Source organism: Mycobacterium sp. DHQP2018-32-09 (genome assembly GCF_058148405.1).
The window spans coordinates 231,385-287,217 of record NZ_JBYVYK010000001.1; the positions used below are offsets into that span (position 1 = coordinate 231,385).

General features: G+C 71.0%; 61 protein-coding genes and 1 pseudogene (1 of these 62 only partly in view). 11 read left to right on the forward strand and 51 right to left on the reverse strand.

Annotation, left to right across the window (positions count from 1 at the left end; genetic code table 11):
• The 15 genes and pseudogenes from hemL to AC30CM_RS01135 all read right to left on the reverse strand — a co-directional run.
• Positions 1-1,163: glutamate-1-semialdehyde 2,1-aminomutase (gene hemL, locus AC30CM_RS01065; RefSeq protein ID WP_490114952.1), on the reverse strand; the 1,163-nt coding region annotated here is incomplete at its 3' end.
• A 35-nt stretch (positions 1,164-1,198) separates the two neighbouring features.
• Positions 1,199-2,608, reverse strand: coding sequence for a cytochrome P450 (locus AC30CM_RS01070; protein ID WP_490114953.1), 1,410 nt, complete (start codon positions 2,606-2,608; stop codon positions 1,199-1,201).
• Positions 2,609-2,683: 75 nt separating this feature from the next.
• A pseudogene (locus tag AC30CM_RS01075) lies at positions 2,684-3,204 on the reverse strand (pyridoxamine 5'-phosphate oxidase family protein).
• A gap of 18 nt (positions 3,205-3,222) precedes the next feature.
• Positions 3,223-3,450, reverse strand: a complete 228-nt coding sequence (locus AC30CM_RS01080) for a hypothetical protein (protein WP_490114954.1) — start codon at positions 3,448-3,450, stop codon at positions 3,223-3,225.
• Positions 3,451-3,607: 157 nt separating this feature from the next.
• Positions 3,608-4,213 (reverse strand): TetR/AcrR family transcriptional regulator, encoded by a 606-nt coding sequence (locus AC30CM_RS01085; protein WP_490114955.1) that lies wholly within the window; start codon positions 4,211-4,213, stop codon positions 3,608-3,610.
• Positions 4,213-5,082 (reverse strand): oxygenase MpaB family protein, encoded by an 870-nt coding sequence (locus tag AC30CM_RS01090; protein ID WP_490114956.1) that lies wholly within the window; start codon positions 5,080-5,082, stop codon positions 4,213-4,215. The genes AC30CM_RS01085 and AC30CM_RS01090 overlap by 1 nt, the downstream gene beginning before the upstream one ends.
• A gap of 51 nt (positions 5,083-5,133) precedes the next feature.
• The gene (locus AC30CM_RS01095) at positions 5,134-5,364 is read right to left on the reverse strand and encodes an MHYT domain-containing protein (RefSeq protein WP_490114957.1); all 231 of its coding nucleotides are present in this window, start codon (positions 5,362-5,364) and stop codon (positions 5,134-5,136) included.
• A complete protein-coding gene (locus tag AC30CM_RS01100; protein ID WP_490114958.1) occupies positions 5,361-5,855 on the reverse strand; it encodes a DUF3093 domain-containing protein in 495 nt (164 codons plus the stop codon). The genes AC30CM_RS01095 and AC30CM_RS01100 overlap by 4 nt, the downstream gene beginning before the upstream one ends.
• The gene (locus tag AC30CM_RS01105) at positions 5,852-6,256 is read right to left on the reverse strand and encodes a hypothetical protein (RefSeq protein WP_490114959.1); all 405 of its coding nucleotides are present in this window, start codon (positions 6,254-6,256) and stop codon (positions 5,852-5,854) included. The genes AC30CM_RS01100 and AC30CM_RS01105 overlap by 4 nt, the downstream gene beginning before the upstream one ends.
• A 12-nt stretch (positions 6,257-6,268) precedes the next feature.
• On the reverse strand, positions 6,269-6,694 hold the full coding sequence (locus AC30CM_RS01110) for a hypothetical protein (protein WP_490114960.1): 426 nt from the start codon (positions 6,692-6,694) through the stop codon (positions 6,269-6,271).
• A complete protein-coding gene (gene hemB, locus AC30CM_RS01115) occupies positions 6,691-7,671 on the reverse strand; it encodes a porphobilinogen synthase (protein ID WP_490114961.1) in 981 nt (326 codons plus the stop codon). The genes AC30CM_RS01110 and hemB overlap by 4 nt, the downstream gene beginning before the upstream one ends.
• 6 nt (positions 7,672-7,677) lie before the next feature.
• Entirely contained in the window at positions 7,678-9,315 is a 1,638-nt protein-coding gene (locus AC30CM_RS01120; RefSeq protein WP_490114962.1) for a bifunctional uroporphyrinogen-III C-methyltransferase/uroporphyrinogen-III synthase, read from the reverse strand.
• A gap of 2 nt (positions 9,316-9,317) precedes the next feature.
• Entirely contained in the window at positions 9,318-10,256 is a 939-nt protein-coding gene (gene hemC / locus AC30CM_RS01125) for a hydroxymethylbilane synthase (protein WP_490115046.1), read from the reverse strand.
• Positions 10,257-10,284: 28 nt separating this feature from the next.
• Complete coding sequence (locus AC30CM_RS01130; RefSeq protein ID WP_490114963.1) at positions 10,285-11,766, reverse strand: glutamyl-tRNA reductase; 1,482 nt, start codon at positions 11,764-11,766, stop codon at positions 10,285-10,287.
• A 201-nt stretch (positions 11,767-11,967) separates the two neighbouring features.
• On the reverse strand, positions 11,968-12,258 hold the full coding sequence (locus tag AC30CM_RS01135; RefSeq protein WP_490114964.1) for a glutaredoxin family protein: 291 nt from the start codon (positions 12,256-12,258) through the stop codon (positions 11,968-11,970).
• 34 nt (positions 12,259-12,292) lie between these two features.
• Between AC30CM_RS01135 and AC30CM_RS01140 the strand changes: the two genes are divergently transcribed.
• Together AC30CM_RS01140 and AC30CM_RS01145 are read left to right on the forward strand one after the other, a co-directional pair.
• The gene (locus AC30CM_RS01140) at positions 12,293-13,201 is read left to right on the forward strand and encodes an HAD family hydrolase (RefSeq protein ID WP_490114965.1); all 909 of its coding nucleotides are present in this window, start codon (positions 12,293-12,295) and stop codon (positions 13,199-13,201) included.
• A 62-nt stretch (positions 13,202-13,263) separates the two neighbouring features.
• Positions 13,264-13,797 carry an FAS1-like dehydratase domain-containing protein gene (locus AC30CM_RS01145; protein ID WP_490114966.1) on the forward strand — a complete coding sequence of 178 codons (534 nt, stop codon included), beginning with the start codon at positions 13,264-13,266 and terminating at the stop codon, positions 13,795-13,797.
• Between the two features lie 48 nt (positions 13,798-13,845).
• Here the strand turns inward: AC30CM_RS01145 and AC30CM_RS01150 are convergent, their stop codons facing one another.
• From AC30CM_RS01150 to AC30CM_RS01190, 9 genes are all read right to left on the reverse strand, one after another.
• A complete protein-coding gene (locus tag AC30CM_RS01150) occupies positions 13,846-14,910 on the reverse strand; it encodes a lysophospholipid acyltransferase family protein (protein ID WP_490114967.1) in 1,065 nt (354 codons plus the stop codon).
• A 31-nt stretch (positions 14,911-14,941) separates the two neighbouring features.
• Entirely contained in the window at positions 14,942-16,090 is a 1,149-nt protein-coding gene (locus tag AC30CM_RS01155) for an SDR family oxidoreductase (protein WP_490114968.1), read from the reverse strand.
• Positions 16,091-16,119: 29 nt separating this feature from the next.
• Positions 16,120-16,221, reverse strand: coding sequence for a 30S ribosomal protein bS22 (locus tag AC30CM_RS01160; protein ID WP_003402602.1), 102 nt, complete (start codon positions 16,219-16,221; stop codon positions 16,120-16,122).
• A 143-nt stretch (positions 16,222-16,364) separates the two neighbouring features.
• A complete protein-coding gene (locus AC30CM_RS01165) occupies positions 16,365-16,628 on the reverse strand; it encodes a helix-turn-helix domain-containing protein (RefSeq protein ID WP_490115047.1) in 264 nt (87 codons plus the stop codon).
• A 137-nt stretch (positions 16,629-16,765) separates the two neighbouring features.
• A complete protein-coding gene (proC, locus tag AC30CM_RS01170; protein ID WP_490114969.1) occupies positions 16,766-17,638 on the reverse strand; it encodes a pyrroline-5-carboxylate reductase in 873 nt (290 codons plus the stop codon).
• Positions 17,639-17,721: 83 nt separating this feature from the next.
• Entirely contained in the window at positions 17,722-18,591 is an 870-nt protein-coding gene (locus AC30CM_RS01175; protein WP_490114970.1) for a thioesterase family protein, read from the reverse strand.
• A gap of 7 nt (positions 18,592-18,598) precedes the next feature.
• Positions 18,599-19,456: a sugar phosphate isomerase/epimerase family protein gene (locus AC30CM_RS01180; protein ID WP_490114971.1), complete on the reverse strand. Its 858-nt coding sequence runs from the start codon at positions 19,454-19,456 to the stop codon at positions 18,599-18,601.
• A 17-nt stretch (positions 19,457-19,473) separates the two neighbouring features.
• Entirely contained in the window at positions 19,474-20,604 is a 1,131-nt protein-coding gene (locus AC30CM_RS01185; RefSeq protein ID WP_490114972.1) for an Rv0497 family membrane protein, read from the reverse strand.
• Positions 20,601-21,587, reverse strand: coding sequence for a Ppx/GppA family phosphatase (locus AC30CM_RS01190; protein ID WP_490114973.1), 987 nt, complete (start codon positions 21,585-21,587; stop codon positions 20,601-20,603). Before AC30CM_RS01190 ends, AC30CM_RS01185 begins: the two co-directional genes overlap by 4 nt.
• 25 nt (positions 21,588-21,612) lie before the next feature.
• On the opposite strand from AC30CM_RS01190, the gene AC30CM_RS01195 reads away from it, so the two are divergent.
• On the forward strand, positions 21,613-22,410 hold the full coding sequence (locus AC30CM_RS01195) for a DUF3109 family protein (RefSeq protein WP_490114974.1): 798 nt from the start codon (positions 21,613-21,615) through the stop codon (positions 22,408-22,410).
• Here AC30CM_RS01195 and AC30CM_RS01200 read toward each other — a convergent pair.
• Both AC30CM_RS01200 and AC30CM_RS01205 read right to left on the reverse strand, forming a co-directional pair.
• Positions 22,391-23,350, reverse strand: a complete 960-nt coding sequence (locus AC30CM_RS01200; protein ID WP_490114975.1) for a TIGR03621 family F420-dependent LLM class oxidoreductase — start codon at positions 23,348-23,350, stop codon at positions 22,391-22,393. The two genes, AC30CM_RS01195 and AC30CM_RS01200, sit on opposite strands and share 20 nt — an antisense overlap.
• A complete protein-coding gene (locus AC30CM_RS01205; protein ID WP_490114976.1) occupies positions 23,347-24,447 on the reverse strand; it encodes a class I SAM-dependent methyltransferase in 1,101 nt (366 codons plus the stop codon). Before AC30CM_RS01205 ends, AC30CM_RS01200 begins: the two co-directional genes overlap by 4 nt.
• 14 nt (positions 24,448-24,461) lie before the next feature.
• Between AC30CM_RS01205 and AC30CM_RS01210 the strand changes: the two genes are divergently transcribed.
• Positions 24,462-25,013 carry a dTDP-4-dehydrorhamnose 3,5-epimerase family protein gene (locus AC30CM_RS01210; RefSeq protein WP_490114977.1) on the forward strand — a complete coding sequence of 184 codons (552 nt, stop codon included), beginning with the start codon at positions 24,462-24,464 and terminating at the stop codon, positions 25,011-25,013.
• On the opposite strand, the gene AC30CM_RS01215 is transcribed toward AC30CM_RS01210, so the two are convergent.
• The 17 genes from AC30CM_RS01215 to AC30CM_RS01295 form a co-directional block, all read right to left on the reverse strand.
• Complete coding sequence (locus tag AC30CM_RS01215) at positions 24,997-26,025, reverse strand: NAD-dependent epimerase/dehydratase family protein (protein ID WP_490114978.1); 1,029 nt, start codon at positions 26,023-26,025, stop codon at positions 24,997-24,999. The genes AC30CM_RS01210 and AC30CM_RS01215 overlap by 17 nt on opposite strands.
• Positions 26,022-26,702, reverse strand: coding sequence for a PIG-L deacetylase family protein (locus AC30CM_RS01220; RefSeq protein WP_490114979.1), 681 nt, complete (start codon positions 26,700-26,702; stop codon positions 26,022-26,024). The genes AC30CM_RS01215 and AC30CM_RS01220 overlap by 4 nt, the downstream gene beginning before the upstream one ends.
• Positions 26,699-27,514: a sugar phosphate nucleotidyltransferase gene (locus tag AC30CM_RS01225; RefSeq protein WP_490114980.1), complete on the reverse strand. Its 816-nt coding sequence runs from the start codon at positions 27,512-27,514 to the stop codon at positions 26,699-26,701. Before AC30CM_RS01225 ends, AC30CM_RS01220 begins: the two co-directional genes overlap by 4 nt.
• 6 nt (positions 27,515-27,520) lie before the next feature.
• Positions 27,521-28,792, reverse strand: a complete 1,272-nt coding sequence (locus AC30CM_RS01230; protein ID WP_490115048.1) for a methyltransferase domain-containing protein — start codon at positions 28,790-28,792, stop codon at positions 27,521-27,523.
• An 80-nt stretch (positions 28,793-28,872) separates the two neighbouring features.
• Positions 28,873-30,999 (reverse strand): hypothetical protein, encoded by a 2,127-nt coding sequence (locus AC30CM_RS01235; RefSeq protein WP_490114981.1) that lies wholly within the window; start codon positions 30,997-30,999, stop codon positions 28,873-28,875.
• Positions 30,996-31,793, reverse strand: coding sequence for a glycoside hydrolase family 16 protein (locus AC30CM_RS01240; RefSeq protein ID WP_490114982.1), 798 nt, complete (start codon positions 31,791-31,793; stop codon positions 30,996-30,998). Before AC30CM_RS01240 ends, AC30CM_RS01235 begins: the two co-directional genes overlap by 4 nt.
• Before the next feature lie 3 nt (positions 31,794-31,796).
• Positions 31,797-33,104, reverse strand: a complete 1,308-nt coding sequence (locus AC30CM_RS01245) for a lipopolysaccharide biosynthesis protein (RefSeq protein ID WP_490114983.1) — start codon at positions 33,102-33,104, stop codon at positions 31,797-31,799.
• Complete coding sequence (locus AC30CM_RS01250; RefSeq protein WP_490114984.1) at positions 33,101-34,420, reverse strand: glycosyltransferase family 2 protein; 1,320 nt, start codon at positions 34,418-34,420, stop codon at positions 33,101-33,103. The genes AC30CM_RS01245 and AC30CM_RS01250 overlap by 4 nt, the downstream gene beginning before the upstream one ends.
• Positions 34,417-35,400: a glycosyltransferase family 2 protein gene (locus tag AC30CM_RS01255; RefSeq protein WP_490114985.1), complete on the reverse strand. Its 984-nt coding sequence runs from the start codon at positions 35,398-35,400 to the stop codon at positions 34,417-34,419. Before AC30CM_RS01255 ends, AC30CM_RS01250 begins: the two co-directional genes overlap by 4 nt.
• A complete protein-coding gene (locus tag AC30CM_RS01260) occupies positions 35,397-36,278 on the reverse strand; it encodes a glycosyltransferase (RefSeq protein ID WP_490114986.1) in 882 nt (293 codons plus the stop codon). Before AC30CM_RS01260 ends, AC30CM_RS01255 begins: the two co-directional genes overlap by 4 nt.
• Positions 36,279-36,290: 12 nt before the next feature.
• Entirely contained in the window at positions 36,291-37,061 is a 771-nt protein-coding gene (locus tag AC30CM_RS01265; protein ID WP_490115049.1) for a glycosyltransferase family 2 protein, read from the reverse strand.
• A 644-nt stretch (positions 37,062-37,705) separates the two neighbouring features.
• Positions 37,706-38,392: a two-component sensory transduction protein RegX gene (gene regX / locus AC30CM_RS01270; RefSeq protein ID WP_490114987.1), complete on the reverse strand. Its 687-nt coding sequence runs from the start codon at positions 38,390-38,392 to the stop codon at positions 37,706-37,708.
• Complete coding sequence (locus AC30CM_RS01275; RefSeq protein ID WP_490114988.1) at positions 38,389-39,588, reverse strand: sensor histidine kinase; 1,200 nt, start codon at positions 39,586-39,588, stop codon at positions 38,389-38,391. The genes regX and AC30CM_RS01275 overlap by 4 nt, the downstream gene beginning before the upstream one ends.
• Positions 39,589-39,735: 147 nt before the next feature.
• Entirely contained in the window at positions 39,736-40,476 is a 741-nt protein-coding gene (locus AC30CM_RS01280) for a phosphoglyceromutase (protein WP_490114989.1), read from the reverse strand.
• 72 nt (positions 40,477-40,548) lie between these two features.
• A complete protein-coding gene (locus AC30CM_RS01285) occupies positions 40,549-41,079 on the reverse strand; it encodes a type III secretion system chaperone family protein (protein WP_490114990.1) in 531 nt (176 codons plus the stop codon).
• On the reverse strand, positions 41,076-42,395 hold the full coding sequence (gene mshA / locus AC30CM_RS01290) for a D-inositol-3-phosphate glycosyltransferase (protein ID WP_490115050.1): 1,320 nt from the start codon (positions 42,393-42,395) through the stop codon (positions 41,076-41,078). The genes AC30CM_RS01285 and mshA overlap by 4 nt, the downstream gene beginning before the upstream one ends.
• 10 nt (positions 42,396-42,405) lie before the next feature.
• Positions 42,406-43,686 (reverse strand): ROK family protein, encoded by a 1,281-nt coding sequence (locus AC30CM_RS01295; protein ID WP_490114991.1) that lies wholly within the window; start codon positions 43,684-43,686, stop codon positions 42,406-42,408.
• A 197-nt stretch (positions 43,687-43,883) separates the two neighbouring features.
• On the opposite strand from AC30CM_RS01295, the gene AC30CM_RS01300 reads away from it, so the two are divergent.
• On the forward strand, positions 43,884-44,633 hold the full coding sequence (locus tag AC30CM_RS01300) for an SDR family NAD(P)-dependent oxidoreductase (RefSeq protein ID WP_490114992.1): 750 nt from the start codon (positions 43,884-43,886) through the stop codon (positions 44,631-44,633).
• Between the two features lie 7 nt (positions 44,634-44,640).
• Here AC30CM_RS01300 and AC30CM_RS01305 read toward each other — a convergent pair whose 3' ends face one another.
• Complete coding sequence (locus AC30CM_RS01305) at positions 44,641-45,951, reverse strand: L,D-transpeptidase (protein WP_490114993.1); 1,311 nt, start codon at positions 45,949-45,951, stop codon at positions 44,641-44,643.
• 15 nt (positions 45,952-45,966) lie between these two features.
• Positions 45,967-47,031 (reverse strand): UDP-N-acetylmuramate dehydrogenase, encoded by a 1,065-nt coding sequence (locus tag AC30CM_RS01310; RefSeq protein ID WP_490114994.1) that lies wholly within the window; start codon positions 47,029-47,031, stop codon positions 45,967-45,969.
• Between the two features lie 36 nt (positions 47,032-47,067).
• Between AC30CM_RS01310 and AC30CM_RS01315 the strand changes: the two genes are divergently transcribed.
• The 4 genes from AC30CM_RS01315 to AC30CM_RS01330 all read left to right on the forward strand — a co-directional run bounded on the left by AC30CM_RS01315 (position 47,068) and on the right by AC30CM_RS01330 (position 50,327).
• Positions 47,068-47,571, forward strand: coding sequence for a DUF2505 domain-containing protein (locus AC30CM_RS01315; protein ID WP_490114995.1), 504 nt, complete (start codon positions 47,068-47,070; stop codon positions 47,569-47,571).
• Between the two features lie 16 nt (positions 47,572-47,587).
• Positions 47,588-48,379, forward strand: coding sequence for a class I SAM-dependent methyltransferase (locus tag AC30CM_RS01320; RefSeq protein ID WP_490114996.1), 792 nt, complete (start codon positions 47,588-47,590; stop codon positions 48,377-48,379).
• Between the two features lie 197 nt (positions 48,380-48,576).
• Complete coding sequence (locus tag AC30CM_RS01325) at positions 48,577-49,392, forward strand: carbon-nitrogen hydrolase family protein (RefSeq protein WP_490114997.1); 816 nt, start codon at positions 48,577-48,579, stop codon at positions 49,390-49,392.
• Positions 49,389-50,327, forward strand: a complete 939-nt coding sequence (locus tag AC30CM_RS01330) for an LmeA family phospholipid-binding protein (protein WP_490114998.1) — start codon at positions 49,389-49,391, stop codon at positions 50,325-50,327. Before AC30CM_RS01325 ends, AC30CM_RS01330 begins: the two co-directional genes overlap by 4 nt.
• 6 nt (positions 50,328-50,333) lie before the next feature.
• Here the strand turns inward: AC30CM_RS01330 and deoC are convergent, their stop codons facing one another.
• The 6 genes from deoC to AC30CM_RS01360 form a co-directional block, all read right to left on the reverse strand.
• Positions 50,334-51,017 (reverse strand): deoxyribose-phosphate aldolase, encoded by a 684-nt coding sequence (deoC, locus tag AC30CM_RS01335; protein WP_490114999.1) that lies wholly within the window; start codon positions 51,015-51,017, stop codon positions 50,334-50,336.
• Positions 51,017-51,436, reverse strand: a complete 420-nt coding sequence (locus tag AC30CM_RS01340; RefSeq protein WP_490115000.1) for a DUF2599 domain-containing protein — start codon at positions 51,434-51,436, stop codon at positions 51,017-51,019. The genes deoC and AC30CM_RS01340 overlap by 1 nt, the downstream gene beginning before the upstream one ends.
• Positions 51,437-51,721 (reverse strand): DUF2516 family protein, encoded by a 285-nt coding sequence (locus AC30CM_RS01345; RefSeq protein ID WP_490115001.1) that lies wholly within the window; start codon positions 51,719-51,721, stop codon positions 51,437-51,439. It abuts the gene before it with no gap.
• 52 nt (positions 51,722-51,773) lie between these two features.
• Complete coding sequence (locus AC30CM_RS01350) at positions 51,774-52,400, reverse strand: heparin-binding hemagglutinin (protein WP_490115002.1); 627 nt, start codon at positions 52,398-52,400, stop codon at positions 51,774-51,776.
• A gap of 69 nt (positions 52,401-52,469) precedes the next feature.
• The gene (locus AC30CM_RS01355) at positions 52,470-52,910 is read right to left on the reverse strand and encodes a helix-turn-helix domain-containing protein (RefSeq protein ID WP_490115003.1); all 441 of its coding nucleotides are present in this window, start codon (positions 52,908-52,910) and stop codon (positions 52,470-52,472) included.
• A 91-nt stretch (positions 52,911-53,001) separates the two neighbouring features.
• Positions 53,002-54,327 (reverse strand): DUF445 domain-containing protein, encoded by a 1,326-nt coding sequence (locus tag AC30CM_RS01360; RefSeq protein WP_490115004.1) that lies wholly within the window; start codon positions 54,325-54,327, stop codon positions 53,002-53,004.
• A gap of 106 nt (positions 54,328-54,433) precedes the next feature.
• On the opposite strand from AC30CM_RS01360, the gene AC30CM_RS01365 reads away from it, so the two are divergent.
• Both AC30CM_RS01365 and AC30CM_RS01370 read left to right on the forward strand, forming a co-directional pair.
• A complete protein-coding gene (locus tag AC30CM_RS01365; RefSeq protein ID WP_490115005.1) occupies positions 54,434-55,138 on the forward strand; it encodes a TetR/AcrR family transcriptional regulator in 705 nt (234 codons plus the stop codon).
• A gap of 58 nt (positions 55,139-55,196) precedes the next feature.
• A protein-coding gene (locus AC30CM_RS01370; protein WP_490115051.1) for a polyphosphate kinase 2 family protein crosses the window boundary here: on the forward strand, positions 55,197-55,833 show its 5' portion. The gene runs 173 nt beyond the window's last position; the window shows 637 of its 810 coding nt (coding positions 1-637); its start codon is at positions 55,197-55,199; its stop codon lies beyond the right edge, outside the window.

Sequence of the window (55,833 nt, forward strand, 5' to 3'; positions counted from 1 at the left end):
AACCGCCACGTCTGGCTGGCCTTCGCCGACGCGAAGTCGGTCACGGCGGCGTCGGTGAAGAAGACGCTGAACATGTTGCCGGCCCGCGAGATGCGGTGGGCCACCGAGGCTTCCGTCAACGCGCCGCTCACCAGACCGGCGAGGCGGTCGGCGTTCGCGTCGACCTTGGCGTAGACGGCGGCGTCGGCGGCCCGCAACGTCGCCAGCCCCGCCGCCATGGCGACCGGATTCCCCGACAGCGTGCCCGCCTGATACACCGGGCCCAGCGGCGCCAGCCGCTCCATGACGTCGGCCCGGCCACCGAACGCGGCCGCGGGCAGACCACCGCTCATCACCTTGCCGAACGTCAGCAGGTCGGCGGCCACGCCGTCGACGCCGAACCAGCCGGCGCGGCTCACCCGGAAGCCCGTCATCACCTCGTCGAGGATCAGCAGCGCGCCGTGCGCGGTGGTGATGCGGCGCAGCGCCTCGTTGAACCCGGGCAGCGGCGCGACGGTGCCCATGTTGCCCGCGGCCGCCTCGCTGATGACGGCCGCGATCTGGTCGCCGAACTCGGCGAACGTGGCCTCCACGGCCACCACGTCGTTGTACGGCAACACGATGGTGTCGGCCGTCGCCGCACCCGTCACCCCGGGCGAGGACGGCAACCCCAGCGTCGCGACGCCCGAGCCCGCGTCGGCCAGCAGCGCGTCGCTGTGCCCGTGATAGCAGCCGGAGAACTTCACGATCTTGGGCCTGCCCGTGAACCCCCGGGCCAGGCGGATGGCGCTCATCGTCGCCTCGGTGCCGGAGTTCACGAACCGGATGCGCTCGACGGGGCCGACCCGGTCCACGATCTCCTGCGCCAGGTGCGTCTCGGCCGGGGTGGGAGCACCGAAGCTCAGCCCGTCGAGCGCGACGCGCCGCACCGCCTCGACCACGTCGGGATGGGCGTGGCCCAGCAGCGCCGGGCCCCACGAACACACCAGGTCGACGTAGCGATTGCCATCGGCGTCGGTGAGGTGGCAGCCGCCTGCCGACGTGATGAACCGCGGCGTCCCGCCCACGGAGGTGAATGCGCGCACCGGCGAGTTCACGCCGCCCGGGATGAGGGCGGCGGCCTCGGCGAACAGGTGCGCGGACGTGGCCGTCGACGGGCTGGTCGTCTGACCGTGAGGGGACATGACCTCCAGTGTCCCAGTAGAGGTCAAACCGTCAACTACAGGGTGTAGTTGCCTGCCTGGCGCGGGTCCACCCGCGCCCAGATGGGCCCCTTGGCGATGGTCGTGAACGGCACGTCCACCGGGAAGTCGGTGCTGCGCGACCGGATGGTCATGGCCCGCGCGATGGTCGCCAGCGCCAACGTGGTCTCCAGCATCGCGAAGTGCTCGCCGATGCACGACCGCGCGCCACCGGCGAACGGGACGAACTGCCACCGCTGCCGGGCCTTCATGTTCTCGGGCGTGAACCGGTCCGGGTCGAAGCGCAGCGGGTCCGGCCACAGCTGCGGGTCGCGGTGCAGGGCGTAGATCCCCACGGCGATCAGCGTGCCCTTCTCGACGCGGTAACCGGCGACGTCGATGTCACGCACCGCGAGCCTGCCGACACCGGCCGCCGGCGGGCACAGGCGCAACGCCTCGCGCAGCACCTGGGCGGTGTAACCCAGCTCGGCGACGTCGGCCGACGTCAACGGCCGCTCGCCGAGCGCAGCCGCCTCGGCCGCCACGCGGTCGGCGACGTCGGGATGGTGGCCCAGCGCCCACAGCGCATACGTCAGCGCCGTGGCCGTGGTGTCGTGCCCGGCCAGCATGAAGATCAGCAGGTCGTTGCAGATGTCCTCGTCCGACAGCGGTGCGCCGGTCTCCGGATCGGTGGCCCGGATGAGCGCCTGCACCAGCGGTGCGTCGCGCGTCGGGTCGGCGCGGCAGGCGGCCAGGATGTCGGCCGCGATCGAGCGCAACACCGTGACCGCGTGGCGCGCCCTCTTGCGGTACGGAGTCGGGAGCCACCGCGGCGCGCGGAACGGGCGCAGCGCACGGTCGGCGGTGTAGGACGACGCGACGTGCATGTGCGTGGCGATCTCGTCGGCGCGATCGTTGAGGTCGATGCCGAACACCGAGCGGCCCAGCGACGCCATGGTGATGCGACGACACTCCAGGTCGAGGTCCACCTCCCCGCCTTCGCGGTGGCGGTCGACGAATTCGGCTGCGGCCCTTGACATGTGGCCACCGAAGGTGCGGACGTTGATCTTGGTGAAGACGGGCGCCAACGCGCGCTTGCGGGGCCGCCACGCCACGTTGGGCAACACGAACAGGCTGTCCCCACCGAGGTGGCGTACCTCCTCGTGCACGATGCAGCGTTCGGAGAACGCGTCGTTGCGCCCCAGCACGTCGCGCACCCCGGCCGGCGACATCACCGACACCAGGGGCGGCACCAGCCACTTGGGCCCGATCGCGATACGCGTCACCGGGCCGCCGGCCGCACGCACGATCTCCTGACCCGAGTCGAGGTTGCGCACGGCCTTGAGCAGCGCGTGATAGGGCAACGGGTTGCGGGGTACCAGCGGAAGGGTCTCGACCGGTTGCCCTACCCGAGGGTCGGACTGCGTCTCGGAACTGAGTTCGGACATCGCCTTAGATCTTGACGGTCGTCAACCGTGGCTGGCAAACCCAGGGCGGGCACCCCACCCGACCACGCCAGCACCTCATTGCGAGAACAGCGTGGGGTCCTGGCTCCAGGTGAGCGCGGCACCCTGACCCGTCGTCAGCACCGAGCCGGGCATCACCCGCAGCCGGTAGGGCACCAGTCGCAAGACCGCGAAGTCCGGTGACGTCGGCCCAGCACTCCACATGGGGATGATCCGCGGGTCGTAGCCGACCGGCTCCGGCGCCGTGGCGAACGCGTCCCAGACGGTGCGCCGGGTCTCGTCGTCGACGTACCACTGCGCATGACATTCGGCGCTGCAGGTGTCGTGCGACGGGGCCCAGTAGCTCACCGACACCTCGGGGTGGGCGGCGAGATGCGCGCGCTTCAGCGGTGTCGGCACCGTGGCGATCCAGCCGATCAGGTCGTGGCCGTCCACGTCCAGAGCGGGTGCAGGATTCGGGTGCGCGGTCGGCCGTCGGCGTCGACGGTGGCCACCGACGCCCACACGATGGCGTGGGCCATGTCGCGAAACGCCGGGGCGACGTCTGTGAGGTCCGTCGAGCCTTTCAGGTCCGTCATCGACACCACCCTAGGCGGCTACTGGCGCTCGATCTCGTGTTCCACCTCGCCGAATTTCGGCTTGCCGTCGTCGTCGAGCCATTCGTTGACCGCGGTGCCGGTGACGGTGTGCCCGGTGCCGGGCATCGCGACGGTGGGGCGCCCGTCGTCGAGGGCCTTGGCCATCTCGTGGGCGCGTTCGCGGTGTTCGTCGGTGACCTCGGGGCGGGGGGTGACGTTCTCGGGGGCGTTCTCGTCGTCGGGCATGGGTGCTGGCTGCCCGGTCGTGTGACCTACGAAACACCAGCCGCCCCGACGTGACGATGACCACGAGTTCTGCCCGGGGGTCGCGCGAGGGGCGTGACGACGACCCTCGCGCAGAGATCGCGGGGGAACGCGGCGCGGTCCGCGCGTGGCGCCTCGACTACACCGGCACCGCCGCGCGCACGGCCGCGGGCAGGCTCGGCAGGAAGTGGCGGGTGGCGAAGTCGCGCAGCGCGTCCGCGGTGTCCAGCGGCTGCGCGAGCGGCAACAGCAGCACGACCATCGCGTAGCGCAGGATGGTGTCGGCCAGGTCGTCGACGGCCGCGGCGCCGATGCGGGCCGCGAATCCGGGCGGGAAGATCACGCACAACGCCTCGGCCATCCGGGCGATCGCGGCGCCGTAGTGCCGGTGCGCCAACTCCAGCGCCAACGCCGGCTCCTCGACGATCATCTGGTTGAGCACGCGATGCTCCCGGAACCGCAGGATCGACGACGTGAAGGCCTCGACGTAGAGGTTCGACTGCGGCGCCGCGGTGCTCAGCTCCGCCGCGATGGCGGCGAACAGCGCGACGTTCTCCCGTTCGATGACCGCACCCACCAGGTCGTCGCGGTTGGCGAACCGGCGGTAGATCGTGGTCCGGCTGACACCCGCCCGCCGCGCCACGTCGTCGAGGGCCACGCGCCGGTAACCGTGCCGCTCCAGTTCGACGAGCGCGGCGTCGAGGATGGCCCCCGCGGTGGGGTCCGGGGTGGGATCGGTGGCCATCAGCGGGCGGCGGCGAAGCCGCGCTGGGCGTACGTGTTGTAGCGCACCGTCATCGGCAGCCGGTCCCACGCCCAGTTCACCGGGCGGGAGCGCCATGCCGCAGCGAACAGCTGGTAGGCCCGCTCGCGACGCGGGCCCCACGGCAGGCCCAGCAGGTCACGCGCTCGCGGCGGCATGCCCCCGGTGGTGAGGAAGGCGGCAACCGGGTTGAAGACCGGCGCGACCAGTCGCCACACCAGCGGCGAGACGCCCTTGGGCCTGGGGAACCCCTTGGTGACGTAGCCGACGCCGTACTTCGCGGTGGGGTGGGCCACCACGATCTCGTCGAGCATGTGATCCCAGTAGCGCTGGAAGTCCTCGTAGGTGGCGGGCATGACCCGGTCGCTCACGCCGTAGCGGCGGTACCAGGTCTTGGACTCCAGGTAGATGCGTTCGCGCTCCTGCGGTGTCAGGCGCTTGACGAACGTGTCCGCGAAGTAGAGCACCTGTTCGACGAACGTCGCGTGGGCCCAGAAGTACGTGTCGGGATCCAGCGCGTGGTAGCGGGAGCCGTCGGGCATGTCGCCCTTGATGTCGGTGTGGAAGTTGCGCACCTCGAGCCCGCGGTTGTCCTCGTCGGAGCCGTACACCGTCATGAAGATCGGCGGCAGTGACCGCTTGACGCGGGCGGCGGTGTCGGAGAAGAACACCGAGTGGTCCAGTACGCCCTGGCCGAGCTGGGCCAGCATGTTCTGCAGCACGGCGGGCCGCGGCCCGATGAGGTACATGCGGTTGTCGCCGAAGTAGCGCCACACCAGCGATTCCGGGCCCAGGGGCAACGCGTCCGTCGGCACGTTCGGGGTGGCCGCGTTGGCTGCGAGATCCGTCATGGGGACAGTGTTACAGATCCCGTACTTTGTACCGCGGCGGTGTGACCAGGCTCACCGGACCGCGCGGACACGTCCGATGCCGACCACCGCCAGCACGCCCGCGACGGTCGCGAGCACCAGGGACAGCGCGATCAGCGGCGGGTCGTAGGCCACCGACGGCATCTCCGGCTCCCCCGCCGTGACCGCAGGCGCCAGCTGGTCCGACCGGGCGGCCACCCAGCAGACGACGCATCCGGCCAGCGCCACCGCCGCCAGCACCAGTTCGATCACCGCGCGCCTCATGACGACACCCCTTCTCCGGACCGGCCCGCGCCGGACGACCCGACCACGGACTCCAGCGCCTCCCGCAGCGCCCGATGTCGCCGCGCCCACGCCTGCGCCGTCCGGTCGCTCGACAACCGCAGCCCGACGCCGGTGCGCCCCCGCGGCACGCCCGCCAACTCACCGAGCGCGCGCGCCGACTGCCATCGCGGCGCCTCCGAGCCCTCGGCCTCGGGGTAGATCTTCACGATCTCGCTCACCCGGATGGTCTCGGTGCCCTGCCGTAGGTACTCGGCCGTGAGTTCCACCGACGTGTGAATGCGCGCCGCCTTCACCTGCACCGCCAAGAACCCACTGACCAACACCAAGAACACCAGGGGCACCAGGAACGAGAACCCCATCCCGGCCGACAGCTGGATGGCCAGCATGGTCCCGGCCGCCGCCGGACCCGCCGCCACCCACCACCAGGTGGCCCCGGGCTCGCTGAACAGCACCACCTCCGGCGCGCTCACGATCGCCCGCCCGACTCCCTGCCCAACCACTCGCGCACCGACTCCCGCCGCACGAGAACCGCGCCCGTCATGAGCCCCACCATCGCCACCGCGATCATCGCGAGCCCGAAGAGACCCACGTTGGGGAACGTCAGCAGGACCACCGCCAGCAGCGCCACCGTCGTCGTCGCCAACGTCGTGGCGGCGCGGGCGAACCGCGCGTCGCCCCCGCGCGCCCGGCCCGCCAGGTACCCCAGTGCCAGGCCTGCGGCGGCCAGCAGCGCGCCGCCGCCGTAGATCACCGGGTGCCCACCCTTGCTCAGCGCGATCATGCCCAGAGCGGCCGTGAGGATCGCGCCTCCGACCCAGCACCAGAACGCGATGTCGACGACGCGCGGCCGCTCGGCGGGAATGTCGGGCATGGTGGACGCAGCCTAGCGGGTGAAGAAGTCCTGGGAGGCCGCGCGGTGCAGCAGGTAGACACCGCCCGCGACCAGTACCGAGCCCACGATGGCGCACACCGCGTACACCGGCGCCGCCGCCTCCGGACGCGACGCGGTGAACAGATTGCTCGTCACGTAGGCGATCGACGCCACGCCGCCGCCGGTGAGCATCGTGCGCGCCCACCGGTAGCCCAGCCGCAGCAGCACCAGGAACGCCAGCGTGATCGCGAACAGCGCCACGGCGAAGAACACCGAGAAGGCCCGGACGAACCCCGGCACCGGCGCCACCACCGCGTCGACGACGTAGGCGCACGTCAGCAGCGGTAGCGCAGCCGCCCAACACCAGAACCCCGTGACGACGTCCTCGGGGACACCCGGCTCCTCGACGTCGGGACCCGAGCCAGTCGGTGCGGTCACGCCAACCAGTCGGCGGCCTGAGCCGCCCAGTAGGTCAGCACGATGTCGGCGCCCGCGCGCCGAATGCCGACGAGGGACTCCATCGCGACGGTGCGCAGGTCGATCCACCCGTTCGCGGCCGCCGCGCTGATCATCGAGTACTCGCCCGAAACCTGGTATGCGGCAACGGGAACCGGCGACACGTCGGCCGCGGCGCGCACCACGTCGAGATAGGACATGGCGGGCTTGACCATGATGAAGTCGGCGCCCTCGTCGATGTCCAACTCGATCTCGTGCAGGGCTTCGCGCGCGTTGCCCGCCTCCTGCTGATAGGTGCGCCGGTCACCCGCCAGGCTCGATGCGACGGCCTCCCGGAAGGGACCGTAGAACCCCGACGCGAACTTCGCCGCGTAGGCCAGGATGGCCACGTCGGTGTGCCCCGCGGCGTCCAGGCCATCGCGGATCGCGGCCACCTGACCGTCCATCATCCCGCTCGGGCTCACCACGTGGGCACCCGAACGTGCTTGCGCCACGGCCAGTTCCACGTACCTGTCGTTGGTGGCGTCGTTGTCGACGCGACCCCGGGCGTCCACCACGCCACAGTGCCCGTGATCGGTGAACTCGTCGAGACAGGTATCGGCCATCAGCACCGTGGCATCCCCGACCTCGGCCGTCAGATCCCGTAGCGCCACGTTCAGGATGCCGTCGGCGTCGGTCCCCGCCGAGCCCAGCGCGTCCTTGTCCGCGTCTGCAGGCACGCCGAACAGCATGAGCCCACCGACGCCGGCCGCCACCGCGTCGACCGCCGCGCGCCGCAACGACTCCCGGGTGTGCTGGTACACCCCGGGCATCGACGCGATGGGACGCGGCTCATCGATGCCGTCGGCGACGAACATCGGCAGCACCAGATGCCGTGGCTCCAGCGAGGTCTGCGCCACCAGGCGGCGCATGGCCGGGGTGCCGCGCAGTCGGCGCGGACGGTGCCGTGGGTACGCCATGGAGGGTTAGCGGCGTCGGCTCTTCTTGCGCGGCGGAGGCAGCGCGCCCTCGGCCCGCAGCCGTGCGGCGTGCTCGGCAAGCGCCTCCACCAGGGGACCGACGGCTGCCGTCTCCGGCTGCACGTCGACGCGCAAGCCGAACTCCGCTGCGGTCTCGGCGGTCTTGGGCCCGATGCAGGCGACGATGGTGCGCGCGTGCGGCTTGCCCGCGATGCCGACGAGGTTGCGCACCGTCGAACTCGAGGTGAAGCACACCGCGTCGAACCCGCCGGTCTTGATCATCTCGCGCGTCTGCGCCGGCGGCGGGGCGGCCCGCACCGTGCGGTAGGCCGTCACGTCCTCGATCTCCCAGCCACGTTCGCGCAGGCCCTCGGCCAGCGTCTCGGTGGCGATGTCGGCCCGCGGCAACAGCACGCGATTCACCGGATCGAAGATGTCGTCGTACGGCGGGAACTCGTCGAGCAGGCCCAGCGACGACTGCTCGCCGACGGGCACCAGCTCGGGGTTGATCCCGAAGGCCCGCACGCGATCTGCCGTCGCCTGGCCGACGCAGGCGATCTTCACACCCGAGAACGCGCGGGCGTCCAGGCCGAACTCGTTGAACTTCTCCCACACCGCACGCACGGCGTTGGTCGAGGTGAACACGACCCACTGGAACCGGCCGTCCACCAGACCCTTGACGGCCCGCTCCATCTGGGCCGGGCTGCGCGGCGGCTCCACGGCGATGGTGGGCACCTCGATGGGCAGCGCCCCGTGACCCACCAACCGATCGCTCATCTCGGCGGCCTGGTCCTTGGTGCGCGGCACCAGCACGGTCCAGCCGTACAGGGCGCGGCTCTCCCACCAGTTCAGCTTGGTCCGGTTGGCGACGGTCTTGCCGATGGTGGCCACCAGCGGGCCGGCGAGCGGGCCCGCGGGCTCGCTACCGGCCAGCGTCGCCTTGTCGAGCAGGCCGACGAGCGTGGTCTCCACCGAACGCTGCTGGCACGTGGTGCCGTTGGCGGTGACCACCACGGGCGTCGAATCGTTGAGGCCGTGCTCCATCAGCGTGCGCGCCGCGTCCGGCAGGTGCGATGCGGTGGCGTGCAGGATCAGCGGTCCCGGCGCGGCGGCCAGCGCCGCCCAGTCGACGTCGCCACGGACGTCGGCCACCGTGTGCGCCGACCCCAGCGGCAGGCCGGCGTACGTCGGCACGGCCGTCGTCGCGGGCAGGCCGGGCACGATCTCGAACTGCGTCTGGGTGCGCGCGACCGCGTTCACCTCGGCCAGCACCGCGTCGATCGACAGCGGGTCACCGGCCACCAGGCGCACCACGTCGTGGCCCGCCTTCGACTCCGCGACCAGCGTCTTGGCCACCTCGGCCGGGTCGCCCAGCGCGGGGCGCACGTCCGGGCCGCCGGGCAGCACCGCATCGGTGCCCTGGGCCGCGTCGTCGTCCTTGGCCGGCTCCTTCGGACCCGACGGTGGGGGCAGCTCGGCGCCGATGAGGGCGAGCACCGCCTCCGGCACGTCGGGGTCGGTGAAGGCCAGCGCCGCGTTGGTCAGCACGCTGCGTGCCCGTGTCGTCAGCAGACCCGGGTCACCGGGTCCCGAGCCGACGAACGTGATGCGGCCGGGCTTCTGCTTGCGCCCTCGGGTCGTCATACTCACTCCCGCTCTTCAGTCCGCTCCACCAACAGATCCCGCGCTCCCAGCTCGAACAACTCCGCGGCCACCGAGAGCCCCAGCTCCCGTGCCCGATCGGGGGTCCCGATACCGGACGCACGGATCACGTCGGATCCGTCCAGCGCCGCCACGCAGGCGCGCAGCGACAGCTCTTCGAAGACGTTGCCTTCCTCGTCGATGGACTCGACCACTTCCGCGATCGCACCCACCGGCGCGGAACATCCCGCCTCCAGTTCGGCGAGCAGGACCCGCTCTGCGGTGACCGATGCGCGCGTGTCGACGTGATCCAACTCCGCGAGCAGTGCGGCAAGTCGTGTGTCACCCGCGCGGCACTCGACCGCGAGGGCACCTTGAGCCGGTGCCGGCAACATCTGCACCGGTTCGAGGGTCTCGGTGACGTCGCCTTGCCGTCCGATGCGAGTCAGACCCGCCCGGGCGACGACGACGCCGTCGAGATCACCGCTCGTAACCCTGTTCAACCTGGTGTCTAGGTTGCCTCGTAGGGGGCGGATTTCCAAACCGAGACCCAGTGCTCTAAGCTGCGCGGCCCGCCGCGGGCTCGAGGTACCGATGACCGAGCCCGCCGGCAACTCCCCCAGCACCAGGCCGTCGCGCGCGACGAGGGCGTCCCTGGCATCCTCGCGGGGCGGGATGGCGGCGATCACGAACCGCTCGTCGGGTGCGGTCGGCAAATCCTTGTAGGAGTGCACGGCCACGTCGGCGAGCCCGTCGGCGACGGCGTCGCGGACCGCGGCGGTGAACACGCCGACCCCGATCTCGGCGATCGGCTTCATGGAGCGGTCACCGTCGGTGGAGATGATGACGAGTTCGCTCGGGTGGCCCTTGGCGATGAGGGCGTCGCGGATGAGGCCGGCCTGGGTGGTGGCCAGCAAACTTCCCCTGGTACCGATCCGGATCACCGAACCGTCGTCGAGATCGGACAAGCCCTTACTCGGCCGTTTCACTGTCGAGCAGGGGTGCCGGCACGGAATCCCCTGCGATCAAAGGCAATTCACCGCCGGCGACGGCGTCGACGGCCTGCGGATCCAGCTCGAACAGCTCGCGCAGCGCCTCGGCGTAACTGTCGCCACCCGGAGCGCCGGCCAACTGCTTCACCCGCACCGTCGGGGCGTGCAGCAGCTTGTCCACCACGCGGCGGACCGTGCGCGCCACCTCGTCGCGGTGCGTGGCGTCCAGACCAGGCAGTCGGTTGTCCAGCCGCAGCAGTTCGGCCTCGACGACGTCGGCGGCCCGCTGCCGCAGTGCCGTCACGGTGGGCGTCACCTCGGCCATGCGCTGACCCGCCAGGTAACTGGCGACCTCGGCGGCCACGATCGACCTGGCGGCCTCGGCGTCGGCAGCGGCCGCGCGCGCCGACGGCTCACGCTGGATGCGGTCCATGTCGATGACGTGCACGCCGGGCAGTCCCGCCACCGCGGGATCGACGTCCCTGGGCATGCCGAGATCACAGATCACCAACTGCTTGGCCTGCTGGCCGTGGGCGAGCCCGCGGTGCACGTCGGCCAGCGAGACCACCGGGCGCACCGCACCCGTCGACGACACGACGACGTCGGCGTCGGTGAGCACCGGAGGCAGGTGGTCGAACGGGAAGGCGTGGGCCTCCACGCCCTGCGAGCGCAAGTTCTCCACCAGCCGTTCCGCGCGCGGCAGCGACCGGTTCACCACGTGCACGCGGCCGATGCCCGCGCGCACCAGGTGCGCGGCCGACAGGGCGCCCATGGATCCGGCGCCGATGACCACGGCCGTGCGCCCGACGAGGCCGTTCCCATCCGACGCGCCACCCGCGGCGTCCTCAGCGAGCCTGCGGCCCGCGGCGTCCTCAGCGAGCCTGCGGCCCGCGGCGTCCTCAGCGAGCCTGCGGCCCGCGGCGTCCTCAGCGAGCCTGCGGCCCGCCATGTCCAGCGCCACCGACACCACCGACGCCCCCGCCGCATCGATCCCCGTCTCCGAGTGCACCCGCTTGCCCACCGACAGCGCGCGCTGCGACAGTTCGTGCAGGGTGCGGCCGACGGTCTGGTTGGCCTCGGCCGAGGCGTAGGAGCGGCGCACCTGGCCGAGCACCTGCTGCTCGCCGATGACCGCGGAGTCCAGGCCGCTGGCCACGGCGAACAGGTGCTCGACGGCAGCCTCGGCGTAACGCACGTAGGCGTACTTGGTGAGGTCCTGCAGCGACATGCCGGAGTGATCGGAGAGCACCTGCCCGACGACGGACAGGCCACCGTGGAACGCCTCGACGACGGCGTAGACCTCGACGCGGTTGCAGGTCGACAGCACCATGGCCTCGGTCACCAGCGCCGACCGCAGCAACTCCTCGACGATCTTGGCCTGATCGGACTCGTCGGTACTGAGCTGCTCCAGCACAGGCACGGGGGCACTGCGGTGGGAAACGCCGAATAGCAGGACGCTCATGGCCTCGTTACCACATTTCTCCCCGTCGCTTCGCTCGCCCCAGGAACGACGTCCAAGGTATCCGCCGACCGGTGTTGCCACCAAATCTATGCTGAGCAACCGCCCAGCGGCCACGAGGCGTACACCACCCTCACGTCCAGGCTCACATCTAGGCGCGCTGCGACGTGCGCTACGTCGGCAGATCGGCGCGTGGGCGCACCGTCAGGACTGCAGGTCGGCCCGCAGGCGCACCTGGTCCACCTCCCAGTAGCTGTGTTCGGCGCCGTCGAGCAGCACCACCGGCAGGCGATCCCCGTACTCGGCACGCCACGACGCGTCGCCGACGGCGGCCGCCTCGTCGACGTCGGTGGCCGTCAGCGTGAAGCCCAACTCCACGGCGAGTGCCGCCAACTCGGTGCGAGCCTTCTCACACAGGGTGCACCCGGCGCGGGTGAGCAGCACCACGCTGCGCCGGGCTCCGGTTGCCGGGGGTTCCACGGGCTGATGCGTCACGACGATCATTATCGGTGTGACCTAATGTTGATGCGTGTCCGAGTCCGGTGACGCGCCCGCTGCGGGCGAGCCAAGAGACGTCGTCGACGGCAGCCCGACGAGCGCCGAGACGAGTGAGGTCCTCGGCGATTCCGACGGTGTGCTGGCCGAGGCCACCGCGCCGCAGCCGCCGCCCCCGGACCTGACCGCCGCGGCGTTCTTCGACGTCGACAACACGCTGGTGCAGGGCTCGTCGCTGGTGCACTTCGCCAGAGGGCTGGCGGCCCGCAAGTACTTCACCTACGGCGACTTGGCCCGCTTCGGCTACGCACAGGCCAAGTTCCAGCTCACGGGCAAGGAGAACAGCGACGACGTGGCCGCCGGCAGGCGCAAGGCGTTGGCGTTCATCGAGGGCCGCAAGACCTCCGAACTGGTGGATCTGGGCGAGGAGATCTACGACGAGATCATCGCCGACAAGATCTGGACGGGGACGCGCGCGCTGGCGCAGATGCACCTCGACGCGGGCCAGCAGGTGTGGCTGGTGACGGCGACACCCTACGAACTGGCCGCCACCATCGCCGCCAAGCTGGGCCTGACCGGCGCCCTGGGCACCGTCGCCGAATCGGTCGACGGGGTGTTCACCGGGCGGCTCGTCGGCGAGATCCTGCACGGCGCGGGCAAGGCCCACGCGGTGCGCTCGCTGGCCATCCGCGAGGGCCTCAACCTGCGCCGCTGCACCGCCTATTCCGACAGCTTCAACGACGTGCCGATGCTGTCGCTGGTGGGTACCGCCGTCGCGATCAACCCCGACGCCGCGTTGCGCAGCCTGGCCCGCGAGCGGGGCTGGGAGATCCGCGACTTCCGCACCGCGCGCAAGGCCGCGCGCATCGGGGTGCCGTCGGCGCTGGCGTTGGGCGCGGTGGGCGGCGCGCTCGCAGCGGTCGTGTCACGACGAGATGGCTAGGGTCGTGTCACGACGAGATGGCTAACTGCGGCCCGTGGTCGCGCTGATACGCTCAGCCGATCATGAGCATCGCCGCGGACATCATCGGAACTCACTACCGGTATCCCGACTACTTCGAGGTCGGCCGCGAGAAGATCCGCGAATTCGCCACCGCCGTCAAGGACGAGCACCCCGCGCATCACGACGAGGACGCGGCCAAGGAGTTCGGCCACGACGCGCTCGTCGCATCGCTGACCTTCGTCGCCGTGGCGGGACGGCGGGTCCAGCTGGAGATCTTCAACCAGTTCGACGTGCCGATCAACCTGCAGCGCGTGCTGCATCGCGACCAGAAGCTCACCTTCCATCGCCCCATCAAGGCCGGCGACAAGCTGTGGTTCGACTCCTACCTCGACTCGGTGATCGAGTCGCACGGCACCGTGGTGGTCGAGGTCCGCGGCGAGGTCACCGACGACGACGGCAATCCGATCCTGACGAGCGTCGTGACGATGCTCGGTGAGGCGTCCCACGACGACGAGGCCGGTGAGGTGAGCGCGAAGATCGCCGCCGCCCGCGACGCCGCGATCGCGAAGATGATCGCGGGCCAGCGGTCGTCCTAGCTGATCCCCGCTGGTCCCTGCTGGTCGTGCTGGCCCTGACCTGCGGGCTCACCCCAGGAAGGTGTTCCCGCGGTTGGTCAGCAGCTGGTACAGCGTCTGCTGGATGGTCTCGCGCACCTGGTCGGTGAGTTCGAAGGTCACCATGGGGTCCTCGGCCATCGACTCGTCGTAGTCGACGGTGGAGATGGGCTCGCCGAACTGGATGTGCCACTTGGACGGCAGCGGGATCAGGCCCAGCGGTCCCGCCAGTGGGAACAGCGGCGTCACCGGGAAGTAGGGCAGCCCGAGCAGCCGCGCCAACAACGTCAGGTCGGCGATCATCGGGTAGATCTCCTCGGACCCGACGATGGAGCACGGCACGATGGGCGCCTGGGCCCGCAGCGCAGCGGACACGAACCCGCCCCTGCCGAACCGCTGCAACTTGTAGCGGTCGCGGAACGGCTTGCCCAGGCCCTTGTAGCCCTCGGGGAACACCGCGGTGAGTTCACCGGCGGCCAGCAGGCGGTGCGCGTCGGACGTGCAGGCCATGGTGTGCCCCGCCTTGCGGGCGGCCTGCCCCATGAACGGCATGTCGAACACCATGTCGGCGGCCAGCAGCCGCAGGTCGCGGTGCAGGGGGTGGTTGTCGTGGACCGCGACCGAGGCCATCAGCCCGTCGAGCGGCAGCACGCCCGCGTGGTTGGCGACGACCAGCGCCGCACCCTCGACCGGCAAGTTCTCGATGCCGCTGACCTCCACCCGGAACCAGCCGGTGAAGAGCTTCCTCAGCAAAGGCAGGAACACCGCGTTGTTGAGGTGTGGGTCGAAGCCGAACTCGTCGACGGTGTAGTCGCCTGCCATGCGCTTGCGGACGAACTCGGCGACGCCGGCGATGCGCTGCGCCAGTTCGTTGGGCGCCTCCGGTTCGCCTGACGCTCCCGCCGCGCCGCTGCGGCGCTGGTCGATCTCGCGGACGACGGCCTCGATCTGCTCGGCGGAGGCGCGGCTGCCGGGGTCGGACAGCAGTGACGGGTGCCGACGCGCGCTCTCCGCTCTCGCGGCGGCCCTACGCGACGCTGAACGACTCGAATTCGAGTGCAGCGGAATGACTTTCGCCTTCGATTCGCCGGACAACGCTACCTTCTCCCACCCGTCCACATCACGGCTACCTGCCCCACCGCTGCGCCACCGCCACGGCGCGATCCTCCAACGAGCGTACCCAGCGCGGGTCCACGATCGGCGTCAACGCGCGCCCCCGGACGTAATCGTCAAAAGCCTCCATCGTGGTCCACTTCGGGATATAACCCAGGTCGGTGCGCATGCGTGCGGTGTCCATGACCCGGCCGAAGCTCAGGTAGTTGAGTTGTTCGCGATCGACCTCAGTGTAGCGAGTGGCCCGTCTCAGCGAATCGACGGCGGATAGCGCGGACTTGGGGACCGGCAGGCGTACGCGACCCGAGCGGCGGATGGCCTGACTCATCATGATGATGCCGGTGGCGCCCACGTTGAAGGTGCCCGCACGTCCGGCGATGGTGGCTCGCTCGAGGGCACCGAGCGCATCCTGTTCGTGCAAGAGCTGCAGCCGGGCGTCGCGGCCCAGCACCGACGGCACCACGGGGCCGGCGAGATAGCGCGAGAGCGCGGTGTCCATGCCGGGCCCGATCATGTTGGCCAGCCGCAGGATCGTGACGGCGATGTCCGGTCGGCGCCGCGCGAGACCGCGGGCGTAGCCCTCGATGTCCATGGAGTCGCGGGCGAAGCCCTCGCCCGGCGGACGGCGTGCACTACCGTCCTCGGTGAACATCACCGGGTCGTGGGCGCTGGAGCCGTAGACCTCCGACGTCGACTTGAGGACGACGCGGCGCACCGACGGCGACTTCTGGCAGGCCGCGAACAACTGCATCGCGCCCATCACGTTGAGTTCCTTGAGCGTCGCCCGTCCCCCGGACCTGGGGGCGTAGGACGCGGCCGCCGCGTGCACCACCGTGTCGACGTCGCCGTTGCGAATCACCTTGGCGATGAACGGGTTACGGATGTCCGCGCGCACGAACTCGGCACGCCCCATACGGCGCAGCAGGTCCTTGCTCGGGGTGATCGCGTCGACCGCGATGACGTGGTTGATGAGGGGGTTCTGCGCCAGGCGGGCGGTCAGGTAGCCACCGAGGAATCGGCAGGCTCCCGTGACCAGCACCACCTTGGGGTAGTGCAGCGGATCCACCGAATCGGTCCCGCTCGAGGCGTCGGACCGACCCCCGGATCCGCCGGACGCACCACCCCGCGCCGATCGCCCGCCCGAACGCGATTCCGCATCCATCGGGCCAGCTTATCGGCTGAGTCGCAAAACTACTTGCCGAGTTTTCTGCGCTGCACCCGCGTGCGACGAAGCAGCTTGCGGTGCTTCTTCTTCGACATGCGCTTGCGCCGCTTCTTGATGACTGAACCCATGAACTCCGCTACCTCAAGGACAAACTTTGGACAACCGAGGCCGACGTCTTCGAGTACGCCTCGTGAACTGACCCGGTCACCTTACCCGGCCGATACTGGAGGAACGAAAACGCCTGCCATCGGCGACGACGCGCGGGGCCGATCTACCCGGCGTCGAAGTACGACGTCTCGAGGAGGTCGTGAACCGCCTTGGCGTGCACTCGGAACGAGCGGCCGACGCGCACGGCGGGCAATTCGCCGTTGTGCACCAGGCGGTACACCGTCATCTTGCTCACCCGCATGAGGCTGGCCACCTCGGCAACGGTCAGGAACTGAGCCCGCGCCGGTTGCCCATCGCCACCGCTGGCCGCATCGCGTGCTTTCCCGCCGGCAGCGTCGCGCCCCGATGGCCCGTTCATAGACGTCATCGCAACCCAATCAATCAGGCACGGCCCTTCCAGCGGCTTCCCCACCGCTGGTGCAGGTGCGTGCTTACACGAGGAGAATAGCGTGGCAGGAGGGGTTATTGCGACGGGTGTGGGGCAATCAGTGCGAAATTCATGAACTACTCAGATGTAATTCCTAGCTGCTCAGAGCGTGTTTTCGCAGCGTCCACGGCGGCTGCCACGGCGGCCCGCAGGCCACCACGCTCGAGTTCGGCCAGCCCAGCGGCGGTGGTGCCCCCCGGCGAGGTCACGGTGGCCCGCAACGCGGCCGGGCTGGTGTCCATGGCCGCGCCCACCGCGGGGCCCGCGGCGGCCGCCTGCGCCTCCACGCGCTCGAGCAACATCGCCGCCGAACCCGCCATGGTGTGCGCCGCCAGGTTCGTCGCCACGTGCCGCGGCAGGCCCGCCGCCACGCCCGCGTCGACGAGCGCCTCGGCGAGCAGGAAGAAGTACGCCGGGCCCGAGCCGGAGACCGCGGTGACGGCGTCCATCTGCGCCTCGGGCACCACCAACACCTGCCCGACGGCGTCGAAGAGGACCTCGACCTCGCGCAGTTGCTCGGCGGTCGCGTAGCTACCGGCCGCGAGCGCGCTGACGCCACCACCGACGACCATCGGCGCGTTCGGCATCACCCGGATCACCGGGGTCCCCGCGGGCAGCTTCGCCTCGTAGAACCCCGTGCTGACGCCCGCGGCCACCGACACGATCACCTTCTCGACGCTGTCGTTGTCCGCCCGGCCGAACCCCTCGGCGATCTCGTTGGTGACCGCGTCGACGTCGCCGGGCTTGACCGCCACCACCACGTAGGCGGCGTTCTCCGCCGCGTCCTCCACCGTCGTCAGCAACACCGAGTACTTGGCCGACAGCGCCTTGGCCCGCGAGGGGTCCTTCTCGGCGACCGCCAGGTCCTTGGGTTGTCGACCTGCGCGCAGCAGTCCCGACAACAACGCCTCGCCAATGCTTCCGCCACCGATGATCGCGATTCTCGCCACGGGTGCAAGCTTCGCACGGCCCCGCGGCACCCTCGGTGTCTGACCTCGGTGTGGTGTCCGGCGTGATCTCTAGGCGTGGCTCCTCAGGGGGCGGGCACCATCGCCAGTTGCCGGGACTGCACCACGATGCGGCCCGCGGCGTCGACGACGACGTGGTCCTCGTCGAACCACTCCTGCCCGATCTCCATCGTCGTGCACAGCACCCGCAGCCAGCCGTCGGCGGGAACACCGCGCAGATAGGCCGTCAGCTGCACGGTGGGCGCCCAGCCCGTCCGGTTGACGCCGAACGTCACCGGGGCCGACACGTCGCCACAGACGAGCGCGAACAGCAGGTCGGGCGCGCAGTCCTTCGGCCGCACCCAGTACTCGATCATCGGCGGGCCGCCGTCGGTGCGCGGCCCCAGTGTGCGCAGCGACGGCCGCAGGTCCAGCCCCCGGGCCAGGTGCACGACGTCGGCCATCGGGTGCCCGGGCCCGATCGGCTCCAGACCCGGCGGCGGTTCCGGCGGCATGAGCGTGATGACGGGGTTGGCCGACAGCAACGGTGCGCCGTCGTCCGGCTCGGCCAGCGTCACCGCAGCCCGCACGGCGACGCGGTCGTCCTGACTCAGCTCGACGTCGACCAGGCTCACGCGTCGGCCGCGTTTGCGCAGCGTCGCGGTGACGCACATGTCGCCGGGATCGGGTGCCCACGTGTAGTTCGCCGACACCGCGACGGGCTGGCTGCCCGCGGAGGGGGCGAACGCGGTGCGTGCGGCGTTGGCGCACAGCGCCAGCATCATGCCGCCGTGCACCTTGGGACCGATGGTCCAGTTGGCGTTCAGGTGGCCCGTGAACCGGGCGACACCGGACCGGGCGACACCGGATTGGGCGACACCGGACTGGGCGACCTCGCCCGCGGTACCGGCCGGTGTCAGCTGCATCGCCTCGGTGAACGACGTCGATTCCGGCATGCTCCTCCTAGCGCAACAGGTGCTGGCGCGCGAACGCCAACGACTCGACCAGCAGCGCCTCGCGTTCGGCGGCGGTGCGGGCCTTGGACGTGGTGACCTCCAGGATCACGTGGCCGGTGAACGAGCTGGCGGCGAGCAGCTGGCAGATCTCGACGGCCGGCTGCGTGCCCTGGCCGGGCACCAGGTGCTCGTCGGTGGCCGCGCCGCTGCCGTCGCACAGGTGCAGGTGCACCAGGCCGTTGGGGCCGTCGATGCCCATGCGGTGGGCCATCTCGATGGCGTCGGTGCCGGCCGTCGCCGCGTGCGACAGGTCCAGCGTGTAGTGCGCGTGACCCCCGTCGAGCGGGTCGTACGACGGCGCGAACGCCGAGATGGCGACGCCCGGCGAGCCCCCGCGGCGGCGCATGCGCTGCACTGACGATTGGCTGCCTCCGAAGAAGCGATCGGTGCGGAAGGGGAACATGTTCTCCACGGCCACCATCACCGGACTGTTGGCCTCGAGTTCGGCCACCTGGTCGGCGAACCCCTCGGCGTAACGCCGCTGCCAGCGGAACGGGGGATGCACGACGACCGTCTGCGCGCCCAGGTCCTCGGCCGCCCGGACGCTGCGCTCGAGTTTGGGAATGGGGTTGGGGCCCCAGATGCGCTGCGAGATCAGTAGGCAGGGCGCGTGTACCGACAGCACCGGTACGTCGTACTGACGCGACAGCTTGGCGATGGCGGCGACGTCCTGCGAGGCGGTCTCCGCCCACACCATCAGCTCGACGCCGTCGTATCCCAGCCGGGCGGCGTACTCGAACGCGGCCTCGGTCCGCAGGGGGTAGACCGAGGCCGTCGACAGACCGACCTTGATGGCAGGGCGCACTGGCTTCTCTCGTGGGATCAGTGCGATTGCAGCAGTGCCAGGGGCCCGAGCGTGACCAGGGCCCCCACGGCCACCGCGATCAGCGTGCTCCCGATGTCCTCGGTCTTGCGCACCACGCGGACGCCGACCACCAGACCCAGGATCACCAGCACCGACAGCACCAGCGCGACGATGTTGTTCCACTTCCACAGCTGATCGAACGCGACGAACAGGCCCGCGCCGAACGCGACGGCCAGGACGCACTGGCCCACGATCAGCAGGCCGTGCAGCAGCGCCGAGCCGCGCGACTCGCCGGCCTCCCCCGTGTCCGCGGCGCCCTCGGCGGCACCGGCTTCCCGGGCCTCGCCCGTGTCACCTGCCTCGCCGAGGTCGATGTCCTCGGGCGTCGGTGACAGCCCGCGGCGGACCGCGTCGGAGGCGTCGGCGTCGCCTTGACCGCCGAACAGCACGTGGCTGGTGTCGATGCGCTCGCTCACCCCGGCCGACAATGCGGCGAAGTCGAGAGCGACGTCGGGATCCACCTCGTCGTCGACCACCGGGTCCGGGCTCATGGCCTCGGCGCCGGAGACCCCGATGGGGGTGGCCACGGGCGGCCTGCGGCGCGGCGCGGCGAAGTCGACGGGGGCGGGTTCCGCGTCGCGGCGCTGCAGGTGCTCCTCGTACGCGGTCTCGTCGGGGTCGACGGTCCCGGTCTCGGCCTCGGCCTCGGCCTCGGTCTCGGTGTCAGTCCCGGTGTCGGTGTCTGCGGTGTCTGCGGTGTCTGCCTCTGCGGTATCGGCCCCGGCGGTGTCGGGTGCGGCGTCCTGCTCCACGACGTCGACCACGGCCTCGGGCTCGGGCTCGGGCTCGGGTTCGGGCTCGGAGACGGACTCGGGTTCGGGTTCGGGTTCGGGGACGGACTCCTCGACGGCGGGCTCGGCCGGCTCCGGCACCGCGGGCTCGTACTCGGGCGCCTCCTGCACCAGCTGTTCGCCTGCGGCGCTGACGATCGGGATCTCGCCGGTGAGTTCGGCGACCGTCACCGAGTCGCTGTTGCCGCGCCGCCTGCGCCGCCTGCCCCCTGGGGGCGCCGCGCCGATGGTGCCGTTCTTGGCCAACAGTTCGGCCACCGAGATCGGGCGGGTGGCCTCGTCGCGTGGATCGGTCATCGTCTGCCGCCTCTGGCCTTGGCGAGGTCCGCGGAGGTTTCCACCAGGGCGGTTCCGTCGGCTTCGCTGTCGAGTTTCCGCAAAATCAACCCCTCTCGCAACGCCCAAGGGCAAATGTCCACCGTCTCGATGCCGAGCGCCCGCATGCTGGCCTCGGCGACGAGCGCACCGGCCACGATCTGCGGCGCCCGGTCCGCGCTCACCCCTTCCAACTCCGCGCGGTCGGCTGCGGTCATGCGCGAGATGAACGCGATGAGCTGCCGCAGCCCCGCCGCCGTCAGCGTCCGCTTCACGCGCGGTCCGGCACCCGAGGGCGCGGCGCCGGTCAGGCGCGCCAGTGAGCGGAACGTCTTCGACGTCGCGACGGTCAGGTCCGGGGTGCCGGCGTCGAGCACCCGCGGGCCGGCCTCGGACAGCTCGCTGGCCAGCCAGTCCCTCAGGGCGGCGACGCGGCGCCGACCCGGCGGGTCGTCGGGCAGCCACTCGCGGGTGAGCCGCCCCGCTCCCAGCGGCAGCGACAGCGCCACGTCGGGTTCCTCGTCGACACCGCTGGACAGCTCCAGCGAGCCGCCGCCGATGTCGATGTTGATGATGCGGCCCGCGCTCCAGCCGTACCACCGGCGCACGGCGAGGAACGTCAGCCGCGACTCGTCGACGCCGCTGAGCACCTGCAGCCCGACGCCGGCCTCGGCGCGCACGCGCGCCAGCACCTCGTCGGAGTTCTTGGCGTCGCGCACCGCGGACGTCGCGAACGCCATCATCTCCACGCAGCCGGAGCTGGCGGCGATCTTGGCGAACTCCTCCACGGTGTCCACCAGGTTGTCCGCGCCCTTCTTGGTGAGCTTGCCGGAGCCGTCGATGGCCTCGGCGAGGCGCAGCGAGGCCTTGGTCGAACTCATCGGCGTCGGATGACCACCGCGCCGCGCGTCCACGACCAGCAGATGAACCGTGTTGCTGCCCACGTCGAGAACGCCCAATCGCACGGATTCCACGGTAACGGGTCTACCGTTGCTTTCCGTGAGCGGATCGCATGTCCAGCACCATCCGGGCGAGGTGGAACTCGACTTCGCCCGCGAATGGGTGGAGTTCTTCGACCCCGAGAACCCCGAACACCTCATCGCCGCGGACATGACCTGGCTGCTGTCGCGGTGGACGTGCGTGTTCGGCACCCCCGCCTGTCAGGGCACCGTCGAGGGCCGGCCCGACGACGGCTGCTGCTCGCACGGCGCCTTCCTGTCCGACGACGACGACCGCGCGATGCTCGACGACGCGGCGGCCAAGCTCACCGCCGAGGACTGGCAGTTCCGGGACAAGGGTCTGGGACGCAAGGGCTACCTCGAGATGGACGAATACGACGGCAAGCCCAACCTGCGCACGCGCAAGTACAAGGGGGCCTGCATCTTCCTGAACCGGCCGGGATTTCCCGGCGGCATCGGCTGCGCGCTGCACTCCAAGGCACTCAAGCTGGGCGTGGAGCCGCTGACGATGAAGCCCGAGGTGTGCTGGCAGCTGCCGATCCGCCGCACGCAGGAGTGGGTGGAGCGTCCCGACGGCTCCGAGATCCTCAAGACCACCGTCACCGAATACGACCGGCGCGGCTGGGGTGAGGGCGGTGCCGACCTGCACTGGTACTGCACGGGTGACCCGAAGGCCCACGTGGGGCAACGCCCGGTGTGGCAGTCCTACGCCGCCGAGCTGACCGAACTGCTCGGGGAGAAGGCGTACGGCGAGCTGGCGGCGATGTGCAAGCGGCGCGGGGCGCTGGGCCTGGTGGCCGTGCATCCGGCTACGCGGGCTGCGCAGTGAGTTCACCGGCCGCGGCGAGTGCATCGATGATCAGCGCGGCGGACTCGACGTCGGGCCCCAGGTTCCAGTAGTCGATCCCGAAGCGGTCGCGCCACGTCAGCAACTGGTCGGCGCACTGCGCCGCCGTACCGACCAGCACCGCGGGGGAACCGCGCAGCGCGGGCCGCTCCGCGGCGAGGAGGTCGTCCCACGTCGACCGGTCGGTGGGGCGCCGCGGCCCGTCGGTGACCCGCACGTGGTAGCAGCTGAACTGCAGCACGGGCGTGCGTCTGCCGGCATCGTCGGCGGCGGCGCGCACGCGCGCCACCTTGGCGGCGACGGCGTCGGCCGACAGCTCGGCGAGGTGGCTGCGGTCCAGCACGCCGCCGGACATGCGCGGGTGCACGCCGACGATGTCGGCGCGCCTGCCCGCGAGGTCGAGCAGCCGTGGACCGCCCCCGCCGACCAGGATGGGCGGGCGCGGCCGCTGCACCGGACGCGGCAGCGCCTCCATCTGCCGCACCCGATAGTGCTCGCCCTCGAAGTCGACCGTCGGACCCGCGAAGTAGGCGCGCATGATCTCGATGGCCTCGGCCAGGCGGGCGATCCTGCGGCCGCTCGACTCGAACGGCAGGCCCAGCACGTGGAGGTCGGACGCCTGCCACCCGGCACCGAGCCCCACCTCGACGCGTCCGCCGGAGAGCACGTCGATGGTCGCGAGGTCCTTGGCCAGCAGCGCGGGATGCTGCAGCTCGTTCTGCGCCACCAGCGACATGATGCGCAGCGACGACGTCGAGGCCGCGGCGAAGGCCATGGCGGCGATCAGCCCCAGCTGCCAGCCCCGCGTGACGTGGTGGGACACCGCCAGCGTGTGATAGCCCAGGGCCGCGATGCGCTGCACGGCGGCCACCCAGGTCGGTCCGTCGTGGGTCAGCCGCGGCATGGGCGCGATGAACCTCACTCGCCGATCCCCACCATGAAGTCGGCGTCGAGTTTCCAGGTGCCGTCGAGTTCGGGGAATTGGGCCCGCAGTTCGGGCAGCAGGTCCGACAGCGTCAGCAGCACGCGGTCGGGCCGGGCCGCCACGAAATCGGCGGGCGCGATGATCGGCACGTCGGTGCCCGGCATGCGCCTGCCCTGCTTGGCGGGCGACGCATCGGCCACGGCGGTCACCAGCCGCGCGTCGATGCCCGCCAAGCTGAACAGCGCCACCGCCCGGGAGGCTGCGCCGTAGGCGTACACGGACAGTCCCGCGTCGGCCTGCTCCCGGAGCCAGCCCCGCAGCGCGGCTGCGCACCCGTCGGCCGCGCGCTGCAGCGCCGCCACCCGCTGGGGCGAGGTGACGCCCAGCGAGCGCTCGGCGGCCAGCGTCGCGGCGATCGAGTCGTCGGCGGACACGGGCGCATGGGTGACGGCCAGCAGCACCGTGCCGCCGTACAGGTCGTAGTGCCAGGCGTGTGCCGGGGCCAGTCCCGCCGCGCCGAGCAGCGCGCACAGCGTGGTCAACGAGTAGTACGCGAAGTGGCCGTGGCGCAACGCATTCCACTGACCTCGGCTGACGATGGTGCCGACGGCGTGGTACTGCAGCAGCAACACTCCCCCGGGTCGCAGCGCCGCGGCGCGCGCGGCGAACGCCGCCCGCTGGTCGGCGGCGTGCATGATGCCGAAGGAGTCGACGACCACGTCGGCCGGTTCGTCCGCCTGCGCGGTGCGGTACCCGCGGTCGTGCAGCAGCGGCAGCCAGCTGCCCCCGTGCGGGCTGCCGAACTCCCGCACCAGACCCCCGGTGAGCCACCCCGCCGCCGCGACGTCGGCGACGGCGGCGGCCGCCTGGTCCGTGAGCGCCTGCGGTTCCACGCCGCGCGGCTCCTGCACCGCGGTGTCGTCGTCGGCCAGCTGGACCAGGCCGCAGTGCGCACAGACATCCATGGCCAAGGGGTGCAACGGGTCCGGGACGTCCGCCGGTCCGGCGGGCGGAAACAGGTCGGCCGCGGGTACGGCGCCGAGGTCGACCGCACGCGTCAGTGCCGGTTCGGCACACCCTCGACAGCCGGTCATGGCACCATCACCGCGTGCGCATCGACACCACCGACCTCGACGGCCTCCTGGTCCTGACCCCCGAGCCGCACGTCGACGCGCGCGGGTTCTTCACCCGCACGTTCGACGCGCTGGAGTTCGACGCCCACGTCGGTGCGCCGCTGGCTGCGTCCTTCGTCCAGGACTCCCAATCCCGCACCGTGGCAGGCGGAGTGCGCGGCATGCACGGGCGGTCGGGGCGCGGTGAGGCCAAGCTGGTGCGCTGCGCCAACGGCGCGGTGCACGACGTCGTGATCGACATCCGCCGGGACTCGCCCACGTTCGGCCGTAACCAGTCTTTCCTGTTGGACGACAAGGACTTCCGCCACCTGTTCATCCCGCCGGGATTCCTGCACGGCTTCCAGGCGCTGACCGGCACCGCCGACGTGTGCTACCGCATCGACCGGCCGCACGACCCCAGCGAGGACCTCGCCGTGGCGCACGACGATCCCGACCTGGCGCTGGCGTGGCCCCTGCCGGTGTCGGTGCTCTCCGCACGCGATGCCGCCGCGGGTTCGTGGGCGGATCTGCTCACGCATTCGCCCTGACCCAGCGCATCGACTCGTCGAGCGCGCCGCGGTCGCGCAGCGCCGAGAGCCGGGCCAGCCGCGTGAAGTTCGCGGCGAACGCCTCGCCCGTCAACCCGAACGTGCGGTAGGCCTCGTAGAGTTCGGCCGCCCCCCACGGTACCGAGCACTGCGCCTGATATCCCACGGCCGCACGGAACTTCGCGAAGTCCACGCGGTAGGAACGCGGGTCGGCACCCGTCTCCCCGGTGATCTCGAGCGTGGCGCCGTCGACGACGTCGGCGACCGCCTGCGCGATCTCGGCCACCGTGACGTTGTTGGCCTCGTCGCCCACGTTGAACGCCTGGCAGTGCACGGCGGCCACCGGCGCCTCCAGCGCCGTCACGAATGCCGTGGCGATGTCGCGGGCGTGCACCAGGGGGCGCCACGGCGTCCCGTCGGAGAGCACCCGCACCACGCCCGTGGTGACGGCGTGGCCCACCAGGTTGTTCAGCACGATGTCGGCCCGCAACCGCGGCGAGTAGCCGAATGCCGTGGCGTTGCGCAGGAACACCGGCGAGAAGTCGTCGTCGGCCAGCGCCGCCACGTCGTCCTCGACCCGCACCTTGCTCTCGGCATACGGCGTCAGCGGGCGCAGCGGGGCGTCCTCGGTCACCAGGTCGTCGCCCGCGGCGCCGTACACCGAGCACGTCGACGCGTAGAGGAAGCGGCGCACCCCGGCGTCGCGGGCCAGCCGGGCCAGCCGCACCGAGGCGTGATGGTTGACGTCGTGGGTGATCTGGGGGGCCAGTGCGCCCAACGGATCGTTCGACAGCGCGGCCAGGTGCACCACGGCCTCGAACCCGGCCAGCTGCGCGGCGTCGACGTCGCGCAGGTCGGTGCCGATGGTCGGCACCTCGTGGGGCAGCGGGCCCAGGACGCAGTCGGCGAAGTACCCGGTGTCCAGCCCGACCACGTCGTGGCCGGCCTGCGCCAGCATGGGCACCATCACGGTGCCCAAGTAGCCCTGGTGGCCGGTGACCAAGATCTTCATGGCTGTCCCTTCGTTGGTCGAGGCGTCTCGCGCGGGGCGAACGAGACGGTCATCTTGTCCACGCAGAACGCCTCTGCGTACTCCGATTGGCAGTGCACGCCGCGCATCCGCGCCAGGCCGAGGAACGCCCGGTCGTCGAACCAGGCCCGGCCCCGCTGCGAGGGGTAGTGGGCGTGCAGCAGGCGCGACTTCTCCTCGGCGACACCGTCGGCGAGGGGGTGGAACACGGTGGGCCGCGGTGTGTCGGTCTCCCACTTGAGGATCTCGTAGCCCAGGATCGCGTGGTTGCGAAACTCGGTGGGCAGCAGCTCGGCGAGCAACCGGTGGTCCTGGTGGGCGTCGCGCGGCTGCGGTCCGAACACCAGATCCGGTGTCGCCGTGCGGCTCAGCGTCGCGAGCAACTCCTTGACCCGCGCCCAGTGGGCGGGCGCGCGACCGTCGGGCACGTCGGCGACGGTGACGTCGACGTCCGCGCCGGGACACAACGCCGCCAGGGCCGCGCGCTCCTCGGCCGCGCGGGGCGTGTCGCCTCCGGAGAGCACCAGCCCGCGCACCGTCAGGCCGGGACGCGCCCTCGCCAGCGTCAGCAGCGTGCCGCCCATGCCGATCGCGATGTCGTCGCAATGGGCGCCGACCACCACGATCTCGGTGAGACGCGATGCGTGCCAGTCGATCACGCGGACTCGGGCATGCGCGTCGCCAGCGTCGGCCGCGGGGCGCGTTCCCACAGCATCCACGGCCGGTCGCCGTGGTGGTAGCTGGCGTCGAGTTCCGCGCGTTCCTTGAACGTGTCGGCGGGCTTCCAGAAGCCCTCGTAGCGGTACCCGAACAGCTTGCCCTCGCCTGCCAGCTGCGTGCAGGCGTCGTTGACCAGACAGCCTCCTACGGGCAGGTAGTCGAACACCCGCTGGCTCAGCACGAAGAAGCCGCCGTTCTCCCACAGCGGCAGCTGCGAGACCGGGGTGATCTCCTTGACCTCACCGGAGGCGTTGACGTCGACGCAGTGAAACGACGACTGTGGCGGCACGATCATCATCGACGCCGTCGCGCCCGAGGCGCGGAACCGGGCGACCATGTCGTCGAGCGGGGCGTCGGTGAGCACGTCGGCGTAGTTGGCCAGGAAGTACTCGTCACCGTCGAGGTAGGGCCGGGCGCGGCGCAGGCGCTCGCCGATGGCCGACTCGACGCCGGTGTCGACGAACGAGATGGACCAGTCGCTGATGTCGGTCTTCATCAGCTCGACGCGACCGTTGCGCATGACGAAGTCGTTGGATGCGGCCTCGGAGTAGGTGAGGAAGTACTCCTTGATGTGTTCGGCGCCGTAGCCGAGACACAGCACGAACTCCTTGTGACCGAAGTGCGCGTAGTACCGCATGACGTGCCAGATCAGCGGGCGCGGACCGACCATCTGCATCGGCTTCGGCATGCCCTCACCGCTGTCGTTGCGCATCCGCATTCCGTAACCGCCGCAGAACAATACGACCTTCATGACGATCTACCTCCGACTCGAGATGGACAGGTCTTCCGACTCGGTCGAGCCGGCAACGTGCAGGGTCGGCATGGGGACCATCAGCTGGCCACCCCACTGCGCGACGTAGGACAACTGCTCGACGATCTCGGTCTCGAGATTCCACGGCAGGATGACGACGACATCGGGCCGGTCGGCGGCGATGCGGTCGGGATGGTGGATCGGGATGCGCGTGCCCGGCGTGAACCGCCCGTGCTTGTACGGGTTTCGGTCGACGGTGTACTCCAGCAGGTCCGGCCGGATGCCGCAGTAGTTCAGCAGCGTGTTGCCCTTGCCGGGCGCGCCGTAGCCCACCACGCGCTTGCCCGCGGCGCGGCAGTCGAGGAGGAAGCCCAGCAGCTCGTCGCGGACGCGGGCCGTGTGCTGCCGCAGCCGGTCGTAACCGGCGACGTCGTGCAGGCCGGCGGCGCTCTCCTGCTCCAGCAGTCGGCGCACCCGGTCCGACGGGGCGCCGGCCACCGCGGCGGGCCGCGCCCACACGCGCAGCGAGCCGCCGTGCGTGGTCAGGGTCTCGACGTCCACGACGGTCATGCCGCCGGTGGCCAGGGCGCGGATGGCGGTCAGCAGGGTGTAGTACTGGAAGTGCTCGTGGTAGATCGTGTCGAACTGCCCGGCTGCCACCAGGTTCAAGGCGTGGTGCACCTCGATGCTGAGCCAGCCGTCGTCGGCCAGCAGGGTGCGCAGCGACCGCGTGAAGCCCAGCAGATCCGGGATGTGGGCGTAGACGTTGTTGGCGATCACCAGGTCGGCGGGTCCGGACGTGGCACGGACGTCGCGCGCCAGCTCCTCGTCGAGGAACCCGGTGCGGGTGGGGACGCCGCGATCGACGGCCACCGCACCCACGTTGGTGGACGGTTCGATGCCCAGGCACGGGATCCCGGCGGCCACGGCGTGCTGCAGCAGGTAACCGTCGTTGCTGGCCACCTCGACCACGAACGAGTCACCGTCGAGGCCGAGGCGGGCGGCGGTCTGATCGAGGAACGTCTTGGCGTGCGCCACCCAGCTCTGCGAGAACGACGAGTAGTACGCGTACTCGGTGAACGTGTCCTCGGGCGTGATGAGCGCCGGGATCTGCAGCAGCAGGCAATCCCGACAAATCCGCAGGTGCAGTGGATGCGTCGTCTCGGGGAGATCGAGATCGGTTGCGGTGAGGAAGGATTCGCACGGTGGCGTGGCGCCCAGGTCGAGCACGCTGCCCAACCGTTCCGAACCGCACAGTCGGCACGGCGCGGTGGTCACCGAGGTGGGCTCCGAGGTGGGCGCCGCGGTGGTCGTCGAGGTGGTCGTCGAGGTGGTCGTCGAGGTGGTCGTCGAGATGGTCACTGTCCTTCTCCTGGGTCGGCCGGCGGTGCCGGCGGCTCCGGTACGTACCGGAAGATGGTCGTGTGGGGATCGCTGCGCCAGGTGGTCCAGCGCGGGCTCGCCCGGAACTGGTCTTCGAATCGCGAGACGTCCTGCTGCGACGCATAACCCAGGTATTCGTAGGCCGCGCGGGCCTGGTCGGTGAACACGAAGAACGTCGCGCCGGGCGTGGTGCGCGCCACCTCGGTCACGTCGTCGAACTGGCCGCGGTCCGGGAAGCCCATGAGGAACCCGGGCCACCGGTCGGCGATCGGGGTGTCGAACGCGTCGTCGAAACGGGCCAGCGCGACGAAGTCGGCCGTGGGCCGCGTGGGGAACCCCGAGGGTTGCAGGTTCCACACCGTGGCGGGGCCGTCGACGGCGTGCGGCAACGCCTCGGTGAGCGCCAGTTGCGACGACGTCTGCACGTTGAACGCCCACATGCCGTAGTAACCCTGCAGGCCGCCGACGGCGATGCCGCCCAACACCAGTGCCGTGACGCCCACACCGGCGCGCCGTCGCCACGGGCCGTCCGGCGTGCGGGCCAGTGCCCAGGTCGCCAGTGGCGCGATCAGCACGGCGCAGCCCGGCAGCGCGTACAGGTAGGTGCGGAAGACCGCCTCGCCGCCGTAGTCGTTGACGAACAGCAGCACGAACGGGCTGAACGCGATCAGCGCGGGCACGAGGTAGGGACGCTTGGTGCGCCACCAAAAGGCCAGCGCCACCACGGCCAGCAGGATCACGGCCGCCGACAGGCCGCGGCACGCCAGCGACGTGAAGACCTTGGCAGCCGATCCGACGTACTCGGCGTTGGTCTCGCTGTTGGCCACCGGGTTGGCGCCCGAGAACACCCCGTGCTTGAACACGATCTGCTGACGCGGATAGAGGTACCCCGCCAGCACGGCGCCGTACGGCAGCACCAGCCAGGCCGGGCGGACCCTGCGGGTCAGCGTCAGCAGCACGAGGAGCCCGAAGAGCCAGAACGGGGTGAGCTGGTGGGTGGGCACGATCGCGGCGAAACCGATGAACGCCAGCACGTGCGCCGCCGCCGAGCCTTCACCCGACACCAGCAACGTGACCACGGCGACGCCCATCGCGAACGCCAATGCCTGCGGCGAATAATAGTCTTGGCCAACCCAATTCGCGAGTTCCATGACGAACGCCGCAACGAGTGCCTGCGCGCGGCCGAGCCCGAGGGCCCGCGCCAGCACGCCCACCAACACGGCGAGCACCACGTGCGTCACGGGTGCGAACCAGTGCGCGACGGTCAGCGGGTCGACGGTGGTGACGCTCGACATCCACGCCAACGACGTGAAGGCGGCGGGCCATTCGCGATAGATGTCCACGCCGGTGGGTGGCAACGCGTGGTGCACCAGCAGGTAGTCCACGATGCCGACGTGCTTGTACGTCCACGCATAGATCGGCAGATCCGTGATGGCCGTGACGGTTCCGCGGATGACGGTGATGGTGGCCATCAGCACGGCCCCCGCCGCGACGAGGCGGCCGGCCCGCACCGCGGTGACGAACGCGCACACCAGCGCCACGGCGACCGGGGCGAGCACGAAGCCGGTGCCGGAGAACAGCAGACCCAGCGGCGACCCGGCGTCGGCCATGCCCGGCAGTGCGGCCACCCACACGCCGAGGGCCACCGCCGCCGTCAGCAGCGGACCGCTGGGGCGCCACCGCAGCACCGCGGTCGCGACGGTGGCCGTCTGGAACCGGATCTCGTCGCGACGGCGGAGCGACACGGTGGCCGACGCCATGACCGCGCCCACGAGCGCGAGCAGCAGTTGCACCGGCGCCCACACGCCGACCCACGCCAGCGCGGCGGTGGCGGCCGTCATCGTCGACAGGCCGACGAGCGGGACGGCGGCCGCACGGGCCGGGCCGCGCAACCGGGTCCACGCGACGGTCGCCAGTCCGGGCCCGGTCAGCACGAAGACCAGCAGCAGCGCGCCACGCAGTCCCGACGGCCCGGGCAGCGCCGCCGCCAGACCCGCCACCGCGGACACCAGCGCGCCCACCTCAACGGCGCCCGCGGGGGCGCGGTGTCGCGGGAGCGCCGCAGCGATCCCGTGGTGTGTCCGCATCGCGACGTCGGTCATTGCGACACCCGCACCCACGCCACCGTCATCGTCGCCGGGAAGGTGGTGTCCGCGCCCACGGGGCCCGGCCAGTCCCCACCGACGGCGACGTTGAGCAACAGGTAGAACGGCTTGTCGAACACCCAGCGCTGCCCGGGTGCGAGCTGGCTCTCCTGCAGCACGGTCGTCGTCTGGTCGTCGATGCCGTAGGTCAGCCGGCCCGGGTCGCGCTGCACCCAGTAGGTGTGGAAGTCGTCGACGAAGGCCGGGTCGATGGTGCGCGAGCCCTCCAGCTTGTAGGCGGTGCCGTCGGCGTCCGGGCCGATGGCACCGTTGTGCACGAACGTCGGCTCGCCGATGGTCTCCATGACGTCGATCTCGCCACTGGCGGGCCAGCCGACCCGACCGTTGTCGGTGCCGAGCAACCAGAACGCCGGATGCAGCCCGGTGCCCCGCGGGGCCTTGATGCGTGCCTCCACCCGACCGTGCGTGAACGCGAACTTGCCCTTGGTGGTCAACCGCGCCGACGTGACGCGGTCGCCGTCGCGACGCGCCTCGATGAGCAGGTTGCCCGCACCGTCCAGGCGCGCGTTCGCGGTGTCGGTGGTGTAGTCCTGCTGCTCGCCGTTGCCCCAGCCGGTGGCGCCGACGTCGTAGCCCCACAGCCGGGAGTTCGGCGGCGCCCCAGCGGGTCCGTCGAAGTCGTCGTAGAGGGCCTCGGCGTTCGCCCGGCCGTGCGTGAACGTCACGATCGAGATCACGACGGCCACCACCACCGCGACGCTGGGAAGCGCCCACCGCCAGAACACCTTCATCTCCTATCCACCCGTCCTCGGGGCGATCTCGTCGGATGCGTCGCCGGGTTCGGCGACCATGGCGCGGTAGCGCGCCACGGTGGGCGCGACCAGGACCACCGTCGCCATGGCCTCCGCCGCCAGGAACGCCCACCCCACGCCGTCCAGGCCGCGCGAGCGGGTCAGCAGCAGCGAGCCGCCGACGATGACGGCGGTCACCGCGACCCGGACCACCAGGAACGGCAACAGCCGCTGGCGAATTCGTGCGAACGCCTCGTACACGTCGTTGACGGCGGCCAACGGCAGGAATGCCGCGGCCAAGAACAGCAGGTCCTGGCCGTTGGCCCGGTAGTCCGGGCCCGCCAGGCCGAGCACCAGGGGCCCGACGGTGACCAGACCGGCGCTGACGACGACCGCCACGGCGGTCTGCATGCGCACCATCCGGCGGGTCAGCGACGCGGTGCGGTCCGGATGTCCGGCCACCTCGGCCACGTAGGGGCTGACCACCAGGTGCAGCAGCAGGTAGGCAGCCGAGACCATGGACCACGTCACCGCGAAGTACGCGTTGGCCGCCGCACCGAGCGTCGTGATCACGATCAACGGAACCACCAGCGGACCGATGGTCCACAGCGCCGAAATGCCGAAGGAGGGACCGAGATAGGCCCACATGCGACGCGCCGACGGCAGGTCGGGCGGCGCGAGGAACTGCGGGTCCACGGTCACGCGCCTGCGCAGGGCGGCACCGGTGAGCGCCACCGCGACGGCGGCGGTGCACGTCCAGGCGGCCACGATGGTGCCTGCGAAGGCCGACCCCACCAGCGCCGCCAGCGCGGCCAGCTTGGCCACCGCGTGACCGAGGTTCTTGGCCGCCGCCCACCGGGCCACGCCGGCCCCGGAGCACACCTTGTCCTGCAAGGCGAACAGCGCGAGCACCAGCACCACCAGCGGGAATGCGGCCATGGCCCCACCGGATCCGAACAGCGCATCGCGCGGGCCCAGCACCACCATGCCCGTGCCGGCCAGCAGCGCCGTACCCGCGACGATCAGGTGGCCGCGCGCCACCAGACGCCCCGCCCCGGTGCCCGCCACCGGCAGGAAGCGCTCGAACAGCGTGTCGATGCCGACCAGCGCCAGCGTGGACAGCATCAGCGCAGAGTTGATCCACGCCGCCGCCACGCCCACCTCGTCGGCGGGCACCAACCGTGCCACCACGCTCCAGAACGCCAAACCCAGCAGGCCCGTCGCCACCGAGGACACCAGCAGCGCAACGGTGTTCACGCGCAGGTTCTGGTCGGCTCCGGTGACGATGCGGACCTCGACGGCCTCGGTCATGTCGTCACCCCCCGCAGCGGCGTCGCGCGTCGGCCGTCGCGCCGCGCTGCGCGGAACGCCCGGGCGCCTGCGAACACCGCACGCCAGTCCCACGTTCCGAGGCCGTCGGGCAGCAGCGCGGCGATGTCGTCGTCGGGCAGCGTGCTCGACGACGCCCCCCGGACGTGGGCGGCCAGCGCGGGCGCCCGACGGATGCTGGTGGCGAACGCATGTCGCGCGAGCGTCGGGCGGCTGGCGACCTTGGCCAGCCACGCGCCCATGCCCATGTCGTAGTCCTTGGCCTGCTGGAGCAGCAGATCGGCGCTGGCGCGATGCCGGTGCCACACGATGGCGGCGGGTTCCCGGGTCAGGTGCGCACCGCCGAGCAGGATGCGCACGAACATGTCGAGGTCCTCGCCGCCGCGCGTCGGCGCACCCGCCCCCAGCGCCTCGTCGAAGCCGCCCAACTCGAAGGCCGCTCCGCGGTCGAGCGCGAAGTTGGCGCCGGTGCCGAAGTGGCCGACCGCGAACGGGAACAGCGGGATGTCGTCGGGCGGGGCGGTCACGTCGAAGGTGCGCCGCCGCACCGGACGCGACCAACCGGCCATCCGGTCGAAGTACGTCTGGGCCGGGGTGCGCAGTTCGGCCGCGGGCACCCAGCCGCTGACGCACGCCACCGAGGGCGACGCGAAGCCGGTCGCCAGTTCGGTCAGCCAGTGCCGATCCACGACGACGTCGTCGTCGGTGAAGGCGACGATGCGGCCCTCGGCGGCGCGCAGCCCGGCGTTGCGCGCACGGGACAGCCCGGGCCGGGGCTCGTCGACCACGCGGACGCCGGCATCACCGAGCGCTTCGACGTACCGCCGCGTCGCATCGGTACGGGCCGCGTTGTCGACGACGACGACCTCGAAGTCGGGATACTCCAGTGCCCGCAGCGATGTCACGGCGTCGCGCAGCATCTCGACGCGGTCGCGCGTGCAGAGCACCACGCTGATGCTCGGGGCGGTACCCGCTCTGGCATTCGGGGCGGTACCCGCTCGTGCGGCCCGCGGATCCCGCCGCGCGGCAGCGTCGGCCAGGACACGCAGCCCGGCCAGGTCGATCGTCCCGTCGACGACGCGTGCCTCGGCGAAACCGATGGGACCGTCGGCATCGCGGAGCAGGATGCGGGCATGCCGGAACGGTTCGCCACCGACGAGTTCGGCGCTCGAGTGCCCGGCGGCCAGCGCGGCGTCGACGTCGTCGCGCCAGATCTCCCCGATCCAGCGGGCTCCGTCCCAGGCGGGTGCCGACCCGGTCATGATGGGACGCAGTGCGAGTGCCGAGAGTGCGGTCACGTCGTCACCCGACCCCGGCGGACGTGGGCGGCACGACCACGCGCGTACCCCGCAGCGGTGACGGCCAGCCCGGCGATCACCGTCGCAGCCCGCGCCGCACCGGTGAGGTTGCGGGCCGCCACGCCGCGGCGCACCGCCCGCGGTAACACCGAAGTGGTGTAGGACTTCTCGGCGCTCAGTGAGGCCTGGGGGCCGACGAACGCCGCGACGACCGCCTTCGAGGTGCCTTCGTGATAGCACCGCCGCAGGAAGTACTTCAGCGTCGTGCGGTCCCGTGACACGTAGTGGTCCACGCGCGCGGCCGGGTCGAGCAGCACCCGCTGCGTCGGCAGGCCGGCGTGCAACCGGATGAAGAACTCGGTCTCCTCGCCACCCACGGGCAGGGTGCCCACGCGCCCGAGGTCGGAACGGAAGCCCCCCACCTGGTCCAGCGCGGAGCGTCGCACGGACATGTTGCAGCCGATGGGGTTTCGCACCGTCGCCACCCGGGTGGGCTGACCCACGTAGCTGCACCCCACCACCCAGTCGAACTCCCTGGGCAGCCAGGATGGCCGCCGCTGCGGCCACACCGGCGCGGCGTGCCCGCCCACGGCGGCGACCTCGGGGTCGCGGTAGTGCACGAGCAGCGACGCCGCCCAGCCGGGGTGTACGGCGGCGTCGTCGTCGACGAACGCGACCACGTGGCCGATGGCCACGGCGACACCGGAATTGCGTGCGCCGCTGAGCCCCCGGGTCTGCGCGTTGGGTACCGCCGTCACCCGAGCGTCGGCGCCGTAGCGTTCGAGCACGAGCCGGTGCAGTTCGTCGCAGTGGTCGAGCACCACGATCAGTTGGGTCACCGCGTCGCCCTCGGCGAGCACGGAATCGACGGCGCGGCACAGGTCGTGCCAGCGGCGGGTGGTGTAGGCGCAGATGACCACCGACAGCGTCGGCGCGTCACGCACGGTGGCGGCGTCGGCCACCTGGACGTCGCGGATCACGGCATGCCTCCCGACGCCGACGCGGCGGACCGACGGCGGGCGCTCGCCCGCCGCCACGTGCTCCACGCGTACAGCCCGTCCCGCCGCAGTTGCATGTCGACGGCCCGCACGCGACCGAAAGCGCTGTCGCGGGCGGTGATTCCCCACCGCGGATCGGTCGCCAGGGTGGCGACGATCTCCACCTGCTCGGCCCGCTGTGCGCGGCTCGAGGTGCGGGCGGTGGCCGAATCGCAGGTCAGGCGGAACGCAGCCAGCGTCTCGGGCACGCCGTAGAACGCCCCGTGCGCCAGCATGCGGATCCACAGGTCCAGGTCGGTGACGAACCGCGGACCGGAGCGGAAACCGCCGACGCGATCGAACAGGCTGCGCCGGAACATCGTGGCGACCGGTGCGCCGATCGGGTTGGTGCCACTGCGCACGACGGCCCTGGCGACCTCGCAGGCGTTGCGCACACCCGTGATTCCCGCCAGCCCGCGCGCCGGGCGCATCAGGGCACCGTCGTCGTCCACGAAGTCGGTCCGGGCCGACACCAGCACCACGTCGTCGCGCCGATCGAGGACGTCGGCCTGAGTGCGCACGCAACCGGGATGCAACAGGTCGTCGGCACAGACGAGTTTGACGTAGCGTCCGGTGGTCCGGCGCACGGCGGCGTTGAAGTTGTCGGCCATCGGCAGCGTCTGCTCGTTGCGCACGACGGTCAGCCGCGCGTCGTCGAACGATGCCAGGACGTCCGCGGTGCCGTCGGTGCTGTGATTGTCGACGACGACGACCTCGAGCGACGACTCGTCCTGCGCCAGAATGCTGGTCAGCGTCTGGGCGATGTGCTGCTCGGCCTGGTATGCGGGCACGCAGACCGAGACCGTCGGAGCGGCGGTCATGGTGGCCTTCGGTCAGCTCGCCTTGATGGCGGCGTTGTCGGTGGTGATGGCTTGGACGAGGCGGCCGGACAACCCCGCGTCGTGGTCGCGCACCACGGTGCGCAGCACGCGGATGCCGTCGCGGATGGCCCGTAGGTTCGACTGACCGTGCCGGCGCGGCATTTCCATGCTCGGGACCTCGGTGACGCGCAGCCCACCCTGCATGGCGCGCACGATCATCTCGGCCTCGATCTCGAAGCCCGTCGCCGACAGCGACAGCACCTCGAGGTAGCGCCGGTGGAAGGCGCAGAATCCGTAGCAGAGGTCGGTCAGGTCACCGCCGTACAACCGGTTGAACACGGCCATGAGGAACTTGTTGCCCAGCCGGCGGAACGGCGTGATGTCCAGCGAGCCTCCGCCGCAGATGAAGCGCGAGCCCTTGACGAAGTCGAAACCGTTGGCCAGGTAGTGCAGGAAGTGCCGGATCTCCTGGGGGGCCATGCTGCCGTCGGCGTCCATCATGACGATGACGTCGCCGGTGGCGGCGGCGAAACCGGTGCGCAGCGCGCTGCCCTTGCCGGTGCCCTTCTGCTGCACCACGCGGATGTCCGGGCGGCAGCTCTTCGCGGTGATCACGGTGGCGTCCGTGGACTTCCCGTCGACGAGGATGATCTCGTCGACGTCGTCGGTGACCTGTTCCAGGACCCAGGCGATGTTGCGCGCCTCGTTGCGCACCGGGATCACCAGGCTCGTGGTCAGGCGCGTGCGGGGTCGCAGCGGCGACACCGCCGCCGCGGGACGGATCCCGACGTCCAGGACGTCGACGGGCGGAACACCGTTGGACGTCACGGCGCCGTGCCCGTTCGATGTCGTCTTCTCAGACACGAGCGTCTCTCCGATCTGTTGGCCGCAGACGCCGTTGACGGTCTCCGGACCGCCTCACCCGGGACGGGCCGATCACGCGCCTGCAAATATTTACACGTTTGCCAGATACTGCTGAGCGCCTTGCCGGGCGATTCTCAAAGCAAGCTCACGGGGCTTCCAGCGACCCGCAGGCAAAGTATTTCAGAAATTGATCGTCGATGCCAACCGTTGCATACGATTGGTATGTAGTGACCGTCGGTGTCATTTTGCACTGATGGAAGGCCTATGGCGTGGCTTGGATCACATCGACGGACCGGGCGAGCCCGAGATTCTGCACCCGTGGCTGCGGTTTCAGCAATCTTCAGCCCGATCGGGTTAGCCGGCGATGGATCGGCGCGCCGGTCGACGGTAGGCCGTCGCCGAGACGCTGCTGGCCAACTCGACGTCGAGGAACATCGCTGCTCACCGGCACCCCGAGCGAAACCGCGAGGAGGCGTCGTCGCCCGATCGGGCGCAGCACGAAACCGGCGGGTCCACCCTGAGGCAGACCCGCCGGCGAGGCAGTTCGATGACGTTGCGGGCGATCAGCCCTCGAGCTTGTATCCCAGGCCGCGCACCGTGACCAGGTGCACCGGGTTGGCCGGGTCGCTCTCGATCTTCGACCGCAACCGCTTCACGTGCACGTCGAGGGTCTTGGTGTCGCCGACGTAGTCGGCACCCCACACCCGGTCGATCAACTGGCCGCGCGTCAGCACCCGGCCGCTGTTGCGCATCAGATACTCCAGCAGATCGAACTCCTTGAGCGGCAACGTAATCGGCTCACCGTTGACCGCCACGACGTGGCGCTCCACGTCCATGCGCACCGGCCCGGCCTCCAGCACGCCATCGGCGATGCCCGTCTCGTCGGGATCGGCGCCGCGGCGCAGCACGGCCCGGATGCGGGCGATCAGCTCGCGCGCCGAGTACGGCTTGGTGACGTAGTCGTCGGCACCCAGCTCCAGCCCGACCACCTTGTCGATCTCGCTGTCGCGCGCGGTGACCATGATGACCGGCACGCTCGACCGCGACCGCAGCTGCTTGCACACGTCGGTGCCGCTCATGCCGGGCAGCATGAGGTCGAGCAGCACGATGTCGGCACCGGAGCGTTCGAACTCGGCGAGCGCAGACGGGCCGTCGGTGACGACCGTCGCCTCGAACCCCTCCTTGCGCAACAGGAAGGCCAACGGGTCGGCCAGTGACTCTTCGTCTTCGACGATCAACACACTGGTCATGAGTGTGGGTGGTCCTCTCGTTCGTGATACTCGTCGGGTTCGTCGGGCTCGTCGGGGAAGGGATAGACCGGGATCGACAACGTGAACGTCGACCCCGTGCCCGGCTGGCTCCACAGCCGGATGGACCCGTTGTGGTTGGCGGCCACGTGCTTGACGATGGCCAGGCCGAGGCCGGTGCCACCGGTGGCCCGGGACCGCGCCTTGTCGACCCGGAAGAACCGCTCGAACACCCGCTCCTGATCGGCACGGGCGATGCCGATCCCGCGGTCGGTCACCGCGATCTCGACGTTGTCACCGCGGCGCCTGCGCGAGATGGACACGCCGGAACCCTTCGGGGAGTAGGCGATGGCGTTGGACACCAGGTTGGCGATCGCGGTGACCAGCAGCGGTTGGTCGCCCAGCACGCGATACCCCGTCGGCGCATCGGTCGTGATGTCGATCTCGGCCGTGTCCGCGGCCACCTTGTACCGCGAGAGCGCCTCGGCCACCACGCCGTCGACGTCCACCGCCTCCAGATCCGGCAGCGGATCGGCGCCCTGCAACCGCGACAGCTCGATCAGTTCGCCCACCATGTTGGCCAACCGGTTGGACTCCACGACCATCTTCTTCGCGAAGCGGTCCACCGTCTCGGGATCGTCGGACGCCGACAGCAGCGCCTCGGCGAGCACCCCCATGGCGGCGACGGGCGTCTTCAGCTCGTGGCTCACGTTGGCCACGAAGTCGCGCCGCGTGGCCTCCATCCTGGCGTGCTCGGACTGGTCGTCGACGTAGACCACGGCGAAACGCCGATCGGCCTCGGTGAGCAGCCGCACGTGGCCGCGCACGTGCAACCCGTGGCGTCCCTGCGTGCGCACCGAGGCCAGGTCGACGTCGACGTCGTCGCCGGTGGCCAGGGTGCGCTGCGCCGCGGCCCACGCGCGGTCGTCGAGCAGCCGGTCGCGGACCAGACCCAGTTGGGTGGCCCGGTCGTTCATGTAGACGACGTCACGGAAGTTGTCGACGACGACGATGCCCACGGGCGACTGCGCCACCACGTGGGCCAGCATCTCGGAGATGGTCAATCCCGACGACGCCGCGGCACGACGCTCCTGGCGGGCGCGGAGTCGCGGCATCAGCACCGCTGTCAGCGCGGCGCCGAGCGCCAGCGCAAGCAGTGCCACGACTGCCGACAGCAGCAGTGCGGACGCCACACTCACGGGCAAATCGTACGCACGCGGTGAACGTCATCCCAGCAGCGTGCGGCCAAATCGGGACACGTCACACACTCAAACACAGGTGTTTGGCGGGCGTTCACCTGCGTTCACCCCGCGTTCAGCCGAACCGGCCGGACCGCACTCGCCGACCTACTTCGCGCCCTGCGCGGCCACCGCGGCCGCCCCCGCGGCCGCAGCCTCGGGATCGAGGTACCGGCCGCCCGGCACCGTCGGCTTGAGGTCGCCGTCCAACTCGTAGACCAGCGGGATGCCGGTGGGGATGTTCAGCCCGACGACGTCGGCGTCGGACATGCCGTCGAGGTACTTCACCAGGGCGCGCAGCGAGTTGCCGTGAGCGGCGATCAGCACGGTCCGGTCGGCCCGCAGATCGGGGACGACGGCCTGCTCGAAGTAGGGCACGAACCGCTCCACCACGTCGGCGAGGCACTCCGTGAGGGGCCCCCCGCCGATGTCGGCGTAGCGGGGATCGGCGTCCTGACTGAACTCGCTGCCCTTCTCGATGGGTGGCGGCGGGGTGTCGTAGCTGCGGCGCCAGGCCATGAACTGCTCTTCGCCGTACTTGGCCAGGGTCTCGGCCTTGTCCAGACCCTGCAGCGCGCCGTAGTGACGCTCGTTGAGCCGCCAGTTGCGGTGCACGGGGATCCACAGCCGGTCGGCGGCGTCGAGGGCCAGGTGCGCGGTGGTGATGGCGCGGCGCAGCAGCGAGGTGTACAGCACGTCGGGCAGCACGCCCTGCTCGGCGAGCAGCGTGCCGCCGCGCGCCGCCTCGGCACGCCCCTTGTCGGTGAGGTCGACGTCCACCCAACCGGTGAACAAGTTCTTCGCGTTCCATTCGCTCTCGCCGTGGCGGAGCAGCACCAGCGTGGCCATGACGTCATCCTGTCATGGCGGAGCGCGTCGCGCGGCGACCGCCGGCGCCGAAATGGCGGGAGCGTCCCGAAGCTAGGGACCCGCCTCGCCGTCGTCGCCCTCGTCGATGAGGTGCTCGAACGCCTTGAGGTTCTTCAACGACTCACCGCGGGAGACCCGCCACTCCCACTCCTTCTGGATCGAGGAGCGGAAGCCCAGTTCCAGCAGCGTGTTGAAGTCGGAGTCGACGGCGTCGAGCACCTGGCCCAGCACGCGGTCGATCTCGTCGGGCGTGACGGCGTGCAGCGCCATCCGGCCCACCAGGTACACGTCACCCATGTTGTCCAACGTGTAGCTCACGCCGTAGAGCTTGCGGTTGCGGCGCAGCAGGAAGCGGTAGACGCCCTCGGCGTTCTCGTCGGGCCGACGGCACACGAACGCCTCGACCCGCACCGAGTGGTCGCCGATGCGCAGGATGGTGTTGGTCTTGAGCTTGCGTTCCCCCGGCAGCGCCACCACCACGCCGGGTTCGCCATTGCGGCCGCCCTGGTGGAACGAGTACTCGAGGTCGTGCTGCTTGAGCGTGTCCTCGATGGTGTGGCGGATGTCGTGTGCGGTGGTCATGCGCGCACCCCGCGCCGCAGCGACAACCGGCGGCGGTCCCGGCGCGGTGCCACGTCGCGGCGGGCGTGCCGCGCCTGGTGCTCGCTGATCGCCCGCCCGTAACTGGCCAGCAGGCCGTCGACGGTGTGCCCCCAGGAGAACGTCGCGGCGTGCGCGTGGGCGGCGCCGGCCAGGGCACCCCTGCCCTGGCGCAGTACGCCGTCGAGGGCGGCGGCCCAGTCGTCGGCGTCGTGCGTGCGCACCAGCGCACCGCTGACGCCGTCCCGGACGGCCACCGGCAGGCCGCCGACCGCGGCCGCGACGACGGGGGTGCCGCAGGCCTGCGCCTCGACGGCCACCAACCCGAACGACTCGGCATGACTGGGGACGGCGACGACGTCGGCGGCCCGGTACAGCTCGACCAGTCGATCGCGGCTCTGGGCAGGAAGGAAGGTCACGCGTTCGGTGATACCCAGCTCTGCGGCAAGCCGAACCAGACCGTCGGGATTGGCGAGGCCCGAACCGGACGGGCCGCCCGCGATCACCACGCGGACGCCGGGCAGCAGGGCCGCCGCGCGCAGCAGCACGTCGGGCGCCTTGAGCGGCTGGATGCGGCCCACGAATGCCACCACCTGCTCGTCGACCGACAGCCCGAGCGCGGCGCGGGCGGCGTCGCGATCGCCTGGCGTGAAGGTCTGCAGGTCGACACCGGGGTGCACCACGTCGATGCGGTCCGGATCGGCGTGGTGCAGCGAAACCAGTTCGCGCGCTTCGTATTCGGTGTTGACGATCAGACGGTCGGCCTCGTCGACCACCTGCTGCTCCCCGACCGCGCGCAACGGCGGTTCGGGCTGGTCTCCTGCGGCCAGGGACGCGTTCTTGACCGCGGCCAGGGTGTGCGCGGTGTGCACCAGCGGCACCGCCCACCGGTCGCGGGCCAGCCAGCCGACCTGCCCGGAGAGCCAGTAGTGCGAGTGCACCACGTCGTAGTACCCCGGCTCGTGGGTCGCCTCGGCGCGCAGCACCCCGGCCGTGAACGCACACAGTTGGGTGGGCAGATCGTTCTTGTCCAGCCCCTCGAACGGGCCCGCGACGACGTTGCGGACCAGGACGCCCGGCGCGACGCGCACCACCGGTGCGTCGCTGGAGGTGGTGGCCCTGGTGAAGATCTCGACCTCCACGCCGCGGCGCGCCATCTCGAGCGCGCTCTGCAGGACGTAGACGTTCATTCCGCCGGCGTCACCGGTACCCGGCTGGGCCAGCGGTGAGGTATGGACCGACAGGACGGCGACACGCACCACCCCATCCTTACACCGCGGGATGTTCGCCCTCGTCAGCGGTGGCCGGTCAGGCCGATTCCGGGCGCCTGGCCGCGGCGCGCCGCATGGCCCCGATCGGATCGGCGTACAGCCCGCCGAGCGACACCACGCCTGCGCCCGCCTCCTGCACGCGGTTGCCGAACGACGTCACGCGGATGCCGCGCACCCCCAGCACCGTGCGCCGGGCGAAGGCCCGTTCGACCAGCGGGATGCCCTCCGGGTACTCGGTGAAGGCCTGCCCGCCGACGACGAGGTCGTCGGGGTTGAGCATGTCGCGCAGCAGCGCGACGGACTCGCCGAGCACACGGGACCGTTCGGCGAGCAGGGCGACGGCCCCGGGGTCGCCGGCGCGGGCGGCGCGATACACCGCGCCGATGGTCGACGCCGGCCCCTCGGCGGGCAGGAGGCGTTGCCTGCGGGCGGCGGCCACCACGGCCTGATCACTGACGGTGGACTCCAATTGTTCACTGCCACCGAGGATCTCGCTGTGCACGGGCAACGCCGCGATGGTTCCCGGCCCGCTGGTGGGCGAGTGCACGCGGCCGTCGATCGACAGCGCGTAGCCGACGGTCTCGCGGACGTAGAGGTACAGGCTGGTGCCGGTCTCCGGCGTCGCCCGTCCGGGCCCGCGGCGCGCCCCGAGCAGCAGCTCCGCCCCGGCCATCGCGTCGACGTGCGAGGCCAGCGACACCGGTAGGCCCAGCGCCTCCGCCAGCACCGGGCCGACGGGCGCACCCGACCAACCGAGCCGCGGGTGCTCGACGGTGCCGGATGCGCTGTCGACCACGCCGCCCGCGGTGATGCCGACCCACAGGGGCCGCCTGCGGTGCCACCGGGCGAGGTAGCGCCGCGCGCTGTCGGCCAGGGCGGCCAGCGCGGCGGCCTGCGTTCCCCGTGGTGTCGGCGTCTCGACGACGTCGAGGGTGCGGCCCAGCAGGTCGGTGGCGGCGATGCTGGTGGTGCGGGCGCCGATGTGCACCGCCAGTGTCAGATAGGGCTCGTGGTTCACCTCGACGGGCACCCGCGGCCTGCCGATGGCGCCCGACACCGCGAGATCTGCGCGCTCACGCAGGATTCCGGCATCCAGCAGAGCGGTGACCTGGCGGTTCACGGTGGCGATGGACAGCCCGGTGACCTTGGCGATGACGTCGCGGGCGATGGGCCCGCGCACCCGCGCCGCGCCGAACACGGCCGCGGCCGCGGCATCGGCCACGCGCAGCGCGGGCGCGACGACGTGGTGGCGGGCATGCAGTGAACGCGCCGCGGCGCGGGCAGGGGTGGAGATCGGGGTGGCGATGGAGGCGGTCATTCGTCGTCCTGGGTGAGTCATCGGGGCTGGTGGGTTCGAAGCCACACCTGCGACTCAGCTCAGACGATCGACGTCAGCGGGTCCCGTCAGGCGCGGCGAAGAGCGCGACGACGACAACACGCACGCCGGGCGGCGTTGCGGGAAGCCTGGAACGAGGACACGTCGGCAAAGGTAGCACGCTGACTAGAGTCGGGGGAATGACCACTTCCGAATCTCGCGAACGCGTGGCCGTCGTCACCGGAGCCAGCTCCGGCATCGGTGAGGCGACGGCCAAAACCCTTGCAGCGCTTGGGTTCAAGGTGGTCTGCGCGGCCCGCCGCGAAGACCGGGTGCGCGCCGTCGCGGACGCCGTCGGCGGCACCGCGATCGTGACGGACGTCACCGACCAGGAGTCGGTGGACGCGCTGGCCGCCCAACTGGACCGCGTCGACGTCCTGGTGAACAACGCCGGCGGCGCCAAGGGCCTGGCGCACGTGGCCCAGGCCGACCTGGACGACTGGCGATGGATGTGGGAGACCAACGTGCTGGGCACGCTGCGCGTGACGCGGGCACTGCTGCCGCAGCTGGTCGCCTCGGGCGACGGGCTCGTCGTCACCATCACCTCGATCGCCGCGTTCGAGACCTACGACGGCGGCTCCGGTTACACCTCGGCCAAGCACGCCCAGGGGGCGTTGCACCGCACGCTGCGCGGCGAGCTGCTGGGAAAACCGGTGCGGCTCACCGAGATTGCACCGGGCGCGGTGGAGACCGAGTTCTCCCTGGTGCGCTTCGAGGGCGACCAGGAGCGCGCGGCCCAGGTGTACGCGGGCATCACGCCGCTGGCCGCACAGGACGTGGCCGACGTCGTCGGCTTCGTGGCGTCGCGGGCCCCGCACGTCGACATCGACACCGTCGTCATGCGCCCGCGCGACCAGGCGCCGCACGGGCGGTGGAACCGCCGGACGTGAGCGCCGCTCAGCCGCCCGGTGCGCTGGTCACCGGGACCGGCGGCGTCGTGGTGGGCGTCCCCGACAGGGTGGGCGCACTGCTCGGCGTCACCGGCGCCGTCACCGGGACGTTCGACGGCGGCGTCGCCTCCGACAGCGCCGACATGGCCTTCCACTCGTCCCACGACACGGCCCAGTCCCAGATGTCACCGTCGGCGTAGGACAGCTGGATGCGGGTGCCCGTGACCTCCACCGGGTCGCCGTACACCGCCGTGTTGAAGTACTGCTGGGCGTCGGAGGTGGACAGGTTGATGCAGCCGTTGGTGACGTTGGTGTTGCCCTGCGCACCCGAGCTGGCCGGGTTGGCGTGGATGAACTCGCCGTTGTTGGAGATCCGCACGGCGAAGCGCTCGTGGGCGTTGGTGTAGCCGGCCGCCGGGTTGGACATGTAGAAGTCCTCGTACTTCTCGGTCACCACGTGGATGCCGCTGCGCGTCACGTTGCGGTCCAGGTCGCCCTCGCCGTAACTGCACGGGAAGTCCATGATCACCGCCCCCTGCTCGTCGAGCACCTGGACGCGGTGGCTGGTGGCGTCGGCCTTGACCACCTGGCGCCTGCCGATCGCGATGTCGAGCGTGACGTCGGAGGCACCGTAGTGGTCGTTGCCGAACGGGACGCCGTAGAGGTTGGCCTTGACGTGCACCTGCGTACCCGAGGGGTAGTACTCCTTGGTGCGGTAGTGCACGCGCGAGCCGCCGGCCTCGTCGGGCAGCCAGGCCCAGCTGCCCTCGACGGGCGGCTGGGTGGTGACGGTGAGCGCCTTCTCCACGGTCTTGCGGGCGTCGTCGTCGATCGCCGCGTCGAACTGCAGGATGATGGGCGCCGCGACGCCGACGGTCTGCCCGTCGGAGAGCTGGAACTGCCCGCTGACCTGCTTGACCGGGTCGACGGTGGTGAACGCCCCCTTGATCGGCACGGGCTTGCCGTCGTCGCCGACGGCCGAGCCGCCCCAGGTGTACTCCACGCCGTAGCCGAGCGGCTCGGTGGTGGTGTACGCCGTGCGCTCCCGGTTGATGGTGCCCGCGACCACCTTGCCGTTGGGGTTGGTCAGCGTGACCTGCTGCAGCTTGCCGTTGGTGACCTTGACGCCGACGGGCGAGGTGGGCGGCACGTCGGTGGCCGCATTGGCGGGGCTGAAGGTGACCTCGGCGGACTTCGGGGCGTCCGACGTCGCCGTACCGCCGGAACCGCCGATCACCGAACCCTGGGCGCACGCCGCCAGAAAACCCGACGTCCCCACCGCGATCGCGGTCAGCGCCTGGCGCCTGTTGATGGTCACGTGGACCAAGGGTACCTAGAGCGCGCACCCGATCAGACACGGCTCCGGTGTGAGTTCGATCCCGAACACCCTGTCTACCCCGTCGCGGACGGTTCTGGCCAGCTCCAACACGTCGGCGGTACGCGCGCCACCCCGGTTGGTCAACGCCAGCGCATGCTTGGTCGACAGCCGTGCGGGCGCGCCGGGGTCGGGGAAGCCCTTCCCGAAGCCGGCATGCTCCACCAGCCACCCCGCGGCCAGCTTGACCCCGTCGGCGGCCGGATAGTGCGGCACCGGGCCCGAGGCGGCAGCGGCGATGCGCCGATAGTCGGCCTCGGCCACCACGGGGTTGGTGAAGAACGAGCCGACGCTCCACGTGTCGGGGTCGGCGTCGTCGAGCACCATGCCCTTGCGCCGCCGCAACGCCAGCACGGCCGCCCGCACCCGGGCGGGATCGGCGCGCGAGCCGGGCTCGACGTCCAACGCCGTGGTCAGCTCGCCGTATCTCAGCGGGGCGCTGCGCCCGGCCGCGTCGAGGGCGAACTCGACCTCGAGCACCACGGCGTGCGGCGAGTTCTTCAGCACGCTGTGGCGGTAGCCGAATCCCAGCGCGTCGGCGGGCACCCACTCGTCGACGCCGCGCTCGCGGTCGTACCAGCGCACGCGGGTGATCACGTCGGCGACCTCGACGCCGTAGGCGCCCACGTTCTGCACCGGCGTGGCCCCCGTCGACCCGGGGATGCCCGACAGGCACTCCAGCCCGCCGAGACCGTGCCGCAGCGACTCGGCCACCACGTCGTCCCACACCGCGCCGGCCTGGGCGCGCAACCGGTCCCCCGACACCGTCACCGCCGCATTGGCCAGCCGCACGACGGTCAGATCCACCAGGTCGTCGGCCAGCACCACGTTGGAGCCGCCCCCGAGGACGAGCACGCGATCGGCGGGCACGTCGCCGTCGACGACGCGGAGCACGTCGACGACCTGCTGCGTCGACGTACACGTGATCAGCCGGTCGGCGACCGGACCCACGCGCAACGTCGTCAGCGGCGCCAACGCCACGGCCCGCTCGACCGCCGCCCCCGCGATATCCGCACCGACCACGGTTGACCACCGTAGCGTGAGCTAACTTGGTTGCTTATGCCACGCTCCTTCGACCTGGTCGCCGAGTACGAGGAAGGCGTCGACGAGGTCCGGGACGCATTCGGCGATCGGTCCTACTGGCTTGCGCGGCTGGCCGATTCGGGGTCCGACGAGGCCACGCTCGACGGCATGACCGCCACCGCCGACGGCGGCACCGCCGTGGTCACCACCCAAACCCTCTACGCCAGCCGGTTGCCCGCGCTGGTGGCGCAGTTCCACCACGGCGACCTGAGTTTCGTGCGGGAGGAGTCCTGGACCTCGGTGCGCGACGGCAGCGCCGACGCCACCATCAAGGGATCGATCACCCGCGCGCCCGCCACGCTGACCGGCACCGCGACGCTGGCGGCGGCGGGCACGGGAGCGCGGCTGCGGCTGACCGTCTCCGTCGAGGTGCGCATCCCCCTCGTCGGCGGCAAGGTCGAGGGCTTCATCGGCAGCCAGCTCGCGGAGCTGGTGCGGGCCGAGCAGCGGTTCACCACGGAGTGGCTGCGCAGCCACTGAATCAGGCTGCCTCGACATGGAATCGGCACGCCGTCCCGTCGGCAGGCTGACGCGCGGCACCACGGGCCACAACCGGCTGCGCCGCAGCGACCGCTGGCTGGTGCACTCCCCTGCGGTGCGGGCCGCGATTCGGTCCGCGGCCGACCCGCTGGTGGTCGATCTGGGCTACGGCGCGCTGCCCGTGACGACGCTGGAGCTGGCGCATCGCCTGCGCACGGTGCGCGACGACGTCCGCGTCGTCGGCCTGGAGATCGACCCGGAACGGGTGGCCCGCGCCCGCGAGGTCACGGCCCCCGGTGTCGACTTCGCGCTCGGCGGCTTCGAATTGGCAGGCCTGACACCGGTGTTGGTCCGCGCGTTCAACGTGCTGCGGCAGTACGACGCCGCCGACGTGCCGGCGGCGTGGGCCCTGCTGCGGCGTGGCTTGGCGCCCGGAGGCCTGGTGATCGACGGGACGTGCGACGAGCTGGGCAGGCGCTGCTGCTGGGTGGTGATGGACGCCGGCGGCCCCCGGCAGCTGGTGCTGGCGTGCGACCCGTTCGCCGTCGACCGCCCGTCGGATCTGGCCGAACGCCTCCCCAAGGTGCTGATCCACCACAACGTCGCGGGCCAGCCGATCCACGACTTCCTGACGGCCGCCGACCGCGCGTGGGCAGGCGCCGCTGCGCAGGGCGTGTTCGGGCCGCGCGTGCGGTGGCGGGCGATGGTCGACGCACTCCGCGTGCAGGGCCTCCCCGTGACACCCGCCCGCAGGCGGCTGCGCGACGGCGTGCTGGCGGTCCCGTGGGAGTTCGTCGCGCCGCACTGAGCCGGGGACCGGCGACCAGGCAGCACTGAGCCGGGACCGGCGACCAGGCAGCGCAGAGCCGGGACCGGCGACCAGGCAGCACCGAGCCGGCGGCCGGCGACCAGGCAGCGCAGCGCCGGGGCCGGCGACCAGGCAGCACTGAGCCCGGGGCCGGCGACCAAGGTAGCGCCGCGCCGGCCGCGGTTACCCTGGCGACCATGCGGATCGCTCTCGCGCAGCTCGTCGCAGGCACCGACCCGGCGGCCAACCTCGAGCTGGTGGCGGACCTCACCCGCCGCGCAGCCGCTGCCGGCGCCTCGCTGGTGCTGTTCCCCGAGGCCACGATGTGTCGCTTCGGGGTGCCGCTGGCGCCCGTCGCCGAGCCGCTCGACGGTCCCTGGGTGACCGGGGTGCGCCGGATCGCCGCCGAGCACGGCGTCGTGGTGGTGGTGGGCACGTTCTGCCCGGCCGACGACGGCCGCGTCACCAACACCCTGGTGGCCACCGGCCCCGGCGTCGAGGCCCACTACCACAAGATCCACCTCTACGATGCGTTCGGCTTCAGCGAATCCCGCACCGTCGCACCGGGTTTCGAGCCCGTCACGATCGACGTGGACGGCGTCCGCGTGGGCCTCACCACGTGCTACGACATCCGCTTTCCCGAGCTGTTCACCGAACTCGCACTGCGCGGTGCGCAGGTGATCACCGTGCACGCCTCCTGGGGGTCGGGGCCGGGCAAGCTCGAGCAGTGGACGCTGCTGGCCCGCGCCCGCGCCCTGGACACCCAGAGCTGGATCGCGGCCGTCGACCAGGCCTACCCGGGCGAGGAGGTCGCCGCCGTCGGCCCCACCGGCGTGGGCGGCAGCATCGTGGTGTCCCCCACCGGCGACGTCGTCGACGCCGCGGGGGCAGAACCCGGGCTGCTCGTGGCCGACGTCGACCCCGCCGCCGTCGAACCGGTCCGCGACGGCGTCGCGGTGCTCCGCAACCGCACCGAGTTCACTCGTGCGGGTAAGGCAGAATCGCGAGCGTGACCGATCCGTGGGCCCGTCCGGCCAACCAGCCACCGCAGGGACCGAACTCCCCGGCCGGTGAACCTCCGACCCAGCAGGCCCCCGCGGCGGGCCAGCCGCACGGTGCCGGCCAGCCGCCACCCCCGCCGCCGCCGTACGACGCCGGGTCGCCCCCGCCCCCGCCGTCGTCGCCGCCCCCGTCGCCGTCGTCGAAGGGCAACCGGCGGCGCGACCCGCTGTCCATCACGCTGATCGTGGTGATCGTGCTGGCCCTGGCGCTGGCCGGCCTGGTGGGCGCCGAGTTGTACGCCCGCCACCTGGGCGACCAGGAGGTCGCGCGCGCCACCGAGTGCGTGGTGCAGGACCAGGTCGACGTGTCCTTCGGGCCCCGGCCGTTCCTGCTGCAGCACTTCAGCGGCACCTACAGCGGCATCCACATCACCACCGCCGGCAATCAGCTGCGCGAGGCCAAGGGCATGAAGGCCGACATCTACCTCGACGACGTGCGCGTCTCGGATTCCGCGAACTCCGCGGGCACCATCGGGTCGCTCAACGCCACCGTCACGTGGACGGCCGAGGGCATCAAGGAGACGTTGCAGAACGCCATCCCGCTGGTGGGCAGCTTCGTCAACGGCGTCACCACCAACCCGTCGGACGGCACCGTGACCATGAACGGCGCCCTCGGCGACATCGTCACCAAGCCGCAGGTGGTCGACGGCGGCATCAACCTGCAGGTGACGAAGCTGACCGGGCTGGGCTTCACCCTGCCCCGGGAGGCCGTGCAGCCCGCCCTGGACGCCTTCAGCGCGCAGCTCACCAAGGATTACCCGCTCAATATCAAGGCCGACAGCATCGAGGTCACCGACACCGGGGTGGTGAGCAAGTTCTCGGCGCAGAACGCGGCCATGCCGACCGGCGGCGCCCCGCAGAACGACAACTGCTTCGCGGGGATCTGAGCCGGATCAGTCCGGGGGGAGCGCGTCGAGCACGGCGCGCGACCCGGACAATCCCAGCCGCGTCGCGCCGGCGTCGAGCATCGCCAGCGCGGCGTCGGCGGTGCGGATGCCGCCGCTGGCCTTGACGCCCACTCCCGCGCCCACCGTGGCGGCCATGAGTTCCACGGCGCGGACCGACGCCCCGCCCGCGGGGTGGAAGCCCGTCGAGGTCTTGACGAAGTCGGCGTCGGCCTCCGCGGCCGCCCGACACACGTCGACGAGGGTCTGCTCACCGGCGAACTCGAGCAGCGCGGCCGACTCCACGATCACCTTGAGCACCGTGCCGGGGACGGCCGCGCGGACGGCGGCGACGTCGGCGTGCACGGCCGCGAAGTCGCCGGCCACGGCGGCGCCGACGTCGATGACCATGTCCACCTCGTCGGCGCCCGCCGCGACGGCCAGCGCCGCCTCCCGCGCCTTGATCTCGGACGCGTGCTTGCCCGACGGGAACCCGGCGACGGTGGCCACGGTCAGGCCCGACGCGTCGGCCCGCGCCACGTTGGGCACCATCGACGGCGAGACGCAGACGGCGAGCACCCCGAGCGCGCGCGCCTCCGCGACGAGCGCGACGACGTCGGCGTCGGTGGCCTCGGGCTTGAGCAGCGTGTGATCGATCAGCCGGGCGACGCGACCACGCGTCCACGGCGCCATCAGAACGGCTCCTCGGTGCCGCCGGGATTGCATCCGGTGGCGATCATGGTGTTCTGGTCCACCTCGGGCCGCCACGGCTCCAGATTCCAGCTGGTCTTACCCGGTTGGCCCAGTTCGGCGAACTGCCAGTGGCACAGGAACTGCTCCCGCATGCCGGGCAGATCCGCGTCGGGCGCCGAGGCGAGCACCTCCGACCAGGCCTCGTCGCCCTGCGCCTGCGTCCCGGGCATCCGGGACGCCGCGCGGGCCGCGAGCGTCGGGTAGACGCGCAGGCTGGACAGGTCACCCCACTTGGCCCACTCCGTGTGGTCGACGTAGGGCGGGGCGGGGATGGGCTCGGCCCAGGCGGGGGTCGGTGCGATGGTCAGCAACGCAGGCGCGGCGGCCGCGCACAGCGCGACCGCGAGACGGCGGCGCACCTAGTGCGACTTTCCCTGCACGTCGAGGACCTTCGGCCGGACGTCGACGATGTAGATGCCCGCCGCGCACGCGACGATGGCGGAGCCGACCGGGGCACCGAGGATGAAGGCCAACAGAATGGTGCCGCCGAGGATGGCGAGCCAGATCGGCTTGCTCAGCTTCTCGGCCGCCGGGAAGGCGTCGGTCCGCTGGATCGCGGCATGGATGAACGCGTAGGCGCCCATGGCCAACGCGCCCACCTGAACGGCGAGAAGGACGTAACCCACCAGATCCTGAGGCTGCACGCCTCAAGCCTAGGCGGATTACGCCCTCTCGCGTCAACCGGTGGCCCGGCTCCTACTTCTGGGTGACCTTCTTGGCCGGCGCCTTCTTGGCGGGCGGCGTGGCCTTCTTGGCCGGTGCCTTCTTGGCGGGGGCCTTGGCCGGAGCCTTCTTGGCGGCGGCCTTCACCGGCTCGGCGGCCTGCTCGGCCTTCTTCGGCAGTTCGACGCCGACCAGCTTGGCGGCACGCTCACCGACGGCGCGGGTCTGCGTCGCCACGGTGCCGAGCGCGTCCTGCGTCAGCTCGACGGCCTGGTCGGTGACGCTCTCCACGCGGCTGGCGGCCTCTTCCAGGCCGGGCTGGCTGCGGAGGCGCTCGAGGGCGGCCTCGCCCCGCTCGACCAGGCGGTTGTAGGTCGCGGTCGCGCTCTCGGCGTAGCCCTCGGCGGCCTTGCGCAGCTCGTCGGAGTTGAGCCGTTCGCGGATCTCGGTGACCTGACCGGGCAGCTCTTCCTGCAGCTTGGTCAGATTGGCCCGGGCCTCGTCCACGCGCGCCTCGGCGTCGGTGCGGGCTTCCTCGGCGCGTTCGCGCAGCGCGGCGACGATCTCGTTCACCGTGGCGAGCGCCAGGTCGGCGGCGCCGACGGCGGCGAGCAGCGGGGCCTTCAGGTCATCGATGGTGGGCTGGTTCTTCTCGGCCATGTCTCTTCCTTCCTGGGAATGTGTGCTTGGACCGTGTTCGTGAGGTGTCGGTACGGGGTGCAACAGGTGTCAGTCAGTGGTGGGCTCCTCACCGGGCGCGGCAACCGGTTCTGTACCCGATTCGAGCGCCACCGCCTCGTTCTGCTGCCTGAAGGAGGTGTAGATGTCCAGCAACACCTGCTTCTGCCGCTCCGTGATCGCGACGTCCGCGACGATGGCGTCGCGTACCTCGCTGCGCTCGGCCGGCTCGAGCATCCCGGCCTGGACGTAGAGCACTTCGGCCGAGACGCGCAGGGCCTTGGCGATCTGGCTGAGCACGTCGGCCGACGGTTTGCGCAATCCCCGCTCGATCTGACTCAGGTAGGGGTTGCTGACGCCGGCCTGCTCGGCGAGCTGCCTGATCGAGACCTGCGCGGCCTCCCGCTTGGCGCGGATGAACCCACCGATGTCCTGTGCGGCGTTGGTGGCCGCGATGGTGACGGCGGCAGCGAGATTCTCGTCCTGCGGCATGCGCTGCCCCCCTTCCGGTGAATCTGACCAGTTCTGCCAGATTCCACGGTAGGACGCGGTGCTAACTTTTGCAAGCGCTAGCTAGCGCAGGTCAGAACACTAGTTGCGCTATCGAGTAGATGACCAGCCCGGCGAAGGCACCCACCACCGTGCCGTTGATGCGGATGAACTGCAGGTCACGACCGACGTGCAACTCGATGCGACGGCTGGCCTCGTCGGCATCCCAACGCTCGATGGTGTCGGTGATGATCGCTGTGATCTCGGTCCCATACTGGTCGACGAGGTGCCGCGCACCGCGGACCACCCAGTTGTCCACCTTGTCCCGCAGGTCGGCGTCGTCGCGCAACGACTCCCCCACCCGGATCACGGTGTCGGCGATCCGGGTGCGCAGCGCCGAATCCGGATCCTCCACCGACTCCAAGATGATCCGCTTGGCCGCACCCCACGCCGTCTCGGCCGCGCGAGCCACCTCGTCACGGGCCATCAGCTGGTCCTTCACCCGCTCGGCCCGCGCGATCGTCGCGTCGTCGTTCTGCAGGTCGTCGGCGAACTCGAACAAGAACCGCGTGGCCGACCGCCGCAGCTCGTGGTCCGGGTTGCGCCGCACCTTGTCCGTGAAGTCCATCAGCTCACGGTGGATGCGATCCCCCACCAGGTTGTCGACCCAGCGCGGCGACCACGTCGGCGAATCCCGGGAGATCACGCGCTCGATGGTGTCGCCCGCGTTGAGCGACCACTCGAAGGCCCGGTCGGCCAGCAGCTGCAACAACGCCTCCTGCCGGTCCTCCTCCAGCAGCGACGTCAGCACCCGCCCGATCGGCGGCCCCCACTGCGGCTCGGCGACGCGCTTGACGATCATGCGGTCCAGCAGCTGCTGGACGTCCTCGTCGCGCAGCATCTCCACCAGTACCCGCAGCGCGGTCGACGCCTCGGCCGCCACGCGCTCGGCATTGCGGGAGTCACACAGCCACTTGCCCGTCCGCGACGCCACGTCGGCGTCGCGCACCTTGGTCTCGATGACCTCGGCGGACATGAAGTTCTCCCGGACGAACGTGCCCAGACCCTCGCCCAGCTGGTCCTTCTTGCGCTTGATGATCGCGGTGTGCGGGATCGGAATGCCCAGCGGATGCTTGAAGAGCGCCGTGACGGCAAACCAGTCCGCCAGCGCACCCACCATGCCTGCCTCGGCCGCAGCGCGCACGTACCCCACCCAGGCGGCCGCGTCGCCGCGCGCCTGCAGCCACGTGCAGACCAGGAAGATCACGGTGGCGCCCAGCAGGAAACCCAGCGCCACCGCCTTCATCCGGCGCAGCGCACGGCGCCGCTCGGCGTCGGCGGCATGGTCGGCTCCAGCGAACGACTCCGCGAAGCTACGGCGCGGCGCAGGCTCGGCAGTCGTGGGTTGCGGCGTGATCACCTTTCCATGTTCCCCCACGGCGACCGGATTGAACCGTCCCGTGAGGCCGGTAACAGCTACTCCCCGTATCATCGATGGCGACCTGAACGAATGGAACTCCCCGACAGTGGCACAGCAGACGTCCGCGCGGAACGCGAAGAGCGACGGCCGCAAGCGGCGCTGGCACCAACACAAGGTGGACCGGCGCAACGAATTGGTCGACGGCACCCTCGAAGCCATCCGCCACCGGGGCAGCAACGTCAGCATGGACGAGATCGCCGCCGAGATCGGGGTGTCCAAGACCGTGCTCTACCGCTACTTCGTCGACAAGAACGACCTCACCACCGCGGTGATGATGCGCTTCGCCCAGACCACGCTCATCCCCAACATGGCCGCAGCCCTGTCGTCGAACCTCGACGGCTTCGCCCTGACCCGCGAGGTCATCCGGGTCTACGTCGACACCGTCGCCGCCGAGCCCGAGCCCTACCGCTTCGTGATGGCCAACAGCTCAGCGAGCAAGAACAAGGCCGTCGCCAACTCCGAGCAGATCATCGCGCGGATGCTCGCCGTCATGCTGCGCAGGCGGATGGCGGCGGTGGGCATGGACACCGGCGGCGCCGAGCCATGGGCGTTCCACACCGTCGGCGGCGTGCAACTGGCCACGCACTCCTGGATGTCCAACCCCAGGATGACGTCCGACGAACTCATCGACTACTTGACCATGCTGTCGTGGAACGCGCTGCGCGGCATCGTCGAGGTGGGCGGCTCGCTGGCGGAGTTCAACGCGATGCCGCATCCGTCCCCGGTGCTGCCGCGACATTTGCTTGACTGACCGGGTGAGCACCTCCGACCTGCCCGCCCAGTGGACGCACGAGCCGCACCACCACCTGATGTTCTCGCCCGGCGACCGGGTGGCCGACATCGACGCCGGCGCCACCCCGGGGTTCAAGGGCACCAAGGCCGATGCCCCCGAGATCCAGGCCGAACGAAACGTTCGCTTCGCCGGCCTGCAGGAGATGCTGTACGCCAGCAGCCGCGGTGGCGACCACCGCTCGGTGCTGCTGGTGCTGCAGGGCATGGACACCGCAGGCAAGGGTGGCATCGTCAAACACGTTGTCGGAGCGGGCAATCCGCAAGGCATCCAGTACCACAGCTTCGGCAAGCCCACCGCCGAGGAACTGGCCAACCACTACCTGTGGCGGATCCGCAAGGCCCTGCCCGACCCGGGTCACATCGGCGTGTTCGACCGCTCGCACTACGAGGACGTGCTGATCGTGCGCGTACACGACCTGGTGCCGCCGGACGTGTGGGGCACCCGCTACGACGAGATCAACGCCTTCGAACGCGAACTCGTCGACGCCGGCACCAGCATCGTCAAGGTCGCGATGTTCGTCTCGCTCGACGAACAGAAGAAGCGCCTCGCCGAGCGGCTCGATCGGCCGGACAAGTACTGGAAGTACAACCCGGCAGACATCGACGAGCGGCTGCTGTGGCCCAAGTACCAGGAGGCCTACCAGGCCATGCTGG

Bases quoted from the DNA above. Each gene is read 5' to 3' on its own strand.
- AC30CM_RS01320 (WP_490114996.1), top strand. From the start codon at position 47,588: ATGGAATCGGCACGCCGTCCCGTCGGCAGGCTGACGCGCGGCACCACG.
- AC30CM_RS01160 (WP_003402602.1), bottom strand. From the start codon at position 16,221: ATGGGTTCAGTCATCAAGAAGCGGCGCAAGCGCATGTCGAAGAAGAAG.
- deoC (WP_490114999.1), bottom strand. From the start codon at position 51,017: ATGGCGCCGTGGACGCGTGGTCGCGTCGCCCGGCTGATCGATCACACG.
- AC30CM_RS01240 (WP_490114982.1), bottom strand. From the start codon at position 31,793: ATGAAGGTGTTCTGGCGGTGGGCGCTTCCCAGCGTCGCGGTGGTGGTG.
- AC30CM_RS01295 (WP_490114991.1), bottom strand. From the start codon at position 43,686: ATGACCGCCTCCATCGCCACCCCGATCTCCACCCCTGCCCGCGCCGCG.
- AC30CM_RS01235 (WP_490114981.1), bottom strand. From the start codon at position 30,999: ATGACCGACGTCGCGATGCGGACACACCACGGGATCGCTGCGGCGCTC.
- hemB (WP_490114961.1), bottom strand. From the start codon at position 7,671: ATGGCGTACCCACGGCACCGTCCGCGCCGACTGCGCGGCACCCCGGCC.
- regX (WP_490114987.1), bottom strand. From the start codon at position 38,392: ATGACCAGTGTGTTGATCGTCGAAGACGAAGAGTCACTGGCCGACCCG.
- AC30CM_RS01130 (WP_490114963.1), bottom strand. From the start codon at position 11,766: ATGAGCGTCCTGCTATTCGGCGTTTCCCACCGCAGTGCCCCCGTGCCT.
- AC30CM_RS01350 (WP_490115002.1), bottom strand. From the start codon at position 52,400: ATGGCCGAGAAGAACCAGCCCACCATCGATGACCTGAAGGCCCCGCTG.
- AC30CM_RS01225 (WP_490114980.1), bottom strand. From the start codon at position 27,514: ATGAAGGTCGTATTGTTCTGCGGCGGTTACGGAATGCGGATGCGCAAC.
- AC30CM_RS01155 (WP_490114968.1), bottom strand. From the start codon at position 16,090: ATGGATGCGGAATCGCGTTCGGGCGGGCGATCGGCGCGGGGTGGTGCG.
- AC30CM_RS01325 (WP_490114997.1), top strand. From the start codon at position 48,577: ATGCGGATCGCTCTCGCGCAGCTCGTCGCAGGCACCGACCCGGCGGCC.
- AC30CM_RS01285 (WP_490114990.1), bottom strand. From the start codon at position 41,079: ATGACCACCGCACACGACATCCGCCACACCATCGAGGACACGCTCAAG.
- AC30CM_RS01085 (WP_490114955.1), bottom strand. From the start codon at position 4,213: ATGGCCACCGATCCCACCCCGGACCCCACCGCGGGGGCCATCCTCGAC.
- AC30CM_RS01175 (WP_490114970.1), bottom strand. From the start codon at position 18,591: ATGCCGGAATCGACGTCGTTCACCGAGGCGATGCAGCTGACACCGGCC.
- AC30CM_RS01090 (WP_490114956.1), bottom strand. From the start codon at position 5,082: ATGACGGATCTCGCAGCCAACGCGGCCACCCCGAACGTGCCGACGGAC.
- AC30CM_RS01070 (WP_490114953.1), bottom strand. From the start codon at position 2,608: ATGTCCGAACTCAGTTCCGAGACGCAGTCCGACCCTCGGGTAGGGCAA.
- AC30CM_RS01355 (WP_490115003.1), bottom strand. From the start codon at position 52,910: ATGCCGCAGGACGAGAATCTCGCTGCCGCCGTCACCATCGCGGCCACC.
- AC30CM_RS01280 (WP_490114989.1), bottom strand. From the start codon at position 40,476: ATGGCCACGCTGGTGCTGCTCCGCCACGGCGAGAGCGAATGGAACGCG.
- AC30CM_RS01080 (WP_490114954.1), bottom strand. From the start codon at position 3,450: ATGCCCGACGACGAGAACGCCCCCGAGAACGTCACCCCCCGCCCCGAG.
- AC30CM_RS01145 (WP_490114966.1), top strand. From the start codon at position 13,264: ATGAGCATCGCCGCGGACATCATCGGAACTCACTACCGGTATCCCGAC.
- AC30CM_RS01205 (WP_490114976.1), bottom strand. From the start codon at position 24,447: ATGACCGGCTGTCGAGGGTGTGCCGAACCGGCACTGACGCGTGCGGTC.
- AC30CM_RS01095 (WP_490114957.1), bottom strand. From the start codon at position 5,364: ATGAGGCGCGCGGTGATCGAACTGGTGCTGGCGGCGGTGGCGCTGGCC.
- AC30CM_RS01120 (WP_490114962.1), bottom strand. From the start codon at position 9,315: ATGACGACCCGAGGGCGCAAGCAGAAGCCCGGCCGCATCACGTTCGTC.
- AC30CM_RS01165 (WP_490115047.1), bottom strand. From the start codon at position 16,628: ATGACGTCTATGAACGGGCCATCGGGGCGCGACGCTGCCGGCGGGAAA.
- AC30CM_RS01245 (WP_490114983.1), bottom strand. From the start codon at position 33,104: ATGACCGAGGCCGTCGAGGTCCGCATCGTCACCGGAGCCGACCAGAAC.
- AC30CM_RS01300 (WP_490114992.1), top strand. From the start codon at position 43,884: ATGACCACTTCCGAATCTCGCGAACGCGTGGCCGTCGTCACCGGAGCC.
- AC30CM_RS01215 (WP_490114978.1), bottom strand. From the start codon at position 26,025: ATGAAGATCTTGGTCACCGGCCACCAGGGCTACTTGGGCACCGTGATG.
- AC30CM_RS01185 (WP_490114972.1), bottom strand. From the start codon at position 20,604: ATGACCGATCCACGCGACGAGGCCACCCGCCCGATCTCGGTGGCCGAA.
- AC30CM_RS01105 (WP_490114959.1), bottom strand. From the start codon at position 6,256: ATGCCCGACATTCCCGCCGAGCGGCCGCGCGTCGTCGACATCGCGTTC.
- AC30CM_RS01315 (WP_490114995.1), top strand. From the start codon at position 47,068: ATGCCACGCTCCTTCGACCTGGTCGCCGAGTACGAGGAAGGCGTCGAC.
- AC30CM_RS01260 (WP_490114986.1), bottom strand. From the start codon at position 36,278: ATGACCGCCGCTCCGACGGTCTCGGTCTGCGTGCCCGCATACCAGGCC.